The sequence below is a fragment of the Microbacterium sp. UMB0228 genome, assembly GCF_002871415.1.
In the GTDB taxonomy this organism is placed as follows: Bacteria; Actinomycetota; Actinomycetes; order Actinomycetales; family Microbacteriaceae; genus Microbacterium.
Genome location: NZ_PNFU01000001.1, coordinates 277,465 through 333,937 on the forward strand (window position 1 = coordinate 277,465; position 56,473 = coordinate 333,937).

53 protein-coding genes (1 of these 53 cut by a window edge) are annotated in these 56,473 nt (G+C 70.9%); 38 read left to right on the forward strand and 15 right to left on the reverse strand.

Annotation, left to right across the window (positions count from 1 at the left end; genetic code table 11):
• The 3 genes from CJ226_RS18375 to CJ226_RS01475 all read right to left on the reverse strand — a co-directional run.
• Positions 1–405: flagellar cap protein FliD N-terminal domain-containing protein (locus tag CJ226_RS18375; protein ID WP_308409677.1), on the reverse strand; the 405-nt coding region annotated here is incomplete at its 3' end.
• Between the two features lie 88 nt (positions 406–493).
• The gene (locus CJ226_RS01470) at positions 494–1,324 is read right to left on the reverse strand and encodes a flagellin (protein ID WP_062635831.1); all 831 of its coding nucleotides are present in this window, start codon (positions 1,322–1,324) and stop codon (positions 494–496) included.
• A gap of 81 nt (positions 1,325–1,405) precedes the next feature.
• Positions 1,406–2,209 (reverse strand): sigma-70 family RNA polymerase sigma factor, encoded by an 804-nt coding sequence (locus CJ226_RS01475; RefSeq protein WP_062635832.1) that lies wholly within the window; start codon positions 2,207–2,209, stop codon positions 1,406–1,408.
• Positions 2,210–2,427: 218 nt separating this feature from the next.
• Between CJ226_RS01475 and flgN the strand changes: the two genes are divergently transcribed.
• Genes flgN through CJ226_RS01525 form a run of 10 tightly spaced genes read left to right on the forward strand, consistent with a single transcriptional unit; the run spans position 2,428 to position 10,589 of the window.
• Positions 2,428–2,910 carry a flagellar export chaperone FlgN gene (flgN, locus tag CJ226_RS01480; RefSeq protein WP_025104341.1) on the forward strand — a complete coding sequence of 161 codons (483 nt, stop codon included), beginning with the start codon at positions 2,428–2,430 and terminating at the stop codon, positions 2,908–2,910.
• 13 nt (positions 2,911–2,923) lie between these two features.
• Positions 2,924–4,333 carry a flagellar hook-associated protein FlgK gene (gene flgK, locus CJ226_RS01485; protein WP_062635834.1) on the forward strand — a complete coding sequence of 470 codons (1,410 nt, stop codon included), beginning with the start codon at positions 2,924–2,926 and terminating at the stop codon, positions 4,331–4,333.
• Between the two features lie 13 nt (positions 4,334–4,346).
• Complete coding sequence (flgL, locus tag CJ226_RS01490) at positions 4,347–5,228, forward strand: flagellar hook-associated protein FlgL (protein ID WP_060923324.1); 882 nt, start codon at positions 4,347–4,349, stop codon at positions 5,226–5,228.
• Positions 5,225–5,596, forward strand: coding sequence for a flagellar assembly protein FliW (locus CJ226_RS01495; RefSeq protein ID WP_062635836.1), 372 nt, complete (start codon positions 5,225–5,227; stop codon positions 5,594–5,596). The genes flgL and CJ226_RS01495 overlap by 4 nt, the downstream gene beginning before the upstream one ends.
• Before the next feature lie 58 nt (positions 5,597–5,654).
• On the forward strand, positions 5,655–6,272 hold the full coding sequence (gene tsaB, locus CJ226_RS01500) for a tRNA (adenosine(37)-N6)-threonylcarbamoyltransferase complex dimerization subunit type 1 TsaB (protein ID WP_102208108.1): 618 nt from the start codon (positions 5,655–5,657) through the stop codon (positions 6,270–6,272).
• Complete coding sequence (gene rimI, locus CJ226_RS01505) at positions 6,269–6,757, forward strand: ribosomal protein S18-alanine N-acetyltransferase (RefSeq protein WP_062635840.1); 489 nt, start codon at positions 6,269–6,271, stop codon at positions 6,755–6,757. The genes tsaB and rimI overlap by 4 nt, the downstream gene beginning before the upstream one ends.
• Positions 6,754–7,842: a tRNA (adenosine(37)-N6)-threonylcarbamoyltransferase complex transferase subunit TsaD gene (tsaD, locus tag CJ226_RS01510; RefSeq protein ID WP_102208109.1), complete on the forward strand. Its 1,089-nt coding sequence runs from the start codon at positions 6,754–6,756 to the stop codon at positions 7,840–7,842. The genes rimI and tsaD overlap by 4 nt, the downstream gene beginning before the upstream one ends.
• Positions 7,839–8,327 (forward strand): hypothetical protein, encoded by a 489-nt coding sequence (locus CJ226_RS01515; RefSeq protein ID WP_102208110.1) that lies wholly within the window; start codon positions 7,839–7,841, stop codon positions 8,325–8,327. The genes tsaD and CJ226_RS01515 overlap by 4 nt, the downstream gene beginning before the upstream one ends.
• A gap of 11 nt (positions 8,328–8,338) precedes the next feature.
• Entirely contained in the window at positions 8,339–9,412 is a 1,074-nt protein-coding gene (locus CJ226_RS01520) for a hypothetical protein (protein ID WP_146008185.1), read from the forward strand.
• Complete coding sequence (locus CJ226_RS01525) at positions 9,396–10,589, forward strand: hypothetical protein (RefSeq protein WP_102208112.1); 1,194 nt, start codon at positions 9,396–9,398, stop codon at positions 10,587–10,589. Before CJ226_RS01520 ends, CJ226_RS01525 begins: the two co-directional genes overlap by 17 nt.
• A 7-nt stretch (positions 10,590–10,596) precedes the next feature.
• On the opposite strand, the gene CJ226_RS01530 is transcribed toward CJ226_RS01525, so the two are convergent.
• Positions 10,597–11,796 carry an SAM-dependent methyltransferase gene (locus tag CJ226_RS01530; protein WP_374754508.1) on the reverse strand — a complete coding sequence of 400 codons (1,200 nt, stop codon included), beginning with the start codon at positions 11,794–11,796 and terminating at the stop codon, positions 10,597–10,599.
• A gap of 156 nt (positions 11,797–11,952) precedes the next feature.
• Between CJ226_RS01530 and groES the strand changes: the two genes are divergently transcribed.
• The 3 genes from groES to CJ226_RS01545 all read left to right on the forward strand — a co-directional run bounded on the left by groES (position 11,953) and on the right by CJ226_RS01545 (position 14,713).
• Positions 11,953–12,249, forward strand: a complete 297-nt coding sequence (gene groES, locus CJ226_RS01535; RefSeq protein WP_017203655.1) for a co-chaperone GroES — start codon at positions 11,953–11,955, stop codon at positions 12,247–12,249.
• Between the two features lie 130 nt (positions 12,250–12,379).
• Positions 12,380–13,312: an EamA family transporter RarD gene (gene rarD, locus CJ226_RS01540; protein WP_062635850.1), complete on the forward strand. Its 933-nt coding sequence runs from the start codon at positions 12,380–12,382 to the stop codon at positions 13,310–13,312.
• Positions 13,313–13,456: 144 nt separating this feature from the next.
• On the forward strand, positions 13,457–14,713 hold the full coding sequence (locus CJ226_RS01545) for an ABC transporter substrate-binding protein (protein ID WP_062635851.1): 1,257 nt from the start codon (positions 13,457–13,459) through the stop codon (positions 14,711–14,713).
• A gap of 65 nt (positions 14,714–14,778) precedes the next feature.
• Here the strand turns inward: CJ226_RS01545 and CJ226_RS01550 are convergent, their stop codons facing one another.
• The 4 genes from CJ226_RS01550 to CJ226_RS01565 are packed head-to-tail and all read right to left on the reverse strand — an operon-like array spanning position 14,779 to position 18,798.
• Complete coding sequence (locus CJ226_RS01550; protein ID WP_062635852.1) at positions 14,779–15,546, reverse strand: ABC transporter ATP-binding protein; 768 nt, start codon at positions 15,544–15,546, stop codon at positions 14,779–14,781.
• Complete coding sequence (locus CJ226_RS01555; protein ID WP_060923109.1) at positions 15,543–16,541, reverse strand: ABC transporter ATP-binding protein; 999 nt, start codon at positions 16,539–16,541, stop codon at positions 15,543–15,545. The genes CJ226_RS01550 and CJ226_RS01555 overlap by 4 nt, the downstream gene beginning before the upstream one ends.
• Positions 16,531–17,508: a branched-chain amino acid ABC transporter permease gene (locus CJ226_RS01560; protein WP_102208114.1), complete on the reverse strand. Its 978-nt coding sequence runs from the start codon at positions 17,506–17,508 to the stop codon at positions 16,531–16,533. The genes CJ226_RS01555 and CJ226_RS01560 overlap by 11 nt, the downstream gene beginning before the upstream one ends.
• 3 nt (positions 17,509–17,511) lie before the next feature.
• Positions 17,512–18,798, reverse strand: a complete 1,287-nt coding sequence (locus CJ226_RS01565) for a branched-chain amino acid ABC transporter permease (protein ID WP_102208115.1) — start codon at positions 18,796–18,798, stop codon at positions 17,512–17,514.
• A gap of 316 nt (positions 18,799–19,114) precedes the next feature.
• Here CJ226_RS01565 and guaB point away from each other — a divergent pair, with 316 nt between their 5' ends.
• Positions 19,115–20,617 carry an IMP dehydrogenase gene (gene guaB, locus CJ226_RS01570; RefSeq protein WP_025103734.1) on the forward strand — a complete coding sequence of 501 codons (1,503 nt, stop codon included), beginning with the start codon at positions 19,115–19,117 and terminating at the stop codon, positions 20,615–20,617.
• A gap of 73 nt (positions 20,618–20,690) precedes the next feature.
• Here the strand turns inward: guaB and CJ226_RS18575 are convergent, their stop codons facing one another.
• Positions 20,691–21,101, reverse strand: coding sequence for a hypothetical protein (locus CJ226_RS18575; RefSeq protein ID WP_146008186.1), 411 nt, complete (start codon positions 21,099–21,101; stop codon positions 20,691–20,693).
• Positions 21,102–21,201: 100 nt separating this feature from the next.
• On the opposite strand from CJ226_RS18575, the gene CJ226_RS01580 reads away from it, so the two are divergent.
• The 15 genes from CJ226_RS01580 to CJ226_RS01645 all read left to right on the forward strand — a co-directional run bounded on the left by CJ226_RS01580 (position 21,202) and on the right by CJ226_RS01645 (position 40,363).
• The gene (locus CJ226_RS01580) at positions 21,202–21,513 is read left to right on the forward strand and encodes a DUF2277 domain-containing protein (RefSeq protein ID WP_025103736.1); all 312 of its coding nucleotides are present in this window, start codon (positions 21,202–21,204) and stop codon (positions 21,511–21,513) included.
• Positions 21,514–21,651: 138 nt separating this feature from the next.
• A complete protein-coding gene (locus CJ226_RS01585; RefSeq protein WP_102208117.1) occupies positions 21,652–22,698 on the forward strand; it encodes a response regulator in 1,047 nt (348 codons plus the stop codon).
• Positions 22,698–23,687 (forward strand): ATP-grasp domain-containing protein, encoded by a 990-nt coding sequence (locus CJ226_RS01590; RefSeq protein ID WP_062635863.1) that lies wholly within the window; start codon positions 22,698–22,700, stop codon positions 23,685–23,687. The genes CJ226_RS01585 and CJ226_RS01590 overlap by 1 nt, the downstream gene beginning before the upstream one ends.
• Positions 23,684–24,397 (forward strand): PHP domain-containing protein, encoded by a 714-nt coding sequence (locus CJ226_RS01595; RefSeq protein ID WP_102208118.1) that lies wholly within the window; start codon positions 23,684–23,686, stop codon positions 24,395–24,397. The genes CJ226_RS01590 and CJ226_RS01595 overlap by 4 nt, the downstream gene beginning before the upstream one ends.
• Positions 24,397–25,884, forward strand: coding sequence for a glycosyltransferase (locus tag CJ226_RS01600; protein ID WP_025103740.1), 1,488 nt, complete (start codon positions 24,397–24,399; stop codon positions 25,882–25,884). Before CJ226_RS01595 ends, CJ226_RS01600 begins: the two co-directional genes overlap by 1 nt.
• On the forward strand, positions 25,881–26,024 hold the full coding sequence (locus tag CJ226_RS17955) for a hypothetical protein (RefSeq protein ID WP_180964510.1): 144 nt from the start codon (positions 25,881–25,883) through the stop codon (positions 26,022–26,024). The genes CJ226_RS01600 and CJ226_RS17955 overlap by 4 nt, the downstream gene beginning before the upstream one ends.
• Entirely contained in the window at positions 26,021–26,368 is a 348-nt protein-coding gene (locus CJ226_RS01605) for a response regulator (protein WP_025103741.1), read from the forward strand. The genes CJ226_RS17955 and CJ226_RS01605 overlap by 4 nt, the downstream gene beginning before the upstream one ends.
• Complete coding sequence (locus CJ226_RS01610) at positions 26,365–28,176, forward strand: cell wall metabolism sensor histidine kinase WalK (protein WP_102208119.1); 1,812 nt, start codon at positions 26,365–26,367, stop codon at positions 28,174–28,176. Before CJ226_RS01605 ends, CJ226_RS01610 begins: the two co-directional genes overlap by 4 nt.
• Positions 28,177–28,222: 46 nt before the next feature.
• Positions 28,223–29,911 (forward strand): ABC-F family ATP-binding cassette domain-containing protein, encoded by a 1,689-nt coding sequence (locus CJ226_RS01615; protein WP_102208120.1) that lies wholly within the window; start codon positions 28,223–28,225, stop codon positions 29,909–29,911.
• Between the two features lie 45 nt (positions 29,912–29,956).
• Positions 29,957–31,072: a GuaB3 family IMP dehydrogenase-related protein gene (locus CJ226_RS01620; protein WP_062635871.1), complete on the forward strand. Its 1,116-nt coding sequence runs from the start codon at positions 29,957–29,959 to the stop codon at positions 31,070–31,072.
• A 57-nt stretch (positions 31,073–31,129) separates the two neighbouring features.
• Positions 31,130–31,888 carry an SURF1 family protein gene (locus CJ226_RS01625; protein WP_102208394.1) on the forward strand — a complete coding sequence of 253 codons (759 nt, stop codon included), beginning with the start codon at positions 31,130–31,132 and terminating at the stop codon, positions 31,886–31,888.
• 307 nt (positions 31,889–32,195) lie between these two features.
• Positions 32,196–36,770, forward strand: coding sequence for an ExeM/NucH family extracellular endonuclease (locus CJ226_RS01630; RefSeq protein ID WP_257996440.1), 4,575 nt, complete (start codon positions 32,196–32,198; stop codon positions 36,768–36,770).
• A 103-nt stretch (positions 36,771–36,873) separates the two neighbouring features.
• Positions 36,874–37,386 carry a DUF3817 domain-containing protein gene (locus tag CJ226_RS01635; protein WP_062635876.1) on the forward strand — a complete coding sequence of 171 codons (513 nt, stop codon included), beginning with the start codon at positions 36,874–36,876 and terminating at the stop codon, positions 37,384–37,386.
• Positions 37,383–38,969 carry a glutamine-hydrolyzing GMP synthase gene (gene guaA, locus CJ226_RS01640; protein WP_062635878.1) on the forward strand — a complete coding sequence of 529 codons (1,587 nt, stop codon included), beginning with the start codon at positions 37,383–37,385 and terminating at the stop codon, positions 38,967–38,969. The genes CJ226_RS01635 and guaA overlap by 4 nt, the downstream gene beginning before the upstream one ends.
• 8 nt (positions 38,970–38,977) lie before the next feature.
• Positions 38,978–40,363 carry a glycosyltransferase gene (locus tag CJ226_RS01645; protein WP_102208122.1) on the forward strand — a complete coding sequence of 462 codons (1,386 nt, stop codon included), beginning with the start codon at positions 38,978–38,980 and terminating at the stop codon, positions 40,361–40,363.
• Between the two features lie 60 nt (positions 40,364–40,423).
• Here the strand turns inward: CJ226_RS01645 and CJ226_RS01650 are convergent, their stop codons facing one another.
• Positions 40,424–42,514: a glycoside hydrolase family 10 protein gene (locus CJ226_RS01650; protein ID WP_102208123.1), complete on the reverse strand. Its 2,091-nt coding sequence runs from the start codon at positions 42,512–42,514 to the stop codon at positions 40,424–40,426.
• Between the two features lie 183 nt (positions 42,515–42,697).
• Here CJ226_RS01650 and CJ226_RS01655 point away from each other — a divergent pair, with 183 nt between their 5' ends.
• The gene (locus CJ226_RS01655; RefSeq protein WP_025103753.1) at positions 42,698–43,126 is read left to right on the forward strand and encodes a YciI family protein; all 429 of its coding nucleotides are present in this window, start codon (positions 42,698–42,700) and stop codon (positions 43,124–43,126) included.
• 13 nt (positions 43,127–43,139) lie between these two features.
• A complete protein-coding gene (locus CJ226_RS01660; protein WP_102208124.1) occupies positions 43,140–44,435 on the forward strand; it encodes an RNA polymerase sigma factor in 1,296 nt (431 codons plus the stop codon).
• 96 nt (positions 44,436–44,531) lie between these two features.
• Here the strand turns inward: CJ226_RS01660 and CJ226_RS01665 are convergent, their stop codons facing one another.
• Positions 44,532–44,804 carry a GlsB/YeaQ/YmgE family stress response membrane protein gene (locus tag CJ226_RS01665; RefSeq protein WP_025103755.1) on the reverse strand — a complete coding sequence of 91 codons (273 nt, stop codon included), beginning with the start codon at positions 44,802–44,804 and terminating at the stop codon, positions 44,532–44,534.
• Between the two features lie 158 nt (positions 44,805–44,962).
• Positions 44,963–45,889 (reverse strand): Bax inhibitor-1/YccA family protein, encoded by a 927-nt coding sequence (locus CJ226_RS01670; RefSeq protein WP_102208125.1) that lies wholly within the window; start codon positions 45,887–45,889, stop codon positions 44,963–44,965.
• A gap of 92 nt (positions 45,890–45,981) precedes the next feature.
• Here CJ226_RS01670 and CJ226_RS01675 point away from each other — a divergent pair, with 92 nt between their 5' ends.
• Positions 45,982–46,968, forward strand: coding sequence for a glycerophosphodiester phosphodiesterase family protein (locus tag CJ226_RS01675; RefSeq protein ID WP_102208395.1), 987 nt, complete (start codon positions 45,982–45,984; stop codon positions 46,966–46,968).
• Between the two features lie 9 nt (positions 46,969–46,977).
• On the opposite strand, the gene CJ226_RS01680 is transcribed toward CJ226_RS01675, so the two are convergent.
• Positions 46,978–47,376: a YccF domain-containing protein gene (locus CJ226_RS01680; RefSeq protein ID WP_060922036.1), complete on the reverse strand. Its 399-nt coding sequence runs from the start codon at positions 47,374–47,376 to the stop codon at positions 46,978–46,980.
• A gap of 89 nt (positions 47,377–47,465) precedes the next feature.
• Between CJ226_RS01680 and CJ226_RS01685 the strand changes: the two genes are divergently transcribed.
• From CJ226_RS01685 to ligD, 6 genes are all read left to right on the forward strand, one after another.
• Positions 47,466–48,455, forward strand: a complete 990-nt coding sequence (locus CJ226_RS01685; protein ID WP_102208126.1) for an ABC transporter ATP-binding protein — start codon at positions 47,466–47,468, stop codon at positions 48,453–48,455.
• Positions 48,452–49,468 (forward strand): ABC transporter permease, encoded by a 1,017-nt coding sequence (locus CJ226_RS01690; protein ID WP_102208127.1) that lies wholly within the window; start codon positions 48,452–48,454, stop codon positions 49,466–49,468. Before CJ226_RS01685 ends, CJ226_RS01690 begins: the two co-directional genes overlap by 4 nt.
• Before the next feature lie 77 nt (positions 49,469–49,545).
• On the forward strand, positions 49,546–50,157 hold the full coding sequence (locus CJ226_RS01695) for a LysE family translocator (protein ID WP_102208128.1): 612 nt from the start codon (positions 49,546–49,548) through the stop codon (positions 50,155–50,157).
• Between the two features lie 44 nt (positions 50,158–50,201).
• A complete protein-coding gene (locus CJ226_RS01700; RefSeq protein ID WP_062635897.1) occupies positions 50,202–52,655 on the forward strand; it encodes an ATP-dependent helicase in 2,454 nt (817 codons plus the stop codon).
• Between the two features lie 44 nt (positions 52,656–52,699).
• Positions 52,700–53,839 (forward strand): SseB family protein, encoded by a 1,140-nt coding sequence (locus CJ226_RS01705; RefSeq protein WP_102208129.1) that lies wholly within the window; start codon positions 52,700–52,702, stop codon positions 53,837–53,839.
• Positions 53,840–53,902: 63 nt separating this feature from the next.
• Entirely contained in the window at positions 53,903–54,973 is a 1,071-nt protein-coding gene (ligD, locus tag CJ226_RS01710; RefSeq protein WP_062635904.1) for a non-homologous end-joining DNA ligase, read from the forward strand.
• Positions 54,974–54,979: 6 nt separating this feature from the next.
• On the opposite strand, the gene CJ226_RS01715 is transcribed toward ligD, so the two are convergent.
• Positions 54,980–56,023, reverse strand: coding sequence for an ATP-dependent DNA ligase (locus tag CJ226_RS01715; protein WP_102208130.1), 1,044 nt, complete (start codon positions 56,021–56,023; stop codon positions 54,980–54,982).
• 43 nt (positions 56,024–56,066) lie between these two features.
• A protein-coding gene (locus CJ226_RS01720; protein ID WP_102208131.1) for an NAD(P)/FAD-dependent oxidoreductase crosses the window boundary here: on the reverse strand, positions 56,067–56,473 show its 3' portion. Its footprint extends 1,045 nt past the window's final position; the window shows 407 of its 1,452 coding nt (coding positions 1,046–1,452); the start codon falls outside the window, past its right edge; the stop codon is at positions 56,067–56,069.

A 56,473-nucleotide genomic window follows, 5' to 3' on the forward strand; every position in this document is an offset into this window, starting at 1 on the left:
CTGCACCTGGACGCGCTTCCCCGTGGCGTCCTCGAGCGTCAGGACGGGCGGGTCGGCGGGCCAGCGGCTCGCGGACGCGGAGACCACCGTGTGCGCCTGGGCGAGGCGATCGACGACGATGTCGGTCGACACGGGCGCCGCGCCGGTGCGCAGGGCGACCTTCACCGACTCGGACGACGCGCTGCCGGTGAAGCGGTCGAGACCGCCGGGCGCTGCGGCCTTCTCGGCGGCGGCGGCGAGGTTCTGCACGGCCGTGTTGAGGGTGCGCAGCTGCGTCATGACGACGTTCTTGTCGTCGATCTTGGCCTTGAGCAGCGTGCGGGGGATGGCGTGCACGTCCATGAGGGCCTTGATGACCTCGGTGGTCTTGAGCCCCGACACGAGGCCGTCGAGCGAGAGCGACATGCGGCTTCCCTTCTGTGTGCGGCGGGGCCCGGGCGACGGCCGAAGCCGTCACCCGGACCCCCGGAGTGATTCCGTGCGGCGGCGCGGATCAGCGCAGCAGCTGGAGCACGCCCTGGTTGGCCTGGTTGGCCTGGGCCAGCATGGCCGTTCCCGCCTGCGACAGGATGTTCGCCGACGTGAACTTGACCATCTCGGACGCCATGTCGGTGTCGCGGATGCGGCTCTCGGCGGCGGCGAGGTTCTCGGCCGACACGTTGAGGCTGTTGATGGTCGACTCGAAGCGGTTCTGCAGCGCACCGTAGCCGGCACGTGCGGTCGAGACCGCCTGGATCTGCGTGTCGATGCCGGCGAGCGCCGCACCGTACGACGCCGCGTCCGTCATGCCGGCCGCGAGGGTGTCGATCGCCGCACCGAGGCCGTCGAAGTCGGTCAGCTTGACCGAGATCTGGTCCTCGGCGGCGACCGCGCCCGCACCCACCTGGAACGTCAGCGTCGTGCCGCCCGAGAGCAGCTTGATGCCGTTGAAGTTCGTGCTGTCGGCGATCCGGGTGAGCTCGTCGGCCAGGGCGCCGATCTCGGTCTGGATGGCCTCGCGCGACTTCGCGTTGTTCGAGTCGTTCGCGCCCTGGTTGGTCAGGTCGCGCACGCGCTGCAGGATGGAGTGCACCTCGGTCAGGGCGCCTTCTGCGGTCTGGATGACCGAGATGCCGTCCTGGGCGTTGCGGGCCGCGACGTTCAGGCCGTTGACCTGCGAACGCAGGCCCTCGGAGATCGCGAGGCCGGCGGCGTCGTCCGCGGCACGGTTGATGCGCAGACCGCTCGAGAGCTTCTCGAGCGACTTCGACAGGTCGTTCTGCGTGTTGGACAGGTTGCGGTAGGCGTTGAGCGCGCCCACGTTGGTGTTGATCTGCATACCCATGAGGGTTTCCTCCGTGATGTGTTGTGCAGGAGACCATCCGTGGTCTCCTGCCCTCACCTATCGGCGGAGGATGCGGACGCGTTAGGCGGGGGCGGCGGCGCGGAAGACGTCGCCGATCCGGACGCCGGCGGCCTCGGCGATGCGGCCGAAGTAGGCGTCGCGGGCGGCGGGCGAGACGCGGGTGGTGGTCGTGGTCTCGGTGCCGCCCTCGGCGAAGTAGCGATCCAGGGCATCGCGGAGCAGGCGCACGGCCTCCGCCCGCTGCTGCGAGACGGCTGAGTGGGTGACGCCCAGCTCCTCGGCGATCTCCTTGACGGGGCGCTCCTCGACGTAGACGGCCACGACGATGCGCCGCATGCGCTCGGGCAGGGCGCCGATGGCGTGCTCGAGCACCTCTCGTCGCTCGCCGACCAGCGCAGACTCCTCCGGCAGGGGGATGTCGGCGACGAGGTCCCGGGTGGCGGGGTCGTCGAGCGGGGCGACGGTGCGCGCGGCGTCGGCGAGGGCCTCCACGACCGCCTCCTTGGGGGAGCCCATGGCGGTGGCGATCTCGGTGGCGGTCGCCGTGCGACCGAGGGCGGCGGTGAGGGTGTCGCGCACGGCGACGGTCTCCTTGATGCGCTTGCGGATGCCGCGGGACGCCCAGTCCATGGCGCGCATCTCGTCGGCGAACGCGCCGAGGATGCGGCGGCGGGCGTATGCGCCGAAAGGGACGCCGAGCGCGGGGTCATAGGCGTCGGCGGCGGTCACGAGGGCGAGCGCGCCGACGGCGGCGAGCTCTTCGCGGGGGATATGGGTAGCCCGAGCATGGGTGTCTGCAGCGAGGTAGCCGACCAGGGGGAGGTTGGCCTCGACGAGGCGGTTGCGCTCAGCGCGCGACGACATGGGGGATGATCCACCTCTCTGGATGCACTCCGGAAGCTCCATGGCGAGGGGTAGATGGTCATATCACAAGGTCCGGGATATGTCCATGGGGAGCACTAACCGCCGCCAGTCCACATAGTAACCTTAGGGGCGCGGTGGCCGATAGAGATTTATGAACCGTTAACAGGCGGGCCGGTCGCACCTGCGTGGGGCGGGGGATCGCTGGGGACAAGGGGATCATGGGAGCCAACGAACTATCGATGCAGCTGTGGCGCGAGCGCGAGCTGCTCGAGATGCTGCTTTTCAAGCTCGACGAGCAACAGCTGCTGCTCGCCGCCGGCCGGTCGCACTGGATCCAGTTCGCGGCCAGGGAGATCGATCAGGTGCTCGACCGCCTGCGCGCCGCGAGCCTGGCCAGGGCCGTCGAGGTCGCCGGCGTCGCCGAGGAGTGGGGGGCTCCTCAGGACGCCACGATCGGCCAGCTCATCGAGCACGCCCCGGACGGGGCCTGGGGCGACGTCTTCACCGACCACATGCGCGCGCTCGTGAAGCTGACGGCGGAGGTCGAGCAGATGCGCGACGCCGCCGCGGAGCAGCTCAGCGGAGTGCTCCGCGCCACCCAGGAGACCATCGCCGCTCTCGGCCAGGAGAGCGGCGAATACACCACCCGCGGCGACCGCGCCCGCGAGGACGCCGCCCGCATCATCGACACCGAGATGTGACCGAGAGGGATTCATGTCGACCTTCAGTGGACTGACCACCGCCGCCAGCGGCCTCGCCGCCGCCCGGCGGGGCATGGATGTGGTGGGGCAGAACATCGCCAACCAGAAGACCGAGGGGTACACGCGGCAGCGCGTCGAGACGTCCTCGATCGCCGCCGTCGCGCAGACGGGGCGCTTCAGCATGGGCGCGCTCCCTGGACACGGCGTCTCCATCGACGGGGTGTCCCGACTCGGCGACGCGCTGCTCGACGCCCGCGTCCGCGACACCCTCGGCGCCTCCGGTTACTGGGCCACCCGCGCGCTCGCCGCGACGACCGCCGAGTCGGCGCTCGCGGAGCCGACGGACAAGGGCCTCGCGAACCGGCTGACGAACTTCTGGGCGGGGTGGCAGGATCTCGCCAACACTCCCGACTCGGGGGCCGCGGCCGCGAGCATCCTGGAGTCGGCGAAGGAGCTCGCCGCCCACATCTCCGGCGGCTATCGCACCGTCGCCGCGCAGTGGACGGCCGCACGGGGAACGGCCGAGCGCACCGTCAGCCAGGTCAACGCCGCGGCCGACCAGATCGCGGTGCTGAACACCGAGATCCGCGATGCTCTGGCCTCGGGCCGCTCGGCCAACGAGCTCACCGACCGCCGCAACCTGCTCGCCGAGGACGTGGCCCGGCTCGCCGGCGGCACCGCGACGGTGGAGGCGGACGGCACGCTCACGGTCCGCCTCGGCGGCAACGCCCTGGTCTCCGGGGGCGACGCGCGTCGCCTCGCCCTGACCGGTGCGGCGACGATCGACGGCGCACCTCGCGTCGGCGTGGTCTGGGAGTCGGTGCCGGATCTTCCCCTCGTGCTCGACGGCGGAGAGCTCGGCGGCTCGCTCGCGGTGCTCGCCCCGGCCGCCGACGGCGGGATGCTGGCACAGCTCGCCGCCACGTACGACCGGGTGGCCACGGCGCTCGCGGAGTCGCTCAACGCGCAGCACCGCGCCGGTGTCACGACGTCCGGACAAGCCGGGGGCGACTTCTTCACGCTGCCGGCGACCGGCTCCGCCGCGCTCGGGCTGCAGGTGGCCGTCACCTCGGCGGCCGACCTGGCCCTCGCCGCCCGCGGAGCAGGCTCCAAGGACGCGACCAACGCCGACCTCATCTCCCAGATCGGGCAGCGGGCGACCTCTCCGGATGCGCTGTGGACCGACCAGGTGACGCGCTTCGGCGTCGCCACCGCGGCCGATGTGCAGCGTGCGAAGGTGTCGGATGCGGCGGCGGTCGGCGCCGCCGGCGCCCAGCAGTCGGTCGCGGCCGTGGACGGCGACGAGGAGACGATCAGCCTCCTCACCTACCAGACCGCCTATCAGGCGGCGGCCCGCGTGCTCACCGCCGTCGACGAGGCCCTCGACGTCCTCATCAACCGCACGGGCGTCGTCGGACGCTGACCGGAGGAGCCCCATGATCTCTCGCGTGACCCAGACCACGATGACGCAGACGGCGATGCGCCAGCTGCAGTCCAACCTGTCGGAGCTCGCCCGTCTGCAGGAGCAGGCCACGTCGCAGAAGGCGTTCGCCGCGCCCTCGGACGATCCGGCCGCCGCCGCAGCCGCCCTCGCCCTGCACGCCGAGCAGCGGCGCACCGAGCAGTATGCGCGCAACATCGACGACGGCCTGGCGTGGGTGACCGCGGCCGACACGGCGATCACCTCGAGCACCTCGCTGCTCTCACGGGTACGGGACCTCACCGCGCAGGGAGCGAACGACGGGGCGCTGGACGCCGCGGCGAAGGAGGCCCTCGCGGTGGAGCTGGAGGGCATCCGCGATGAGCTGCTCTCGCAGGCGAACACCCGGCTGCTCGGGCGGTCCGTGTTCGCGGGCACCTCGGACACGGCGGCCTTCGCCGCCGACTACTCGTACAGCGGTGTCGCCGGCTCCGAGGTCACGCGACGTGTGTCCGATGCGGCAGCCGTCCGCGTCGACACCGACGGGGCGGCGGTGTTCGGCACGGGCGACGACTCGGTGTTCGCCCTCGTCGACCGCATCGTCGCCGACCTCCGCTCCGGCACCAACGTCGGACCACGGCTCGCGGAGATCGACGACCGCCGCACGGCGATGCTGGGCGTGCAGGGCGCGGTCGGCACCAGGCAGGCTCAGATCGAACGCGCCAAGGAGGCGGCAGTGCAGAATTCCGTGTCCCTCGAGTCCCGCCGCGCCGCGGTCGAGGACGTCGACTCGGTCGAAGTGCTCATCCGCCTGCAGGCGCAGGAGCTCGTGTACCGCTCGGCGCTCGCGGTGAACGCGCGCGTGCTGCAGCCGTCGCTGATGGACTTCCTGCGATGACCGCCGCGCTCACCTTCACGGCCCCGCCGCCCGGACTGTCCCCCCATGTGGACTTCGCCCTCGCACCGGTCGAGGGCGCGGACGGGCTCTTCGCGATGCGGGCGGTCGAGGACGACGCCCTGCGGCTCTACCTGGTCGACCCGAACACCGTCCTCACGGAGTACGCGCCGACCCTCACGGACGCGCAGGTCGCCGATCTCGCTCTCTCCTCGGCGGACGACGCCTTCGTGCTCGTGGTCGCCCACCCCGCCGCCGAGGGCGTCAGCGTCAACCTGCTGGCGCCGGTCGTCGTGAACCGGGCGACGGGAGCGGCGACGCAGGTCATCCTCGAAGGCCAGGACTACCCCGTGCGGGCGCCGCTGGGCTGACCCGCGCAGGGGCCGCGGCACCGGCCGAGACGGGCGGGGTGACGACTACCCTGGAGAGGTGATCCTCGCCGTCGACACCTCCCTTGGCACCGCCGTCGCCCTCATCGACCCGGACGGGACGCGTCGTGCCGAGGCCGGTACCGCCGACCCGCTGGGCCACGCCGAGGTGATCGGCGACCTGGTGCGCGACGTGCTCCGCGAGGGCGGGTCCGACGGCATCACGCACGTCGTGGCCGGAATGGGCCCCGGCCCGTTCACCGGGCTGCGCATCGGCATCGCGACCGCGCGGGCGTTCGCCCTCGGCCGCGGTGTCCCCGTCGTCCCGGTCCCGAGCCACACGGCGGCCGCTCTCACGATCCAGGCCACCGTGACCGGGCCGTTCGCCGTCGTCACCGACGCCCGCCGCCGCGAGGTCGCCGTCACCGTGTTCGACGGGCAGGACGAGGACGGGATCCCGCGCACGATCGCCGACACGGTGCTCGTGCGCGCCGCCGACGCCGACGAGCATCTCGCGGGCCTCCGCCGGGTGGAAGTGGCGACCTTGTCCGCGGTCGACCTCGCCCGGGTGGGGGCGCGGGCGCTCGCCGCCGGCCGGGTCCTGGCCGGCGAGGAGCCGCTCTACCTGCGGCATCCGGACGTCACCCTGCCCGGTGCCCTGAAGAAGGTGGGCGCATGACCCTCCGGGACGCCAGGCCGGACGACCTCGACGCGATCATGGCCATCGAGCAGCGCTCGTTCCCGACCGACGCGTGGAGCCGGGAGACCATGGCGAGCGAGCTGGCGAGCCCGCACGGGCGGTACCTCGTCGACGAGCTGGACGGGGCGATCGTCGGCTACGGCGGAGTCCGAGCCCTGCAGGGCGGCGCGGACGCCGACATCCAGACCATCGCCCTCCTCGCCGAGGTCCGGGGGCAGGGACGCGGGCGCGCGCTGCTGCGTGCCCTGCTGCGGACGGCTGCCGCTCGGGGCGCGCACGAGGTGTTCCTCGAGGTGCGCGCCGACAACCCGGCGGCCGAGGGGCTGTACCGCGCGGAGGGCTTCGAGGAGATCGGCAGGCGCCCCCGTTACTATCAGCCGGACGACGTCGACGCGATCGTGATGCGTCTGGACCTGCGCCGCCACCCGGCGCCCGCCGATACGCCGGAGGAGGCGACCGCATGAGTGAGCCCCTGGTGCTCGGCATCGAGACGAGCTGCGACGAGACCGGCATCGGCATCGTGCGGGGGCGCACGCTGCTGTCCAACACGATCGCCTCCAGCATGGACGAGCACGCCCGGTACGGCGGCGTCGTGCCGGAGGTCGCCGCCCGCGCGCACCTCGAGGCCCTGCAGCCGGCCATCGACGCCGCCCTCGCCGAGGCCGACGTCCGTCTCGCCGACCTCGATGCGGTGGCGGTGACGAGCGGCCCCGGCCTCGCCGGAGCGCTCATGGTCGGCGTGGGAGCGGCGAAGGGACTCGCGGTCGCCCTGGACAAGCCGTTGTATGCGGTCAACCACCTCGTCGGCCACATCGCGGCCGACATCCTCACCCCGGATGCGGCGCCGCTGGAGTACCCGACGATCGCGCTGCTGGTCTCGGGCGGCCACACGTCCCTGCTCCACGTGCGCGACCTCACGACCGATGTCGAGCTGCTCGGGGAGACCGTGGACGACGCCGCGGGCGAGGCGTTCGACAAGGTCGCCCGGCTGCTGTCCCTGCCGTATCCCGGCGGCCCCGAGATCGACCGGGCCGCGGTCGGCGGAGACCCGGACGCGATCCGCTTCCCGCGCGGGCTCTCGCGTGCCTCCGACCTCGCGAAGCATCGCTACGACTTCTCGTTCTCCGGGCTGAAGACCGCCGTCGCCCGCTGGGTCGAGCGCTTCGAGGCGGAGAACGCCGCCGCGGGCGCCGACGCGCGCGAGCTGCCGATCGCCGACGTCGCCGCGAGCTTCCGGGAGGCCGTCGTCGACGTCCTCGTCACCAAGGCGCTCAACGCCTGCGCCGACCTCGGGGTGCCGCGCCTGCTGCTCGGCGGCGGCGTGATCGCGAACCGCCGGCTCCGCGAGGTCGCGCTGTCCAGGGCCGCCGAGGCCGGGGTCACCGTGCGCATCCCGCCGCTGTCCCTCTGCACGGACAACGGCGCCATGATCGCCGCGCTCGCCGCCGAGCTCATCGCCTCGGGGCGTCCCGCCTCGACGCTCCGCTTCGGCGCGGACTCGACGCTGCCGGTCACGGAGATCCAGGTCGCGGAGGCGGTGCCGGCGTGACCGGGCTCGCGCAGGAACCGGAACCGGACGGGGCCACGCCCCGTGCGCGGGTCGAGCGCGCGAGCGGGCAGGTCGAGCGCCCGGCCGGGACCGCGCGCCTTCCCGGAGCTCCTCGGGAGGGCTATACGAAGCTCCCCACGGGTCCGGTGGGCATCGAGCCGGTGGTCGTCAGCGGGCCCGACCTCGACCACGGGGAGGAGGACGCGTGGGAGCCGGCGTCCGAGCCCGAGCCCGTGCCCGTGGACGACACGCGGCTGGCGCCGTGGGCGCTGCTTGCGGCGATCGTCGCGCTCGGCGCATCGTTCTTCGTGGGCTGGGGGATCCCGGTCGCGGTCGTCGCGGTGATCGCGGCCATCATGTCGCTGCGTCGCCCCGTCGAGAACCGCGCGATCGCCCGCTGGGCGCTCGTGCTGGGGCTGTGCGCGACCGTGTACAGCCTCGGATGGCTGGTCTGGGCGGGGATGCAGTTCGAGAGACTCGGCTAGGCGGGATGGTCATGACGGACGACGACGATGTCGAGGAGCGCAGGACCCTGCAGCGCAAGGCCTTCGGCCCCGGCGGAGGCCTCACGGACACGGAGGCCGCGCGCCTGCGACAGCTCGACGATGCTCGGCGGCGTCCGTCTCCGGGACCGAGCACGCCCTCCCGGGAGTCCGTCGCCACCGTCCAGGACGACGGCGAGACTCCGACAGGAGACGACGCGCCCGTGGTGCCGGACGAAGAGCCCACGGACGGCGCCGCCCGGACCGACGGCCCGGCCCTGAGGGAGGCGCGGGCTCGTTCGCGCGGGATGCTCGTGCTCGCCGCGGTCGTCATGGTCCTCCTCGGGGTCGGCATCGGGTGGCTCGCCTTCGGCCGGACCGGCGGTGCCGCCGTCGCGCTCAGCGCCGAGCAGCAGGGATGGCAGTCCGAGCTCGTCGCATCCGGGACGTACGACCCCGGATCGGTGCGCGCCGTCGCGGCGGAGGAGGGCGCGGTCATCTGGATGGCGACGAAGAACGGCGGAGCGAGCGTCTGCCTGGTCCTCGGATCGGCGGAGAGCACGACGCCGAGCTGCAATCGGCGCGAAGACGTCCAGAAGGAAGGGCTGTGGGGCGAGGTGACGACGCACCGTGACGAGGACATCACGAGGCAGGTCTCGGCGCAGCTCCTTCTCACTCGCGACGGGGAGCCCGCGGTGAGCGTCGGCGTCTCGGAGTTCGGGTCGGACCGCGGCAGCGGCATCACCTACGCGACCGAGGAAGAGACCCGCACCGCCCGACGCCTGGCGGAGGAGGGGTTCGACCCGAACTCGATATGGATCGTCGGATACGACGGCGACGTCCCCGTGTGGACGGCGTCTGCGCAGGGGGCGGGGCGGCATTGCCTCGTCTACGACGGGTCGACGTCCGACGCGCCGATGGCCTGCGAGGAGAGTGAGACTCTGCAGGAGCACGAGGGGCGGCTGCGACTGCAGGTGACCGATGCGGAGACCGGGGGAGTGACGACCTACGAGCTGCCGACCGGAGCCGGACTGCCGTCGTTCACGATCATCCGAGAAGGGAGCGACGTCGGTGCGGGAGGAGACTGACCGACCGCAGTCCGGAGCCGACGACGCGGAGCGCAGGGCACTGGAGCGTGCGGCATACGGCCGTGACGGCGGGCTCGACGCTGCCGCGGCCCTCCGGCTGCAGGAGCTCCAGGCGGAGCGTCGCCGCGCAGCCCTGTCCGCGTCCGAGGAACCGGCGACGTCCGCATCCCCGGACCCCGGCGGTGGGAAGGAGGTCGCGGACGCTCTCCCGGCGCCGGAGGGCGAGCCGGTCGCGGAAGACGCCGCGCCGGAGAACCCGGAGGACGTCTCGGCGTCCGAGGCACCGGCCGCGAACCGCCGCGGTCTCGCGAAGGTACTCGTGGCGTCGGCGGCTCTCCTCGCGATCGGCGTGGGGGCCGGGTGGGCGCTGTTCGCCCCGCGGTCGGACGCGTTCCCTCTGACGGAGGCGCAGGAGGACCGGCGGACCGAACTCGCCGACTCGGGCTACGACCCCGGATCCGTCCGCCCTGTGGGGGAGGCGGAGGGGGCTCTCGCCTGGTTCGCCACGCAGGACGCCGGGGAGACGCGGTGTCTGATCCTCGATGCCGGCGCCGACTCCGCGTTTACGTGTCTGCCGAAGGGAGAAGTGGCCCCGGGCCTCTACGCCTCGATCGCCGTGCCCGGGCCGGCGGCAGCCGACGAGGGAGATGCCTACGCCGTGGACAGCATCACCGCGACCATGCTGTTCTCCACCACGGACGAGCCGATGGTGAGCATCCAGCGCTGGGGGCAGTCCTCGGCACTGGTCGACCAGTTCGGTGCCGAGCACCGCCCCAGGGCGAAGGAGCTGATCGACGACGGTTACACGCTCGGTCTCACGCTCCTCGGGTCCTTCCGGGGGCAGCCGGTCTGGCTCGGTGACCGCGCGTCGGAGGAAGGCCCCACTCAGCGATGCCTCATCGTCGACGTCGACGGTTCACGGCAGTGCGCGGCGATGTCGGAGGCGATCGAGACAGGCCTCGGCGTGCAGGTCGTGGACACCGAGCAGACATCGGGAGAGGTCCTCTCCGTCTCCGTTCTGGAGGTGGCGTTCACTCGCAGGCAGGTGCCCTACCTCACCGTGACGACCGCATCGACCGCGGCGAGGACGCTTTCCGGCGACTCCTACCTCGTGACCACCGGGCCGCCCGGGGATCCGATCCGCGTCGACATCCCGGGCCGCGACCCGGAGGGCTGACGGGCACTCAGTCCGCGGCGGGCACCCGGTCGGCGAGGATCGCGCGGCGCTGATCGCCGAACCGGGCGAGGATCAGGGTCGCCTCGGCGTCGCCGCGCAGGGTCAGCTTGCGCCGGAAGGCCGCCGGATCGACGTCCACCCCGCGCTTCTTGATCTCGATGCGGCCGATGCCGTGGGCCTTCAGGGCCGCGTTGATCGTCTTCGGCGTGATCGGCAGCGCCTCCCGGACGCGGAAGGACTGCACGAACGGGCTCGTCAGGGCGGCGTCGGAGGTCAGGTATGCGATGCGCGGATCGAGCATCCCCGCGTCGAGGCTGCGGGCGACGTCGCCGATGAGCCGGGCCCGGATGACGGCCCCGTCCGGCTCGTGGAGGAAGGCCCCGAGCGCACGGACCGGAGCATCCTCGGCATCCGCGGATCCGGTGAGCTCGTGCGAGCGCTCGCCGCGGATGACGAGGGCGGAGCGCCGCACCCCTTCCCTCGCGAGCTCGCGCGACCACACCACGAGCTCGACCACGCTCCCGTCGGCGCTGACCCACTGCGTCTCCGCGTCCGCGGGCAGGGCGTCGCGGTCGTGGGCGGGGCCGAGCTTGATCCCGGTGGGGCGCTGCGCGGCGACGGCGAACGCCCAGTCGAGCGACGGCGAGTAGTCGTCGGCGGAGACGCGCCGGGTCTCGCTGTGCCCGGAGGTGCGGCGGGCGGGGTCCATCCAGATCGCCTGGCCGGGGACCGGTTCTCCGAGCGCTTCCTCCGCGGTCGCGTGGCGCACCGTGGCGTCGTCGCCGAACGGGGCGAGGTTGTAGGCGGCGAGGGCCGCGGTCACCTCGTCGGCATCCACGGCGTGCACCGCCAGTCCGGCGCCGGCGAATGCGAGGGCGTCGCCGCCGATCCCGCAGCCGAGGTCGGCGACACTCGTGAGGCCGGCCCGGCGGATCCGCTGGGCGTGGCGGGCGGCCACCCCGAGGCGGGTGGCCTGCTCGAGGCCCGCGCGGGTGAACAGCATGCGGGCGGCGAAGGGGCCGAACTTCGCCGTGGCCTTGGCTCGCAGGTGCGCCTGGCCGACGACGGCGGAGACGAGGTCGGGGGAGTGTCCGGCGGCCCGCAGTCGGGAGACCGCGGTCGCCGCCTCGGCGGTGGAGGTGACCGGCCCGAGCGCATCGAGCAGCTCGAGGCCGGCAGGGGTCAGCAGGGCGCGCAGCTCGGACATCTCCACCCTCCCACCCTAGGACGCGGTCGCCGCCGGATCGGGGTTGGCACTCGCATTGCATGAGTGCCAGCCGACCGCCTACACTGGCATTAGCACTCTCGGGTTGAGAGTGCGAACGAGTCTTTCGTGTCAGCGTCAAGAAAGAAGAGGTAGACCGTGTCGGTTTCCATCAAGCCGCTCGAGGACCGCATCGTCATCAAGCAGGTCGAGGCCGAGCAGACCACCGCGAGTGGCCTGGTCATCCCCGACACCGCCAAGGAGAAGCCCCAGGAGGGCGAGGTCGTGGCGGTCGGCCCCGGCCGTATCGACGACAACGGCAACCGCGTTCCGCTCGACGTCGCCGTCGGCGACCGCGTGCTCTACAGCAAGTACGGCGGCACCGAGGTGAAGTTCGGCGCGGACGAGTTCCTCGTCCTGTCGGCTCGCGACGTCCTGGCGGTCGTCGTCCGCTGATCGCACACCCGGTTCCCTCCGCTCGCCGGACGGAACCCGGTCCGAAGAGGGCCCGGATGCTTCGGCATCCGGGCCCTCTTCTGCGTCCCGAACGGCGCGTCGCCCGGCGGCGCAGGCATAGGGTTGTGCGGTGACTGTTGAGACGACCCGCGCCACCCGGACGGCGGGCGTCGCCTACGCCGGCAGCGCGTATCTGCTGTGGGGCGTCCTGCCGCTCTACTTCCTCCTCCTGCAGCCCACCGGTCCCTGGGAGGTCGTGGCCTGGCGGGTGCTGCTCTCCTTCGTCTTTTGCCTCCTGCTGCTCACGGTCATGAGGGGATGGGCCGCCTTCCTCGCCATCGTCCGGAGTCCGCGGCTGCTGGGGTGGACGGCCCTGGCCGGCCTTCTCATCTACGTCAACTGGCAGGTCTTCGTCCTCGGCACGCTGAGCGGGAACGTGGTGGAGACGGCGCTCGGCTACTTCATCAACCCGATCACGACGGTTCTGCTCGGCGTCTTCGTGCTCAAGGAGCGCCTCCGCCGGCTGCAGTGGGCGGCCGTCGGGATCGCGGCCATCGCGGTCGTGGTCATCGTCGTGGCGTACGGCCACGTCCCCTGGATCGCCTTGACGCTCACGGCCTCCTTCGGCCTGTACGGGCTCCTCAAGAAGAAGATCGGCCCCGCCGTCGACGCGGTCAGCGGGCTGACGCTCGAGTCGTTCTGGCTGATCCCCATCGCGGTGGTGCAGCTTGTGATCGTGGCGACGACGCCGGCCGGTTTGACCATGGGGACTGCGGGCTGGCCGCATGCCGTGCTGCTCGCGTTCGCGGGAGTGGCGACGGCCGTCCCCCTGCTGCTGTTCGCGGCCGGCACGCGTCGCGTCGATCTCACCGTCATCGGCATGCTGCAGTTCCTCACCCCGATCCTGCAGTTCGTGATCGGGGTCGTCGTGCTGCACGAGCCGATGCCGCCGGAGCGCTGGATCGGGTTCGTCCTGGTGTGGATCGCGATCGGGGTCTTCGTCGTCGATCTGCTGCTCGCCGCGCGGCGCGGCCGGCGGGACACCCCCGCGGCGGTGCCCTGATCCCGCCCGCCCACAGGCGGAAACAGCGGTCCTGGATCGTTAACGCACCGAGATACTTGCCCCTCCTGCGCGCGGGGTGCACGCCCTAGTGTTAGAGCACCCGACTGTGGTCACCGTCCACGTTCGTTTACGCAAGGGAGCATCATGAACGCACTGAAGGGCTCGCGCAGCGCGAGGATCTTCGCCGGGATCGCGCTGGTCAGCGCCTCCGCCCTCATCATCGCGGGCTGCAGCAGCACGCCGGACGCGGAGCCGTCGGACGGGGGTGGCGACAAGCCCGCCGCCGACCTGACGCTCAAGCTCGGCTCACTGCTGCCCGCCACCGGTACGCTCGCGTTCCTGGGCGCGCCGATGGAGGCCGGCGTCCAGCTCGCCGTGGACCAGATCAACGAGGCCGACGCGGGCATCACGATCGACCTCAGCACGGCCGACGAGGGCGACCTCGACAACAAGGCCTACGAGACCTCCATCACCAACCTGCGCAACGACGGCATCACCGCCATGATCGGCGCGGCGTCCTCCAGCGTCACCAAGCTCATCCTCGACGGCAACGCGGGCGCGGACATCCTGACGGTGTCCCCGTCCAACACCTCGCCGGACTTCACGGGCATCAACCCGATGTACTTCCGCACCGCCCCGAGCGACAACCTCCAGGGCGAGGTCCTCGGCAACGAGATCGCCGAGGACGGCCACAAGACGCTGGGCATCATCTACCAGAACGACCCCTACGGCACGGGTCTGTTCGAGGCGATCAAGGCCACGTTCGAGAGCACCGGCGGCGAGGTCGTCGCCGACGCCTCGTACAACCAGGGCGACGGTCAGTTCAACGCGCAGGTCTCGGAGATCGCCGCGGCCAATCCGGATGCGGTCGCCGTGGTCTCCTACGACCAGTTCGCGACCATCGCTCCGCTGCTCGGCAACGCCGGGGTCGACACGGGCTCGCTGTACCTCGTCGACGGCAACCTCAAGGACTGGGGTACCGACATCCCGATCAGCCTCGAGGGCTCGAAGGGCACCCGCGCCGGCGCCGAGCTTCCGCAGGACTTCCTCGACCAGCTGAACGCGGTCTGGACGGCCGAGGGCAACGACCCGATCGACGCCGTGACGTACTCGTCCGAGGCCTACGACGCGGTGGTGCTGATCGCTCTGGCCGCGCTGAAGGCCGGCTCGGTCGAAGGCCCGGACATCGCCGCGGAGATGATCACCGTCTCCGGTGGTGACGGCGACGGCGAGAAGTGCGACAACTTCGCCGACTGCGCCGCGATCATCAACGACGGCGGCACGCCGGACTACGACGGCCTCTCCGGTGAGATCACGTTCGACGAGAACAACGACCCGAAGGGCGCTGCCATCGGCGTCTACGAGTTCGACTCCGAGAACGTCACCTCGCGCATCAAGTAACGCAGCGACGACGAGGGCCCCGGATGCGTCGGCATCCGGGGCCCTCGTCGTTCCTGGGCCGTGTCTCAGGCCGCGTCGGTCCCGAGGGTGCCGAGGTAGAGGCCGATGACCTTCGGGTCGTTCAGCAGCTCCCGGCCGGTGCCCTCGTAGGCGTCCTTGCCCTGGTCGAGCACGTAGCCGCGGTCGCAGATCTGCAGGCACCGCCGGGCGTTCTGCTCGACCATGATCGTCGTGACGCCCGCCTTGTTGATGTCGGAGACGCGGATGAAGGCGTCGTCCTGCCGCACGGGGGAGAGGCCGGCGGACGGCTCGTCGAGCAGCAGCACCGAGGGGTCCATCATGAGCGCGCGGGACATGGCCACCATCTGCCGCTCACCGCCGGAGAGCGAGCCGGCACGCTGCTTCAGGCGTTTGCCGATCTCGGCGAAGATGCTGCTGACGAACTCGAGCCGCTCCGCGAAGATCTTCGGGTTCTGGTAGAGGCCCATCTCCAGGTTCTCCTGGATGGTGAGCGACGGGAACACGTTGTTCGTCTGCGGCACGAAGGCCACACCGCGGCGCACGAGCTTGTCGGCCTTGAGGCCGACGATGCTCTCGCCCTTGACCGTGATGTCGCCCTCGCGGACGTTCACCATGCCGAAGATCGCCTTGAGGAGGGTCGACTTCCCGGCGCCGTTCGGGCCGATGATGCCGATGAGCTCACCCTGGCGGGCGACGAGGTTCGCGCCGTTGAGGATGTTGACTCCCGGAAGGTAGCCGGCGTGCACGTCCTTGAGCTCAACGACGACATCATCGGGCCGGGCGGCGCTTTCGGCGGGGGTTGCGGTGCTCATGCCTTGTCCTCCTCGGCGGCGTCCTCGGCCTCGACCTCGGCCTCGACCTCCGTCTCGATCTGCTCGCGGATGCGCTCCGCATCGGCGTCGGAGATCACCGGGAGACGGCCGGTGACGGCACCGAGGTCCACGTCCTGATGGGCACCGAGGTAGGCGTCCACCACCGCGGGATCCTCCATGACGGTCTCCGGCGGCCCCTCGGCCACCACGCGCCCCTCGGCCATCACGACCACCCAGTCGGCGATGTGACGGACCATGTGCATGTCGTGCTCCACGAAGAGCACGGTCATCCCGAGGTCCTTGAGGTCGAGGATGTGATCGAGGAGCGACTGGGTGAGGGCGGGGTTCACCCCGGCCATCGGCTCGTCGAGCATGACGAGGCTCGGGTCGCTCATGAGGGCCCTGGCCATCTCCAGCAGCTTGCGCTGACCGCCGGAGAGCGACGCTGCGAAGTCCTGCTCCTTGGCGTCGAGCTTGAAGCGCACGAGGAGTTCGTGCGCGCGCTGCTCGATCTCCTGCTCCTGCTTCCGCCAGAGGAAGGGGAACAGGCCTGCCCAGAAGCCCTCGCCGCGCTGGTCCTTCGCGCCGAGCTTCATGTTCTCCAGCACGGTCAGCAGCGACAACGACTTGGTGAGCTGGAAGGTGCGCACCTGTCCCATCCGGGCGACCTTGAACGACGGGATGCCGGACAGGTTCTTGCCGTCGTAGGACCACGTCCCGCTGTTGGGCTTGTCGAAGCCGCACAGGAGGTTGAACAGCGTGGTCTTGCCGGCACCGTTGGGGCCGATGAGCGCCGTGATGGCGCCGCGGGGGATCTCGAGGTGATCGACGTCGACCGCGGTCAGGCCGCCGAAGCGCCGCTGCACGGCGTCCACGACGAGGATCGGGTCGACCTTCTTGACTCCGGGGGCGGCAGGACCCGCGGCGAGGCCGGTGGTCTTCGCGCGGGGAGCGCTCTTCGCGGGCGTGACGGCCGCGTCGTTCTCACTTGACAAAGGTCATCTCCCTCTTGTTCCCCAGGATGCCCTGCGGGCGGAACACGACGATCAGCATCAGCACGATGCCGATGAGGATGTAGCGCACCACGTCGGCCTGAGCGCTCGTCATGGGCAGGTAGCCGGCCGTGGCCATCGCGGGGAGGAGCGCGCCGAGGAAGGCGAACACCACCCAGAAGAGCACGGCGCCGAGCGTCGGGCCGAACACCGTGGCCGCGCCGCCGAGGAGCAGGATCGTCCACAGGAAGAACGTCAGCGACGTGGAGTAGCTGCCGGGGATGACCGCCGACGGCAGGACGAAGACGATGCCGCCCAGCGCACCGATCACGCCACCCACCACGAGGGCCTGCATCTTGTAGGCGAAGACGTTCTTGCCGAGCGAGCGCACGGCGTCCTCATCCTCGCGGATGCCCTTGAGCACCCGGCCCCACGGGCTGCGCATGAGCGCCCAGACCACGAGGACCGTCAGAGCGAGGGTGAGCAGTCCGAACACCCGTACCCAGAGGTCGTTGGCGTTGTACGTCCACGGGCCGAAGCCGTACGTCCCCGGCGGGAACGGGTTGGCGTCGCGGAAGCTCTGGTGGTACCCGGACAGACCGCCCGCGGAGTTCGTCCAGTCCTTGAAGAGCTCCGTGACGAACATCAGGCGCACGACCTCTGCGGCCGCGATGGTCGCGATGGCGAGGTAGTCGGCGCGCAGCCGCAGGGTCGGGATGCCCAGCAGCAGGGCGAAGAGCGCACCGCCGGTCAGGCCGACGAGCACGCCCAGCCACCACGGGAATCCGAAGGTGAGGATGGAGATCGCGTAGCCGTAGCCGCCGATCGCCATGAACGCCGCCATGCCGAAGTTGAGCAGACCCGTGTACCCGAAGTGCACCGCGAGGCCGGTGGCCGCGAGCGCGTAGGCGATCGTCGTCGGGCTGAACAGGTAGGAGGCGGTGTTGCCGAAGATGCTTCCGAAGTCCATGCGTCAGCCCAACCTTTCCTTGCGTCCGAGGATGCCCTGCGGTCGCACGAGCAGGATGATGATCAGCGCGACGAGGGCGCTGGCGTACTTGAGGTCGGTAGGCACCCCGAGGAGTGTGGAGACCTCGACGGCGAGACCGACGATGATCGAGCCGATCAGCGCGCCGATCGCGGAGCCGAGACCGCCGAGCGTGATGGCGCAGAACATCAGCAGCAGCATCTGCATGCCCATGTCCCACTTCACGCCGGGGCGGAAGTAGGCCCAGAGGATGCCGGAGATCGCGGCCAGCGTGCCGGCGAGGATCCAGACGACGCGGATGACCTTGTCCACGTCGATGCCGGAGGCGGCGGCGAGCTGCGGGTTGTCCGAGATCGCCCTCGTCGCCTTCCCGATGCGGGTGCGGGTGAGGAAGAACGCGACGCCGAGGATCACGATGATGCTCGTGGCCATGCCGATCATGTCGATGTACGACAGGGAGATCGGACCGAGGCGGATCGGCTCCGGACTCGCGCCGGGCAGCTGGTAGGTGTTGCCGCCGATGATGTACTGCAGGCCGTAGCGCAGGGCCAGCGAGAGGCCGATGCTGACGATCATGAGCTGGACGACGCCCAGACCGCGCCGCCGCAGCGGCTTCCAGATGCCGGCGTCCAGCGCCCAGCCGAGCGCCGCGCCGCCGATGACCGCGACGATGATGCCGGCCCACAGCGGGAGCTGCCAGAAGGAGGTGACGACGAGGGTGATCACCGCACCCCACGTCACCATCTCGCCGTGCGCGAAGTTGGACAGCCGGGTGGTGCCGTAGATGAGCGCGGCGCCCATCGAGGCGAGCCCCAGCAGGAGGCCGAAGTTCAGACCGCCCACCAGGCGCGACAGGAGCTGATCGAGGAAGGAGACGGTCACCCGCTCGCCTTCGCCGAGGAAGAGGTTGACGATCTTCGTCCCGGTGAGACCGAACTCCAGCTCGAACGAGGCGGTCGTACCGGCGACGGGCTGGATGCCCTCGGGAAGCTGCGTCGCGTCGACGATCACGCCGTCCGGAAGCGTGGACTCGTCCACCGTGAGGGTGTACGTCTCCTTCTCCGGCACGTAGAGGCGCCACTTGCCCTCGGCGTCCGTCTCGGTCTCGGCGTCGAAGCCGTTGCCCTCGATCGTCATGACGACGCCCTCGACGGGCTCGTCGCCGTCGGTGACGACACCGGCGAAGTAGAAGTCGGTGACCTCCTGCCCGTCGTCCGTGGTCTCGGCGGAGGCCGCTGAGGGAGGGAGCAGGAGCGATGCCGCGAGCGCCATCAGGATTCCGAAGAAGGCGAAGGCCCAAGGGCGCTTTCGCGGTCCGGCGAGTGCTGTGGGTCCCACGCAACCTCCACTGTGAGTGCTGTCTCCGCGGGCTCGGGTCGAACCGCGGGGATGGACGACGCACTTGAGCGTAATGGGCGATCGGCGAATCACCTATCGTCCCGGCCAACGGTCCGGTAACGACGGGGCCCTGGGAATGTTCTCGGGCGTGTCTCGCTTAGAATCTCCATACGGGTCACGCCCGCGCACCGGCCGACGTCGACCCCCCATTCGCACCCGGATCCGCGCCACTCGCGCAGGAGGAGATTCCATGGACCAGCACGATCCCTTCGGCTTCGTCGGACTGACCTACGATGACGTGCTGCTGCTCCCCGGGCACACCGACGTCATCCCCAGTGAGGCCGACACGTCGTCCCGGATCACCCGACGGATCTCCGTCGCGACGCCGCTGCTCTCCAGCGCGATGGACACGGTGACCGAATCCCGCATGGCGATCGCCATGGCTCGGGAGGGCGGCATCGGCATCCTGCACCGCAACCTCTCGATCGCCGACCAGGCCGCGCACGTCGACCGCGTGAAGCGCAGCGAGTCCGGCATGATCACCGACCCGATCACCACGACGCAGGACGCGACGGTGGAGGAGGTCGACGCGCTGTGCGCCAAGTACCGGATCTCCGGTCTCCCGGTCGTGGACGACGAGGGTCGCCTGGTGGGCATCATCACGAACCGCGACATGCGCTTCGTCTCCGGCTTCGAGCGTCAGAGCACGTTCGTCAAGGACGTCATGACGAGGGAGAACCTCGTCACCGCCCCCGTCGGCGTCGCCGCGGGCGAGGTCATCGCGCTGTTCGCGAAGCACCGCGTCGAGAAGCTGCCCCTCATCGATGAGGACGGCAAGCTCGCCGGACTCATCACCATCAAGGACTTCGACAAGAGCGAGAAGTACCCGCTCGCCACCAAGGACGACCAGGGCCGGCTGCGGGTGGGCGCGGCGATCGGCTTCTTCGGCGACGCGTGGGAGCGCGCCGAGGCCCTCCGCGACGCCGGAGTGGACGTGCTCGTCGTGGACACCGCCAACGGGCAGTCGCAGGGCGTGATCGACCTCGTCAAGCGTCTCAAGGCCGACGAGTCGTTCGCCCACATCGACGTGATCGGCGGCAACGTCGCCACCCGCGAGGGCGCGCAGGCGCTGGTGGACGCCGGTGTCGACGCGGTCAAGGTGGGCGTGGGCCCCGGCTCGATCTGCACCACCCGCGTGGTCGCCGGTGTCGGCGTGCCGCAGGTCACCGCCGTCTACGAGGCCTCGCTCGCGGCGCGCCCCGCCGGCGTCCCGGTGATCGCCGACGGCGGCCTGCAGTACTCGGGCGACATCGCGAAGGCGCTCGTCGCCGGTGCCGACGCCGTGATGCTCGGCTCGCTCCTCGCCGGCACCGACGAGTCGCCGGGCGAGATCGTCTTCCAGTCGGGCAAGCAGTTCAAGCAGTACCGCGGGATGGGCTCGCTCGGTGCCATGCAGACGCGCGGCAAGCAGACGTCCTACTCGAAGGACCGCTACTTCCAGGCCGACGTGCCCAGCGACGACAAGCTGATCCCGGAGGGCATCGAGGGCCAGGTCCCCTACCGCGGCCCGCTCTCGGCCGTCGCCTACCAGCTCGTCGGCGGCCTGCGGCAGTCGATGTTCTACGTCGGCGCCCGCACCATCGAGGAGCTCAAGCAGCGCGGCAAGTTCGTGCGCATCACCTCGGCCGGGCTCAAGGAGTCGCACCCGCACGACGTGCAGATCGTCGTCGAGGCGCCGAACTACAAGAAGTGACCGCGCCCCCGCAGGGGGACGCACAAAAGGGGCCGGATGCGCTGCATCCGGCCCCTCATCATTAGCGGTGCGGTCAGCCGCAGCGGTAGGTGACGCCGCCGACGTCCCAGACCCCGGGGCCGAGCTCGGCGCACGTTCCGATCACGCCGGCCAGCACGGTCGCCAGCAGGATGATGCCGATGATCGCGAAGATCGTCAGGACGGCGCCGACGATGATGCCGGCGATCGCGATGCCCTTGGGAGCCTTCGCCTTGCCGAGTTGCACGGCGGCGATGATGCTGAGGATGAGGCCGACCGGCGGCAGCAGGAACGCCAGCACGAGGCCGATGATCGACAGCACCCGCCCCGGGGGCGACGTCGGCACGTCCTGCGCGGAGGGGGTGCCGGACGGGGGAGCGGAGGCGGCGGGATACGGCGAGGGCGTGCTGCGGGGCGGCGGCGGGTTGTAGGGCGGCGGGGCGTCGGGCGGCGGTGCGTCGGTCATGATCTCTCCTCGGTTCCGGTCGTAGCCCAGAGCGTAGCGACGGCGGGACGGGCGTGCCATCCCCCTTTCGTGGTGCCCGTGCCGCGCGTACGGTGCCGGTATGTGCCGGAACATCGTGCCTCTGAACAACCTCGAGCCCGCGGCCACCGATGAGGAGTGCCGCGAGGCTGCGCTCCAGTTCGTCCGCAAGATCTCCGGGACGACGGCGCCGTCGCGGGCGAACCGCGAGGTCTTCGATCGCGCGGTGGCCGAGATCGCCGTGGCCACGCGGCGGCTGCTCGACGATCTCGTGACCTCGGCGCCGCCCAAGAACCGCGAGGAGCAGGCGGCGAAGAGGCGGGCGCGATCGGCGGAGCGGTACGAGGCGATCCGGCTCTACCAGGAGGAGAAGCGGGCGGCGCGCGCGGGCTGAAGCGCTGCGGGCCGGGGGTGGAGCCCTGTGCCAGAATCGACGTACCCCGCTCGACTTTCCCTGCGGCCCGGTGATGAAGGCACCGCGGTCGCACCGCCGAATCCCCTCGGCAGGGAATCTCCCCAAGGAGAGCTGTACATGGCTGAGGTCCCCCCTCGCATTCTCGTCGTCGACGACGACCACGACGTCGCCCTGCTCGTGAAGACCGTCCTGGAACGGCGTGCGGGCTGCGTCGTCGATCTCGCGGACGACGGCCGGTCGGCGCTCGAGAAAGCCGCGGCGGTGAAACCCGACGTCGTCGTCACCGACATCGAGATGCCGGGACTCAGCGGCCTGGAGCTCCTCGCGGAGCTGCGCCGCCTCATGCCCACCGTGCCGGTCATCGTCATGACGGCGCACGTCTCGGTCGAGTACGCCGTCTCCGCGCTCCGGGCGCAGGCCGACGAGTTCCTCACCAAGCCGCTCGACAACGCCCGGCTCGTGGAGTCGGTCACCCGGCTCGTCGAGGAGTCCCGGCGTCGGACGGCGGAGGCGAAGACCGGTGAGGTCGTCCTCGCGATCGGAGCGCACCCGGACGACGTCGAGATCGGTGTCGGCGGCATCCTCGCGGCCCATGCGGCCGCCGGCGATCGCATCACCATCCTCACGCTCTCCCGCGGAGCGCGCGGCGGTGATGCGGACAGCCGCCAGCACGAGTCCCTCGCCGCCGCCGAGCAGGTGGGCGCCCGGCTGTTCGTGAAAGACCTCGTCGACACCGAGATCTCCGGTGGCGGGTCGACTGTCCGCCTCATCGAGGAGGTCGTGCAGGAGATCCAGCCGACCATCGTCTACACGCACTCGCACCACGACCGTCATCAGGATCACCGCGCCGTGAACGAGGCGACGATCGTCGCGACGCGCCGCGTCGGCACGGTCGCGTGCTACCAGAGCCCCTCCGCGACCATCGACTACCGGCCCACGCGCTTCGTCCGCATCGACCGCTTCCTCGACGACAAGCTGCGGCTGCTGGAGTGCTTCCAGTCCCAGGCCGCGGCGAACCGGGAGTACCTCGAGCCGGAGTTCGTCACGGCCACCGCCCGCTACTGGTCGCGGTTCGGCGGCGGCGTGGCCGTCGAGCCGCTGGAGGTCGTGCGCGAGACCGCCGAGTTCATCGGCGCCCATGAACTGACCCGACGGGAGAGCTGATGACGAAGCGCGTACTGGTCACCGGAGCCGGGGGCCCCGCCGGGGTCGCGGTGATCCGCTCCCTGCTGCGCCGGTCCGATCTGACGGTCTTCGCGGCCGACATGGACGGCTGGGCGAGCGGCATCTACCTCGTCCCGCCGGCGCAGCGTCGTCTGGTCCCCCCGGGACGCGACGCGGACTTCGTGCCGGCGATCGCGCGCATGGTCGCCGAGGACGGTCTCGACCTCGTGATCTCCACCGTCGACGTGGAGCTGATCGCGCTCGCGGACCGCCGGGACGAGCTGGCCCCCGCGGTCCTCGCCGCGCCGCCCGCCGACACGCTGCACACCGCCCTCGACAAGCTCGCCCTCGCGGAGCGCTGCGCGCCGACCGGTCGTGTGCCGCGCACCGTGCTCGCCGGCCCGGATGCCGCGGAGGTCGCGTGGGAGTTCCCCGTGTTCGCCAAGCCCCGGCAGGGCGCGGGCAGCCGCGGTGTGCGCCTCGTCCCCGACGCGGAGGCGCTCGCCGCCCTCCCTACGGATGAGGGCCTGATCGTGCAGGACTTCCTCCCGGGCGAGGAGTACTCGGTCGATGTGATCGCCGACGCCTCCGGTGGCGTGGTCGCCGCGGTGCCGCGCACCCGTGCCCGTGTGGACTCCGGGGTCGCGATCGCCGGCCGCACCCTCCGCGACCCCGAGCTCGAGGAGACCGCCGCCGCCATCGCGCGGGCGATCGGCCTCGTCGGCGTCGCCAACGTACAGCTCCGCCGCAATCGGGACGGGCGGGCCGTGCTGCTCGAGGTCAACCCGCGCTTCCCCGGGGCGCTCCCGCTGACGATCGCCGCCGGGGTCGACATCCCGTCGCTCGTCGCCGACCTCTTCCTCGGCCGGGAGATCCCGGTGCAGGTGCCCTTCCGTGAGGTCGCCTCCGTGCGCTTCCTGGAGGATGTGATCGTCGAGGTCGACGACCTGCTCGTGTCGGCGCACGCCGGTCACCAGGAGGAGCTGTGAGTCATCCCGCCCTGCGCGGAGACCACCACGTCCACTCCACGTTCTCCGACGACGCGGTCTCCACCCTGGAGGAGAACGTCGCCGCGGCTGCGGCCGTCGGTCTCGACACCGTCCGTCTCGTCGACCACGTGCGGCAGACCACGACCTGGGTACCCGAGTACCTCGCCGCCGTCCGCCGCCTGCCCGTCCCGGACGGACTGACGGTGCTCACCGGCGTGGAGGCGAAGATCCTCGACGCCTCGGGCGCGCTCGACATCCCGGCGCTTCCGGCGGGCGTCGACCGGATCCTCATCGCCGATCATCAGTTCCCCGGCGTGGACGGGCCGCTCGGACCCACCGCGGTCCGCGAGCGCATCGCCGCGGGCTGGGCGCAGGCCGACGTCCTCGACCAGTTCGTGGACGCCGTCATCGCCACCATGCGCCGCCATCCGGGCAACCAGCTCGCGCACTGCTTCTCGATCCTGCCGAAGATCGGTCTCGCGGAGGAGGAGCTCGGGGTCGAGCGCCTCGACGCGTGGGCGCGAGCCGCCGCCGAGACGGACACGCTCGTCGAGGTCAACGAGAAGTGGGTGTGCCCCGGCGCGGAGGCGCTGAACGCCCTGGAGCGCGCGGGCGCCGGCATCGTGGCCTCCACCGACAGCCACGTGGCCGCGGACGTCGGCCGGTACTCCCGCATCGTCCCGCTGCTCACCGGGACGGAAGGACACTGATGCCCGAACTGACCTGGATCGAGACGGTCGTCGTCGTCATCCTCCTCCTCTGCGTGCTGATCGGCACGCTGCCGGTCGTCAACACCGGTCTGCAGTTCCTCATGCTGCCGCTGCACGCCTTCCGCAATCACTACGGCAAGGCCGCCCCGTACCACCCGAACGTGGCCGTGGTCATCCCGGCATGGAACGAGGGCCTCGTCATCGGCCCCGCGATCGAGCGGCTGCTCCAGCTCGAGTACCCCGCCGAGCGCCTCCGCGTCTTCGTCGTCGACGACGCGTCCACGGACGACACCCCGGCCATCGTCCAGCAGAAGGCGGCGACCTATCCGGGGCGGGTCGTCCACCTGCGACGCGAGAAGGGCGGCGAAGGCAAGGCGCACACGCTGAACCACGGCCTCGACGTCGTGCTCGCCGACCCGTGGACCGAGGCGGTGCTCATCATGGACGCCGACGTGATCTTCGCGCGCAACTCCCTGCGCAAGCTCACCCGGCACCTCGCCGACGAGGAGGTCGGGGCCGTCACGGCCTACATCGCGGAGGGCAGCAGGGACCGCAACTACCTCACCCGGTTCATCGCGATCGAGTACGTCATCGGCCAGCTCTCGGCACGGCGCACGCAGAACGTCGGGGGAGCGATCGCCTGCCTCGCCGGGGGCGCCCAGCTGCATTCCCGCGCGAACCTCGAGGCGATCGGCGGACGCATCCCGACGGGCACGCTCGCCGAGGACACCATGACGACCTTCGAGAGTCAGCTCCACGGCCGCCGGATGGTGTTCGAGCCGCACGCCGTGGTGCTCGCCGAGGAGCCGCGGACGATCGACAGTCTCTGGAAGCAGCGGCTGCGCTGGGCGCGCGGCAACGTGCAGCTCACCTCGATCTACAAGAAGCTCTGGTTCCGTCCGAGTCGCGACCACAACCTGGGCAGCATCCCCTTCGGGCTGGCCTGGTTCACGATCCTGCTGATGCCGGCGCTCCTGCTCCTCGCCGCCACCGCGATGATCGTCCTCCTGCTCCTGCACAGCGACGTCGCGGAGTTCGTGTTCCGGTTCATGTGGATCGCCGCGGCGGCCATCTACATCTTCTCGATGCTCTACTCCGTCCAGCTCGATCCGCGCATCGGGCGGCAGTCCTGGCGCGAGGCGATCATGTTCCCGGGGCTCGGGGCGCTGATCCTCATGGCCCTGGCGCTGTTCCCCTGGGCCCTGGACGGCCTGATCGGCGCGGCGGGGCAGGAGTCGACGGAGCAGACGCGGGTGCTGTGGCTGATGGCGTTCGCCCTCTGGGGGCCGGTGTCGATGCTCGGCATCTGGCTCGCGCGGGCGGTCGAGCCGCTTCCGGCCGGACGCTTCTTCGCGGGCCTGCTGCTCTACGTCTGCGGGTACGGATCGCTGCTGTGCGCGATCACCGCCGACTCGTACCTCAAGGAGTGGCGTCGCGCGGACGCCTCCTGGATCAAGACCGAGAAGATCGGACGGGTCGACTCATGACCGACGCACCATCGCACGACGCCGAGGTGGAGGAGATCGCGGCCGACGGCCGGAAGGAGCGCCGCCTCATCCCGCAGGCGCTCATCTCCCTCGCCGTCGTGGTCGTGATCGTCGTCGTCCGAGAGATGCTCCTGCGATGACCGGACGGCCGCTCGCCCTGGTCGTCGAGGACGCTCCGGATCAGGCGACCCTCCTGGGGCGGTACCTCGACCGGGAGGGCTTCGACGTGTTCGTCGCGCCCGATGCGGAGTCGGCCATCGCCGCCTTCCCGGACATCGACCCCCAGGTCGCCGTCCTGGACCTGCTGCTCCCGGGCATATCCGGGCAGGCCTGCTGCCGCCTGATCCACGAACGCTATCCGGAGTGCTTCCTCATCGTCAGCTCGGTGCTGGACGTCGCGGAGTACCCGCCGGCGGACGCGGCCCTGCCGAAGCCGATCACCGGGGCCGACCTGCATCGCGCCGTGGAACGGGTCCCGCGATGAGGGCGACACCACTGGAGCGCGCCGAGAACCGCTGGTATCGGGTCGTCGACAACCCGAACCCGATCGTCAAGCAGATCCCGACGCTCGTCGCCGCCGCGATCGCAGGCGTGATGACCTGGGCCATCCCCAGCCTGCCGTTCACCGATCTCACCCTCGCCCTGGCCGGCCTCGCGATCGTCCTCGTCGCGACGCTCCATGCCGGAGTGCTCAGCGCGCTGCACATCCGGGAGGGCTGGATCGTGCTCCTGGTCCCGATGGTCGACATCCTGGGATTGGGTCTCTTCCGCGCCGGGACGGGAGGGGCGGCGTCGCTCTTCGGCTCGCTCGTGCTGCTCCCCGTGATCTGGATCGCGGCGGCGCCCGGCATCCGCTGGGTCTTCGTCGTCGGCGCGTTCACGTCGCTCGCGCTGCTGATCCCCTACGTCATCGAACCGCCGACGAACGCGGTCGTGTGGCTCCGCGGCGTCGTCGGACCTCTCGTCTTCGCGGCCGTCGCGGCCGTGGTCAACGAGCTCTCCCGGCAACAGCGCCTGCGGGTGCAGCAGGCGGAGGAGCTGGTCACGGAGCGGACCAAGGCGCTGTCCGAGAACGTCTCGATGATCGTGCAGCTGCGGCAGAAGGAGCACGAGTACCGCGTGCTGCTCGACTCGTTCGAGGGGCTGTGGGCATCGATCACCGCGCAGGCCGTGATCGGCACCGATCGCGAGGGGCGCGTCACGGCGTGGAACCCCGGGGCCGTCCGCCTGCTCGGGCTCTCTCACGACGAGGCTCTCGACGACGTGCGTGTCGATCGCTTCTTCTCGTCGTCGGCGTTGACCATGCTGGCCGAGGACACCGCCGCACGCGAAGGGGACGCGGGGGCGGCGAGCGATCCGACCGCGCGCACCGGCGTCTCGGACGGACTCCGGGAGCTCTTCGCCCAGGCGGACGCCGGGCATACCGTCGACGGCGACATCGAGGTCAAGACCGCGGGCGGCACGACGGTACCCGCCCGGGTGACCGTGACGCCGCACAAGGACCCGTCGGGCGCGCAGCAGGGCTACCTGTTCGTCCTCACCGATGAGACGAGAGCCGTCGAGGTCGCACGCATGAAGGACGAGTTCGTGGGGATGATCTCCCATGAGCTGCGGACGCCGCTGAGCGCGATCATCGGCTTCCTCGACCTGCTGCAGAACGATCCGGGTCAGCCGCTGACGGAGGACCAGCAGGAGTTCGTCGGCATCATCGAGCGCAACGCGAAACGCCTGCTGAACCTCGTCGGCGACCTGCTCTTCACGGCGCAGGTGGAGTCGGGACGCTTCCCCCTGGAACGGGACGAGGCGGACGTCGCGGCGCTCGTGCGTTCGGCCGTGGCCTCGGCGGGACCGCACGCGCAGCGCGAGGGGATCGAGCTGGACCTGCAGGTCGGCGACGAGCCGATCCCGCTGCTCGTCGATCCCGGACGCCTCGGGCAGGCGGTGGACAACCTTCTCTCGAACGCCATCAAGTTCACCCCGCGCGGGGGTCGGGTGACGGCCGCCGTGCGTCGCCTGGACGGCGGGGTGCAGGTCGCCATCGCCGACACCGGGGTCGGGATCCCGCAGGACGAGCAGCGCATGCTCTTCACCCGGTTCTTCCGGGCCTCGACGGCCACCCGCAACGCCGTGCCGGGGGTGGGGCTGGGGCTCACGATCACGCGGGCGATCGTGCTGGCCCACGGCGGGTCCATGGACGTGACCAGCGAGGAGGGGGTGGGCACCGAGTTCCGTTTCTTCCTGCCGGCGGCGCCCAAGACCGAGGTGCTGCAGACCCTCAGCCGCGCGGACTGATAGCCTGGTCGGCTCGCTGTCCGCGGGCGGAAGGACGGCCACGCCTGTGGGGTACATCGACGCATCCGGGATCTCGCTGACGCTTCCCGATGGCAGACCGCTTCTCGACGAGGTGTCGTTCCGTGTCGGGGCGGGCTCGACGAGCGCTCTCATCGGGCCGAACGGTGCGGGGAAGACGACGCTGCTGCGGATCATCCGCGGCGAGCAGCCGGCCGACGACGGGGTGGTGACGATCGACGGCGGACTCGGCGTCATGGACCAGTTCGTCGGACACGGCGAGCCGGGCCAGACCGTGCACGAGCTGCTCGTGCGCGTGGCTCCCATGCGCCTCCGTGCCGCCGCGGAGGCGCTCGAGGCGGCGGAGAACGCCCTCATCGACCGCGACGAGCACGACACCCAGATGGCCTACGCCTCCGCGATCGCCGAGTACGCGGACGCCGGCGGCTACGAGCACGAGACGGTGTGGGACCAGTGCACCGTGGCGGCGCTCGGCGTGCCGTTCGAGCGGGCGCGCTACCGCGAGCTCACCTCCCTCTCCGGCGGCGAGCAGAAGCGGCTCGCCCTGGAAGCGCTGCTGCGCGGCCCGGACGAGGTGCTGCTGCTCGACGAGCCGGACAACTACCTCGACGTGCCGACCAAGCGCTGGCTCGAGGAGCGGCTGCGCGCCACCGACAAGACCGTGCTGCTGGTCTCGCACGACCGTGAGCTCCTCGCCAGGGCCGCCGATCGGCTGATCACGCTGGAGCCCGGCGCGGCGGGGTCGACCGCCTGGGTGCACGGCGGGAGCTTCGCCACCTATCACCAGGCGCGCACCGACCGGATGGACCGGCTCGACGAGCTGCGCCGGCGGTGGGACGAGCAGCACGAGAAGCTCCGCGTGCTCGTCGCGAACCTCAAGGTCAAGGCGGCCGCGAACGACGGCTTCGCGTCCCGCTACCAGGCGGCGCAGACGCGGCTGCGGAAGTTCGAGGAGGCGGGCCCGCCCGAGGAGCGGCCCCCGGCGCAGGAGTTCGACATGCGCCTCCGCGGCGCCAGGACCGGCAAGCGGGCCGTCGTCGCGGACCGGCTGGAGCTGACCGGCCTCATGCGTCCGTTCGACACCGAGATCTGGTACGGCGACCGCGTCGGCGTGCTCGGCTCCAACGGGTCTGGCAAGTCGCACTTCCTGCGGCTGCTGGCCCGCGGCGGCACCGACCCGGACCCGTCCCTCGGGCACGTGACCGCGGTCGCGGAGGAGCTCCGTCCCGTCGCGCACACGGGGCGTGCGGTGCTGGGCGCCCGCGTGGTGCCGGGGCTCTTCGCGCAGACCCACGCGCATCCGGAGTTCGTCGGCCGCACCCTGCTCGAGATCCTGCACCGGGGAGACGACCTCCGTGACGGCATGCCCCGCGACGCGGCGAGCTCGGCCCTGGACAGATACGGCCTCGTCCGCCAGGCCCAGCAGCCGTTCGAATCGCTCTCCGGCGGACAGCAGGCGCGGTTCCAGGTGCTCCTGCTCGAGCTCTCCGGCGCGACCCTGCTCCTCCTCGACGAGCCCACCGACAACCTCGACCTCGAGTCGGCCGAGGCGCTGGAGGAGGCGCTCGGACGCTTTGAGGGCACCGTGGTGGCGGTCACGCACGACCGGTGGTTCGCGCGTTCCTTCGACCGATTCCTCGTGTTCGGCACGGACGGCGAGGTCTACGAGTCCGACGAGCCGGTGTGGGACGAGCGGCGGGTGGCGCGTGCGCGCTGACCGCCGCAGAGGCCGCCGGGCGCCGGGTAGGCTGGACGGGTGACCATGGAGATCGAGCTCGGCCGAGGAAAGCGCGCGCGTCGCGCGTACACGTTCGACGACATCGCGGTGGTGCCCTCGCGGCGCACGCGCAACCCGGAGGACGTGTCCACCGCGTGGACGATCGACGCCTTCGGCTTCGAGATCCCGGTGCTCGGTGCGCCGATGGACTCGGTCGTCAGCCCGCGCACCGCGATCATGCTCGGGCAGCTCGGCGGTCTGGGTGTGCTCGACCTGGAGGGGCTCTGGACCCGCTACGAGGACCCGGAGCCGCTGCTCTCCGAGATCGCGGGCCTCGCGGAGGACCGGGCGACCGTGCGCATGCAGGAGCTCTACTCCGAGCCCATCAAGCCCGAGCTCATCACCCGCCGCCTCGCCGAGATCCGGGAGGCGGGCGTCACCGTCGCCGGCTCCCTCACCCCGCAGCGTACGCAGGAGTTCTACGACACCGTCGCCGCAGCCGGGGTCGACCTGTTCGTCATCCGCGGCACGACCGTCTCCGCGGAGCACGTGTCGAGCGTGGCGGAGCCGCTGAACCTCAAGAAGTTCATCTACGACCTCGACGTGCCGGTGATCGTGGGCGGAGCGGCGACCTACACCGCAGCGCTCCACCTCATGCGTACCGGCGCGGCCGGCGTGCTCGTGGGCTTCGGCGGCGGTGCGGCGTCCACCACCCGTGCCACCCTCGGCATCCACGCCCCCATGGCGACCGCGGTGTCGGACGTGGCGGCCGCGCGTCGGGACTACCTCGACGAGTCCGGCGGACGCTACGTGCACGTGATCGCCGACGGCGGCGTCGGCACCTCGGGCGACATCGTGAAGGCGCTCGCCATGGGCGCCGACGCGGTCATGCTCGGTGTCGCCCTGGCCCGTGCCACGGACGCCCCCGGCCAGGGGTTCCACTGGGGTCCCGAGGCGCACCACCCCAAGCTCCCGCGCGGACGACGCGTCGAGGTGGGCGGCATCGGCACGCTGGAGGAGATCCTCTACGGCCCCGCTCCGGTCGCCGACGGCACCGCGAACCTCATCGGCGCGCTGCGCAAGTCGATGGCCACCACCGGATACTCCGACCTCAAGGAGTTCCAGCGGGTGGAGGTCGTGCTGGCTCCGTACGAGGCCTGAGGTCTCCGCATCACCGTGACCGCACCTGCTCCCTTCCCGCCGACCCTCCGTGAGGTCATGCTGCGGGGACGCTGGATCGCGATGCTGCTGCTGTGCCTGGTCGTCGCCGGCGTGTTCGCCTGGCTCGGTCAGTGGCAGCTGGAGCGGGCGATCGAGACCGATCCTCCGGCGCCGGGGGCGACCGAGCAGGTCCGACCGCTCGACGAAGTCGTGGAGCCGGGGGAGTACCTGCCCGAGCCCCTCGTCGGACAGCGCGTGGAGACCGAGGGCGTCTGGATCCCCGGAGACTTCCTCGTCGTGGGCAGCCGCTTCAACGACGGCGCCGAGGGGTACTGGGTCACCGGTCAGCTCCGCGTCGACGAGCGCGTCTCGCTGGCGGTGGCGATCGGCTGGGCGCCGGATCGCGAGGCCGCCGATGCCGCGGTGGAGCGCCTCGAAGCCGAGGCGGACGGCGGCGTGGTCCCCGTCGCCGGTCGCATCATCTCGGATGAGGGGCCGGCGGTGCCTCCGCGCTCGGATCCGGAGCAGATGGACCGGATGTCGCCGGCCGCTCTCCTGAGCCGCTGGCACGACACCGAGCAGCTCGACGTCTACCGCCCCTACCTGGCCTCCACGACCGCGACCGCGGGACTCGTCGACATCGCCTCCCCGGCGCCCGACGAGCAGTCGCCGGTCAACTGGCTCAACGTGTTCTACGCCGCCGAGTGGGTCATCTTCGCCGGCTTCGCGTTCTACCTCTGGTACCGCCTGGCGAAGGACGCCTGGGAGCGCGAGGTGGAGGAGTTCGACGAGGCGCAGGGCTCCGCGGCTCCCTGACACCCGCTGCGCATCCGCGCGTCGGATGCTGCGCTTCTGCGCGTCGGGTCGGCCCCGTGTGAACCTTCGTCAGGGGGTGTCGAGGCCATTCGGTGAGCGCTCGGTGACCAATGGGAAAACTCCGTTGAGGATGTCCGAACCGCTCCGTATGCTCGCTCCATGTGCGCACGCTGGGAGTTCCCGATGTGTGCGATGACAGCGTCCTGAGCAGCGCCGGAACACGATCGAGGAGACAGCACCGATGATGTCCGCTCCTGAGCACGGGGAGACCCTGACCCCCGTCTCGCACCGCAGAATCCGAGGGCGCGTGGGCGCTCTCGCCGCGACGTGCGTCGCCGCCCTGAGCCTCGGCTCTCTGGTGGCCGCGCCCGCGTCGGCGAACACCGACGGCACCGGGGTGGTGATCAACGAGGCGTATCTGTCCGGCGGCAGCGCCGGGGCGGCGTTCACGAACAAGTTCGTGGAGCTGTACAACCCGACGACGGCGCCCGTCACCCTGGACGGCCTGTCCCTGCAGTACCGCTCCGCGACAGGGACCGGCGCCTTCAACGGCGTCGCACCGCTGAAGGGGACGATCCCCGCGGGCGGCTACTTCCTCGTGCAGGGGAACAGCAACGGCACGAACGGCGCCGCCCTCCCGACCCCCGACGCCACGACGACGCTGAGCCCGAGCGGCACCAACGGCACGCTGGCACTCGTCGAGGGCACCGCGGCGGTCACCCTGACCCCCGGGTCGACGGTCGGCGTCGACGGCGTGATCGACCTCCTCGGCTACGGCACCTCGAACACCTTCGAGACGGCAGCCGCCACCGCTCCCACGAGCAACACCGACGTCCGGTCGCTGAACCGCACGGACGGCGCGGACGCGGACGACAACAAGACGGACTTCGCGCTGTCGGCGACCATCACCCCGCAGAACTCCGGCGGCACCGATCCCGGCACCGACCCGGGCGAGGAGCCGGGGACGGAGCCCACGACCGCCTCGATCGCCGAGGTCCAGGGCACCGGCGACGTCTCGCCGCTGGCCGGACAGCGCGTCCGCGTCGAGGGCGTCGTCACCGCCGATCACCGGACGGGCGGCTACAAGGGCATCGTGATCCAGACGCAGGGTTCGGGCGGCGAGACCGACGCGACTCCCGGCGCCTCGGATGGCGTGTTCGTCTTCCTGAACGCGCTCGCCCCCACGCTCGAGATCGGCGACCTCGTCTCGGTGACCGGCACCGTGAGCGAGTACTACGGCCAGACCCAGATCGCTCCCGCTGCGGTGGCCGACGTCTCCGTCGTCACCGCCGGTGTGGGCGTGCCTGCGCTCACGCCGCTCCCGGACACCGTGCGCGGTGCCGACCGCGAGCAGTACGAGAACATGTACGTCGCCCCGACCGGCACCTATCGGCTCGCGTCGAGCCACCAGCTGTACAACTACGGGGCGCTGTGGCTGAACGCCGGCGACGACCTCACCGTCAAGAGCACCGAGACCACGCGTCCCGGGGCCGACGCGGCCGCCATCGCGGCCGAGAACCGCGCCAACCGCATCCTGCTCGACGACGCCTGGTCCATCCAGGTGACCAACAACGGCCACCCGGGCCAGCAGCCGTACTTCACGGAGGACACGGTGGTCCGCAACGGCGACACCGTCGACTTCGGGTCCAACGGCTACGTGCTCCAGTGGGGCTTCGACGACTGGCGCCTGCAGCCGGTCGTCCCGATCGACGACGCCTCCCCGGCGGAGCGCAAGGTCACCTTCGAGCCGACGAACCCGCGCCCCGAGAAGGCCCCCGAGGTGGGCGGCGACGCGCAGGTGGCGTCGTTCAACGTCTACAACTACTTCACGACGCTGAAGAGCGAGAACGCGGACGCCCGCGGTGCGGCGAACGCCGCCCAGTTCGCGATCCAGAAGTCCAAGATCGTCTCGGCCATCAACGGCCTCGACGCGGAGATCGTGGCGCTGATGGAGATCGAGAACTCGGTCAAGCTCGGCAAGCCCGTCGACACCGCCCTGAAGGACCTCGTCGCCGGCCTCAACGCCGACGCGGGCGCGGACGTGTGGGACTACGTGCGCACGCCGAAGGCGCTGCAGGACCCGGCGACGACGGACTACATCACCAACGCGATCATCTTCAAGAAGGACGCCGTGAGCACGGTGGGCGACAGCGCCACCGTCACCGACGAGTCGGTGTGGGGCAACGCCCGCGAGCCGATCGCGCAGGCGTTCGACATCGACGGCCGCGTCGTCACCGTCGTCGCCAACCACCTGAAGTCGAAGTCCCCGCCGCAGGGTGCCGGCGCGGAGCCGGCCGACGGCCAGGGGTTCTTCAACGCCGACCGCGTGAAGCAGGCGCAGGCCGTCCTCGCCTTCACGGATGAGCTGGCCGAGAGCAGCGGCAGCAGCGACATGCTGCTGATCGGCGACTTCAACGCCTACGGGCAGGAAGACCCGATCGACGTGTTCACCTCGCAGGGGTGGAGCGACGTGGCCGCCGACAAGGCCGCAGGGCAGTACACGTACACGTTCGACGGGGAGCTCGGCTCGCTCGACCACGTGATCGCCTCGCCGTCGCTCGTCTCCTCGATCACGGGCGCCGGCGTGTGGGGCATCAACTCGCCGGAGTGGAGCGACCGCGGCTACGCGTTCGGCGCCGCCGAGGAGGGCACACCGTACCGGTCCAGCGACCACGACCCGATCCTCGTCGGCGTCTCCTCGGAGATCCCGCCGGTGAATATCGACGTCGTGACGGTGAACGACTTCCACGGCCGTATCGAGGCCGACGGGGCCGCGGCCGGCGCCGCCGTGCTCGCGGGGGCGGTGCAGCAATTCCGTGCGGCGAACCCGAACACGATCTTCGCCGGAGCCGGCGACCTCATCGGTGCGTCGACGTTCACCTCCTTCATCAACGACGACAACCCGACGATCGACGCGCTCAACGCCGCCGGCCTGGACGTGAGCGCCGCGGGCAACCACGAGTTCGATCAGGGCTGGGAAGACCTGCGCGACCGGGTGCAGGAGCGCGCCGACTGGGAGTACATCTCCTCGAACGTGTTCCTCACGGAGACCGGTGAGCCCGCGCTCGCCCCGGCGTGGGTCAAGGAGCTCGACGGCGTGCGCGTCGGCTTCGTGGGCGCCGTCACGGAGGACCTCGACTCGCTCGTCTCGCCCGAGGGCATCGCGGATCTCGAGGTGCGCAGCATCGCCGACTCGGTGAACGCCGTGGCCGACGACCTGCGTGACGGGGATCCGGCCAACGGCGAGGCGGACGTCGTGATCCTGCTCGTGCACGAGGGTGCGGAGAGCACCGCGCTGTCCGCGATCACCGAGGACTCGCCGCTGGGCGAGATCGTCTACGGAGTCGACGACGACGTGGACGCGATCGTTTCGGCGCACACGCACCTCGCCTACAACCACGTCATCGACGGCCGACCGGTCGTCTCGGCGGGGCAGTACGGCGAGAACCTCGGCCTCATGAACATCCAGGTCGACCCGAAGACGAAGGAGCTGCTCTCGATCACCAACGAGATCAAGCCCCTCACGTCCGCGGGCAAGCCGCTGTACCCGGCGGTCCCGGAGGTGCAGGCCATCGTCGACAAGGCGAAGGCGGAGGCCGACGTGCTGGGAGCGGTGAAGGTGGGCGACATCACCGCCGACTTCAACCGCGCGCGGCAGACCAACGGCTCCGAGAACCGCGGCGGCGAGTCCACGATCGGCAACTTCGTCGCCGACGTGCAGAAGTGGTCCACGGGTGCGGACATCGCTCTCATGAACCCGGGTGGCATCCGTGCCAACCTGACCTACGCGTCGAGCAACCCCGAGGACCCCGACGGCAACGTCACCTATCGGGAGGCGGCGACCGTCCAGCCGTTCGCCAACACGCTCGTCACGCTGACCCTCACCGGCACGCAGCTGAAGGGTGTGCTGGAGGAGCAGTGGCAGCCCGCCGGATCGGCCCGACCGTTCCTCAAGCTCGGCGTCTCCGAGGGTCTGGTCTACACGTACGACCCGACGGCTGCCGCGGGTTCGCGGATCACCTCGATCACGCTGAACGGCACCGCGATCGACCCGAACGGGGAGTACACGGTGGCGGCGAACTCCTTCCTCGCGGCGGGTGGCGACAACTTCGCCACCTTCAAGGAGGGGGCGGGCAAGCGGGACACCGGCAAGATCGACCTCCAGTCGATGGTCGACTGGTTCGACGCGAACAAGACGGCCTCGCCGGACCTCGCCCAGCGTGCGGTCGGTGTGACCGTCAGTCCGGCGGACGCCGACGGCTACCGCGCCGGCGACCAGGTGACGGTCTCGCTCTCCTCGCTGGCGTTCAGCGGTGGCGAGGCGGCGCCGGGAGCGGTCACGCTGTCGCTCGGCGACACGCAGCTCGCGGCCGGCACGGTCGACCCCACCATCGTGGACACCACCGACGAGGGCGGCCGCGCCACCCTCACCTTCACGGTGCCGTCCGGGGTGTTCGGTGACCAGCAGCTCACGGTCGACGTCCCGGCGACGGGCACGACGGTGCAGGTGCCGTTCACGATCGCCGGCGAGGAGGAGTTCGCGGGGACCATCGCGCTCGGCTCCTCGAAGGTGGCCGCGGGCAAGAAGCTCGACGTCACCGGCGAGGGCTACCAGCCCGGCGAGACCGTCACGGTGGAGCTCCGGTCGAAGAAGGGCCAGGGCGTCCAGGTGGGAACGGTGCAGGTCCGGGAGGACGGCACCTTCAGCACCTCGGTGACGGTGCCGAAGAACGCCCAGCCCGGCAAGTACACCGTCGCGGTGGCGCAGGCCGACGGGGACGAGGCCACGGCCTCCGTCACCGTCAACCGCGCCGGCGGCATCGGCGGGATCATCAAGGACATCGTCGACTGGCTGTGGGACCTCCTGACCGGATGGTTCTGATGCCGATCGGCGGATGACGAGGCGGAGGCCGTCGGGGCGACCCGGCGGCCTCCGTCGTTTCCGCGGGGTCGGGGCCTCGCCCGCCGCCGACTAGACTGGGGGCATGCCCGAACCGAAAGTCGCCAGCTTTCCGGCGATCCGCGGTGCGCTGAAGTTCTACCAGATCGCGTCGATCATCACGGGAGTCATGCTGCTCCTGCTGCTCGCCGAGATGGTGCTGAAGTACACGCCGATCCACCTCGAGCTCTTCGCCGGAGGATCGGGCGGCCCGCTCTGGTTCGCCGGCGTCATCGCGGGGCCGGACTGCCAGTGGTGGTCGCTGTTCGCGCCGTGGACGAACTCGTGCGAGATGACCTCCCTCGGGGACGGCTTCAACATCTCGCTGTTCATCCTCGTCGCCCACGGCTGGTTCTACGTGGTCTACCTCTTCGCGTGCTTCCGCATGTGGAGCCTGATGCGCTGGCCGTTCCGCCGGTTCATCCTCCTCGCGCTCGGCGGCGTCATCCCGCTGCTGTCGTTCTTCATGGAGGCGATCGTCGCCCGTGAAGTCAAGACCTATCTCGCCACCCGGGAGGCCGCCGAGGCCTCCGCGATCGCCCCGGAAGGTGTCCGTTGACCGAACAGTCCGAGACCCAGCAGCGCCCCGCGCTCGTCGTCGACTTCGGCGCCCAGTACGCGCAGCTCATCGCCCGCCGCGTCCGCGAGGCCGGCGTCTACAGCGAGATCGTGCCGCACACCGCCACGGCCGAGGAGATCGCCGCCAAGAACCCCGTCGCGATCATCCTCTCCGGCGGACCTTCGTCGGTGTACGAGGAGGGCGCGCCGAAGCTCGACCCGTCGGTCTTCGATCTGGGCGTCCCCACCCTCGGCATCTGCTACGGCTTCCAGTACATGGCCCAGACCCTCGGCGGCGAGGTCGCGCACACCGGCCTCCGCGAGTACGGCGCCACGGATGCCGTCATCTCCGGTGACGGCGGCACGCTGCTCAGCGGGCAGCCGACCGAACAGAACGTGTGGATGAGCCATGGCGACCAGGTCGCGAAGGCACCGGAGGGCTTCGAGGTGCTCGCGACGACGGAGGCCACGAAGGTCGCCGCCTTCGCGAACGAGGAGCGCGGCTTCTACGGCGTGCAGTGGCACCCGGAGGTCAAGCACTCCGACCACGGTCAGCGCGTGCTCGAGAACTTCCTCCACAAGGGCGCGGGCCTCGCGTCCGACTGGAACCCCGACAACGTGATCGCCGAGCAGATCGAGCGCATCCGCGAGCAGGTCGGCGACGCCCGGGTCATCTCCGCGTTGTCCGGCGGCGTGGACTCCGCCGTCTCGACCGCTCTCGTGCACAAGGCCATCGGCGACCAGCTCACGGCCGTCTTCGTCGACCACGGTCTCCTCCGCAAGGGCGAGCGCGAGCAGGTCGAGAAGGACTACGTCGAATCCACCGGTGTGCGCCTCATCACGGTCGACGCCGCGGAGACCTTCCTCGGTCACCTCCAGGGCGTGACGGACCCCGAGGAGAAGCGCAAGATCATCGGCCGCGAGTTCATCCGCGCGTTCGAGAAGGTGCAGCTCGACCTCGTGGAGGAGGCGAAGGCCGACGGCGGCGCCCCGGTGAAGTTCCTCGTGCAGGGCACGCTCTACCCGGACGTGGTGGAGTCGGGCGGCGGTGCGGGCACCGCCAACATCAAGTCGCACCACAACGTGGGCGGTCTTCCGGACGACCTCGACTTCGAGCTCATCGAGCCGCTGCGGGCCCTGTTCAAGGACGAGGTCCGCGCGATCGGCCGCGAGCTCGGCATCCCCGAGGCGATCGTCGGGCGTCAGCCGTTTCCGGGGCCCGGTCTCGGCATCCGGATCATCGGTGAGGTCACCGCTGACCGTCTCGAGATTCTGCGTGAGGCCGACGCCATCGCCCGCGAGGAGCTGACCAAGGCCGGCCTCGACCAGGAGATCTGGCAGTGCCCGGTCGTGCTCCTCGCCGACGTGCGCTCGGTGGGCGTGCAGGGCGACGGCCGCACCTACGGCCACCCGATCGTGCTGCGTCCGGTCTCCAGCGAGGACGCGATGACCGCCGACTGGACCCGTCTGCCGTACGACGTGCTCTCGAAGATCTCGAACCGGATCACCAACGGCGTCCGCGACGTCAACAGGGTCGTGCTGGACGTCACGTCGAAGCCGCCGGGGACGATCGAGTGGGAGTAGGGGGCGCGATGCCCCCGGTCTCGGCACCGGTCCTCCCGGACGCCGAGTACCTGGTGCTGTCCAGCCGTCTGATCCCCGGGCTGGACGGCGGGTACACCATCGCGACGCTCGCGCGAGCCCGGCTGCTCGCTGGAGCGGGCGCCGGCGAGGGCCGGGGTCCGCAGCTGCTCACGTTCGACCCGGGAACGCGCGCGGATCACGCCGAGCATCGCCGCGTGTTCGCCGACCGCGGCGCGCTCGCGGACCCGGATCGTCTGCGGAACCTCTTCGACGAGGCCGTCGCCCCGGAGGGCGGAGCCGCCGCCTGGCTGCGGGACGCGGCCGATGACGCGGTGACGGCCGACCCCGACGTGGAGTACCGGGTGCTCGCGGACCCGGAGGGTCGTCCCTTCGTGGCCCTCCCGGTGATCCCCGGCGACCCGGACTGGCACCTCACGGACGAGCCCGTCCTCGTCCACGACGAGAGCGGTGCGGTCGTCGGGGCGCTGCACGGCTTCCGCGGGCTCTACGGCGCCTGGCTCGACCACGTCACGGCGGCGCTGGACGACCGGCCGATCGTCGTGATCTGCGAATCCCGTCAGCTCGGCGAACTGGTCGCCGACTGGGACGACCCGCGCGTGCGCATCCTGCACCCCATCCACACCATGCACGTCGAGGCTCCCTACACGCCGGACGCACCCATGAACACGCTCTGGACGCGGTGGTTCCGCCTGGCCGACCGCTTCGACGCGGTGATCTGGCCGACGGCCACGCAGCGCGACGACGTGGTGGCGCGCTTCGGCTCCTCCGCGAACCACGTCGTGGTGCCGAACCCCATCGAGCCCGTGGAACGTCGGGAGAGTCTGCGCGAGGACGGCCTCGTCGTCGTGCTGGGCCGACTCGCGGCGGGCAAGCGCGTCGACCACGCGATCCGCGCCTTCCTGGCGGCGGGCGTGCCGGGCACCCGGATGGAGGTCTGGGGCACGGGTGCGGAGGAGCAGCGACTGGCGGCGCTGATCGCCGAGCTCGACGGCGCCGACCGCGTGCGGCTCTGCGGGTACACCGACGATCCGGCGACCGTGCTCGATCGTGCGTCCGTCCTGGTGACCTCGACCGCGTTCGAGGGACAGCCGCTCGGCGTGGTCGAGGCGCTGCTGCACGGCACCCCTGTGGTGTCGTACGACGTGCGGTACGGCATCCGCGATGTGCTCGGCGCCGGCGGAGGTGTGCTCGTGCCCGCCGGTGACGTCACGGCGCTGGGGGAGGCCCTGCGGGACCTCCTGACCGATCCGGACCGGCTCGCGGCGCTCCGCACGGAGGCGCCGCTCGTCGCGGCGGCCTGGAGCCCGGCGCGCTCCGTGGAGGCGCTGACCGCGACGATCGCCGCGGCCGTCCGCGCTCCCTCGCGGCGCTGACCGTCCGCGGCGTCGCCGACCGCCGGGGAGTCGCGGACGACGCCCCAGCGGTCGACGGTCCTATCGCGTGCGCCGCCGGAAGGCGGTCACTCCGACCGTGACGGCGCCGGCGGTCAGCAGCAGTCCGCCCAGGAGCAGCGCCATCATCGGGACATCGCTGCCGGTCGTGGCCAGGTCGCCGCGGTCGCCGCGCGACGCGCCGCCGACGGGAGAGGCGGCGGCGTCTTCGCCGGCTCCGGAGTCCGGGCCCTCCGGCGTGGCGGGGTCGGTGGGATCCGTCGGAGTTCCCGGATCGGTGGGATCCACCGGCTCGTGCACCGCGACAGCGACCGGCGCGCTCTCGACGGCGGCCGCGTCCAGCGCGGTCACCACCCAGGTCTCCGTCGCGGCGCGCGCGGCGGCCGGGGCCTCGTCGGCGGGGAGGGGGAAGCGGAACGATGCCGCACCGCCTGCCCAGACCGTGTCGACCAGCGCGCCCGGGGTGGTGACGATCTGCGCCGGATCGCCGGTACCGCGATAGATCGCATACTGGCGGGCCTCCCGTGCGTCGCCGGCCTGCCAGCGGAGCTCGCCGTCGACGACCTCGGGGGCCACCGGGGCGGCCACCTGTCCGTCCGAGAGCCAGGGCTTGGCCGGAACGAGCGTGGGGTGGGCGAAGGCCTCGCCCTCGAGGAGCTCGATCGCGGTGTTCTTCGCCTGGTGCTTGGGCTGCTGATCCGCGGGCAGAGCGGCCAGGTCGCTCGGCTTCATGTCGTTGTAGCTGAACAGGACGCTGCCCTCGATGCCGTCGAGCTTCTGGTTGTACCGGAGCTGATTCGGCACCTCTTCCGGATTCATCCAGGCCTGCTCCCAGCCGCCGTTGTTGACGTGCTTGTAGAGCGCATGCCCCACGTAGACCTGCGTGCGGCTGCCGGCGGCCACGTCGCTCCACCACTGCGCCAGCTCCCCGTACGGGGCGGCCGCCTGATCGAAGCTCCAGTAGATCTGCGGCACGATGTAGTCGATCAGCTCGTCCTGCACCCACCCGCGGGTGTCGGCGAAGACCGCCTGGCTGTACGTCTGCGACGAGGTCGTCGGCGTGTGGGATCCGGCCGGGTCGAGCGCCTCGTGCTCCCAGATCCCGAACGGGCTGATGCCGAGCTGCACGGCGGTGCCGCGCGCCGCGTTGCCGGCGTTGATCGCGTCGCCGACGAGGGTGATCAGACCCGTGATGTTGTCGCGCCGCCACGCCTCGATGCCGGCGACGGTGTCGGGATAGCCCGCTGTGAGGCCGAACTCCTCGAACGTCGCACGGTCCTCGCCCTGCGCGCCGAAGAACACGTTCTGGCCGTCGACGGTGATCCGGTACGGGTAGAAGTAGTCGTCGAAGTGGATGGCGTCGACGTCGTAGTTCTCCGTGATCTCGGCGACGGTGGCCGCGACGTACGCGGGGACCTCGGGCTGGCCGGGGTCGAGGAACAGCTTCTCCTCGAACGAGAGGACCCAGTCGGGGTGCTGCACGGCGAAGTTGTCGTCGGCGAGGATGCCGGCGTCGTTCAGTGCCGCGATGTACTGCGGGATGGAGAGTGCCTTCACCTGGTCCGCGGTGAGGCCGAGGGCGGTGAGGATCCCCGGCGAGGTCATCTTCGCGTTGGTCACACGATAGGGGTTCAGCCACGCGTGGAACTCCATGCCGCGGGCGTGGGTGGCCTCGACCATGCGCTGCAGCGGGTCATAGCCGGGATCGGCGCCCTGGGTGCCGGTGAGGAACTCGGACCACGGGTTGAGTGCCGACGGGTAGTAGGCGTCCAGCAGCGGACGCACCTGGAAGATCACGGCGTTCATGTTCCAGGAGGCGAAGTCGTCGAGCACCGTCGCGTAGCGGGCGTCGAAGTCCGCCGCGTCGGCGGGTTTGCCGAAGTTCAGGTTGCCGATCGTCCCGACCCAGGCGCTGGAGAAGCGGCGGTTCTCCGGCGTCAGCGTCGTGGGGATGGCGACCTGCTCGCCGGATCCCGGATAGGTGTACACGGGCTCCGTGCCGTAGCCGGAGGTGCCGGAGGCGTCCTTCACGTACCGGGTCAGCGGCTCCTCGTCGGGGGCCGCACCGGCGGTCGTGGGGAGCGCCAGCAGGAGCAGGGCGGCCGCGGCGGTGGCGGCGATGCGTCTCTTCATCGAGTCCTCGTTCGATCTGGAAAAGAATTTCCACTGAAAGGGGTTGAACTGAAACTCTATGCCGATGGGGCTCTCGGCAGAAGCCCGGGAGGAATTTCCGCCCCGATGTCGATCTCCGCCGTTCCCGTTCGACGTCTGTGATGAGAGGGTCGAGACACGGCCCTTCGGAACAAGGAGAACATCATGAAGTTCATGCTCATCATGCGCGCGACCGACGACGCGGTGGCGGCCTATCAGGAGATGCCCTTCGAGCAGGTCATCGAGGCCATGGGCCGGTACAACGAGTCAATGATGAAGGCGGGCGTCCTCGTCGCGGGCGAGGGGCTGACCGACGCGGCCGAGGGCTTCGTCGTCGACTTCAGCGCCGAGAAGCCGCTCATCACCGACGGCCCCTATGGGGAGACGAAGGAGCTCTTCAACGGCTTCTGGATCATCGAGGTCTCCTCGCGGGAGGAGGCCGCGGAATGGGCGAGCCGGGCGCCGCTCGGACCGGGATCATTCCTCGAGGTGCGCCGGGTGACCGGGCCGGAGGACTTCCCCGCCGACAACGAGTGGATCGAGAAGGAGGCGGGCTGGCGGGAGGAGCAGGCCCGCCGCGCCGAGCAGGCGTGACGCCGCTCCGCTGATGGACCGCTCACCCGACCCCGTGACGAGCTCGGCCGCCTCCGCGCAGGAGGCGGCCGAGCGGGCGGTCGCGGCCGTGTGGCGCATCGAGTCCGCGCGCATCGTCGGCGCACTGACGCGGATGGTCGGCGACTTCGGCCTGGCCGAGGATCTCGCGCAGGAGGCCCTGGTCGCCGCGCTGCGGCAATGGCCCGCCGAGGGCGTGCCGCAGAACCCCGCCGCGTGGCTGACGGCCGTGGCGAAGCGGAAGGCGGTGGACGGATGGCGCCGCCGCGAGCGGCTGGACGACCGTCTGGCGCTGATCGCGCACGACCTGGAACAGGAGCAGGCGCAGGGGCACGAGCTGCCGTGGGACCCGGATGCCGTGGACGACGACGTGCTGCGCCTTCTCTTCATCGCGTGCCACCCGGTGCTCTCCCGGGAGGCGCAGGTCGCGCTGACGCTGCGGGTCGTGGGCGGTCTGACGAGTGAGGAGATCGCCCGCGCCTTCCTCGTCCCCACGGCGACCGTGCAACAGCGGATCGTGCGCGCGAAGAAGACGCTGGCGGCCGCGCGCGCGCCGTTCGAGCTGCCGCCTCGGGAGGAGCATGCGGCGCGGCTCGGCGCGGTCCTTGGGGTGCTCTATCTCATCTTCAACGAAGCGCACGCGGCCAGCAGCGGTCCGGAGTGGATGCGGCCGGAGCTGAGCGACGAGGCCATCCGGCTGGCGAGGGTGCTCGCCGCGCTGCAGCCTCGGGTACCGGAGGTGCACGGTCTGCTCGCGCTCCTGGAGCTCACCGCCGCACGCTTCCCGGCGCGGACCGACCGGAACGGCGACCCGGTGCTGCTCGCCGATCAGGACCGTCGGCGGTGGGACCGCAGCCGCATCGCGCGGGGGAGAGCAGCCCTGGCGCGGGCGGACGGGCTCGGCCGCGGACGCGGCCCCTACAGTCTGCAGGCCGCCATCGCCGAACGCCATGCCGTCGCGCCGTCCGTGGAGGAGACCGACTGGGACCGCATCGTCGTCCTCTACGAGGCGCTGGGCCGGCTCACTCCGTCCCCGGTGGTGGAGCTGAATCGCGCGGCCGCCGTGGCCATGGCCACCGGGCCCGCCTCCGCCCTGCGGCTGCTCGACGACCTGGCCGGGTCCGGCGCGCTGCGCGGCTACCACCTGCTCCCGGCCACGCGGGGCGAGCTGCTGCGCCGACTCGGCAGGGAGAGCGAGGCGCGCAGCGAGTTCGCGACCGCCGCGGCGCTGGCGGGCAACGACCGCGAGCGCGAGCTCCTGGAGCGCAAGGCGCGCGGTGCCGAGCGCTGACCGTCCGCGGCACGAAAAGACCCGCCCCTCACGGATGCTCTCGCAGCCGTGAGGGACGGGCGTGGGTGACGCGGAGCGCGTCGAGTGGGGTCTGCGTCAGTCGTTGACCCGCTGGCCGCGGCCGGCGATGAGGCCGTAGATCAGCAGCACGATGATCGAACCGCCGATGGCGAGGAGCCAGGTGCCGAGGTCCCAGAACTCGGTGAGCGGACGGTTGAGGATCAGGCTGCCGAGCCAGCCGCCGAGCAGGGCGCCGACGACGCCGAGCAGCAGGGTGATGAACCATCCGCCGCCCTGCTTGCCGGGCAGGATCAGCTTCGCGATGGCTCCGGCGATGAGGCCGAGAAGAAGAAAGCCGAGAAAACTCATGGTCAGCTCCTTGGGTCAGGAGCCCCGGGGTGCCGGGGCTTCGTGACACCTACTGTGCCCGGCCGCGGAATCGCGTGCCAACCCCTTGCGCGCTCCCTCCCGGATATGGCAAGAGGCCCGCCTCCGCAGGGAGACGGGCCTCTGGTGCGCGGCGAGAGTCAGTCGCTGCCGCGGACGATCGCGATGATCCGGAGGATCTCCACGTAGAGCCAGACGACCGTGACCATGATGCCGAAGGCCCCGAGCCAGCCGTAGGTGCGGGGAGCGCCGTTGCGCACGCCCTGCTGGATCTGGTCGAAGTCGAGCACCAGCGAGTAGGCCGCCATGATGACGACGAGGACGCCGATGATGAGGCCGAGCGGGATGCCCGCGATCTCGGCGCTGTACATGCCGAACGCCTGGTCCCGGGGCAGAACGCCGGTCCACATGAGGACGAGGTTCAGGAGCGAGAAGACCAGGTAGCCGATCATCGCGATCATGAAGATCTTCGTGGCCTTCTTGGACGCGCGGATCTTGCCGCTCGCGAAGAGGGCCAGGGTCACGCCGACGACCGAGACGGTCGCGAGCGTCGCCTGGAACACGATGCCCGGCCACAGCACCTCGAAGTACGAGGAGATGCCACCGATGAACAGGCCTTCGAAGGCGGCGTAGGCGAAGATCAGCGCGGGGCGGACCTTCTTGCGCGACGTGAAGGTGATGACCATCGCGAGCACGAAACCGCCGAGCGCGCCGACGATCCACGGCAGCAGGTTGGGGGCGTAGTCGCTGTACGGGTCGCGCTCGGGGACGGTGATACCGCCCAGGGTCAGCACCCAGCCGATGGCGGCGGTGACGAGGAGGATGCCGAACAGGCCGGCGGTCTTCCACACGGTGTCCTCGACGGACATCCGGTCGGTCTCGAGAGAGCCGGCAGCGGGGGCGGCGTACATGCCCTCGAGCTGCGCGTTGGCGGCGGCATCGATCGCACCGTGCTGGAGCGACGCGGCCTGGGCGCCCTGAGCACCCTGGGGGGCGCCCGGGTAGGTCGCGACGTTGCGCGGGTCCTGCTGCTGGAAAGCAGGATTGTTGAAAGCGAAGTTGCTCATCAGGTGGGCCTCACTCCAAAAGGGGGGTCGTAGGTCGCTTTCCTCCACGATACCCGTGAGGCGACACTCCCGGGGTGCCTTACGCTGTGAGCGTGCCCAGCAAATCCCCGCTCGTCATCGGGCATCGCGGTGCCCCGGGCCACCGACCGGAGCACACCCGTTCGTCTTACGAGCTCGCTCTCGCGATGGGGGTCGACGCGGTCGAGCCGGACGTGGTCGCCACCCAAGACGGCGTCCTGGTCGTGCGGCACGAGAACGAGATCTCCGGCACCACGGACGTCGCCGATCACCCGGAGTTCGCGGATCGCCGCACGACGAGGCGCGTGGACGGTGCCGCACTGACCGGCTGGTTCACGGAGGACTTCACCTGGGCGGAGCTGTCCACGCTGCGGTGCCGGGAGCGGCTGCCGAAGGTCCGGGCGTCCAGCGCCTCCTTCGACGGCACGGAACCCATCCTGCGCCTGCGCGACGTCCTCGACCTCGTGCGGGCGGCCGCGCAGGAGCAGAACCGGTCGATCGGCGTCGTGCTCGAGGTGAAGCACGCCACGCATTTCGCGAGCATCGGACTCGACCTCGCGCCCCTCATCGCGTGGGAGCTGCGCGACGCCGGATGGGCGGCGGGGGAGCTGCCGCTGATCGTGGAGAGCTTCGAGTCGACCGTGCTCGGGCAGCTCCGCGCCGCGGGCGTCGATGCGAGCTTCGTGTACCTCATCGAGGCGGCCGGACAGCCGTACGACCTGCTCGTCGCCGAGGGATCGAAGGCCCTGAGCTACCCGGAGACCGTGACCCCAGGGAATCTGGATCGCCTGGTCGGCCAGATCGACGGGATCAGCGTCGACAAGAAGATGCTCCTCGTGCCGGGCACGACGCTGGTCGCCGATGTGCATGCCCGCGGCCTGACCCTCTTCACCTGGACCTGCCGTCCGGAGAACGCCTTCCTCGCGGCGCCCTACCGCGGTCCGGGAGGCAAGAGCGCGTTCGGGGACTACGAGGCCGAGTGGGGCGTGATCGCCCGGCAGGGCGTGGACGGCGTCTTCGTCGACCACCCCGATCTCGGCGTGGCGTTCTTCCGCAGCTGACCCGTCGGGTCAGAGCGTGCGGTCGAACGCGCCCTGACGGGTGGAGACGATCTCCTTGCCGAGGGGCATGAGTGACACCGGGACCATCTTGAAGTCGGCGATGCCCATCGGGATGCCGATGATGGTGATGCACAGCGCCAGTCCCGACACGATGTGGCCGAGCGCGAGCCACCACCCCGCGAGGATGACCCAGAGCACGTTCCCGAGGAACGAGCCGACGCCGGCCGTCGGCTTGCTGACGACCTCGCGGCCGAACGGCCAGATGGCGTAGGCGGCGATGCGGAACGACGCGATGGCCCACGGGATCGTGATGATCGGGATGCACAGCAGCAGGCCGGCCAGCACGTAGCCGAGGAAGAGCGCCCAGCCCGCGAGGATGACCCAGATGATGTTGAGGATCGTGCGCATACAGCGATTGTGTCACCCGCGGGGCGGCGCGGCTGGGCATCAGCCCGGAGGTCGCCGGCGCTCGCGCCCGGCGATGCCAGACTGACCGCATGACCGGAATAGTGGTGGACGACGTCAGCAGGGCGTTCGGGGACGTGCAGGCCGTGCGAGGGGCCACGCTGCGCGCAGAGGCGGGAAGGGTGACGGGCCTGGTGGGCCCGAACGGCGCGGGCAAGACGACGCTGCTCCTGATGCTCGCCTCGTTGCTCGCCCCCGACAGTGGCTCGATCCGCATCGGCGGCATCGACCCCGAAGCCGATCCGCTCGCGGCCCGTCGCGTGCTGGGGTGGATGCCGGACGCCCTCGGCGCCTGGCCCTCGCTCACGGCCCGCGAGACCATCGTGACCACGGCCCGCCTCTACGGGATCGACCGCGCGGACGCGGAGCGCCGGGCGCAGCACCTCCTCGGTCTCGTCGGCCTGGGAGAACTCGCGGACTCCGCCGCGAAGGTGCTCTCCCGCGGGCAGAAGCAGAAGCTCGGCCTCGCCCGCGCTCTCGTCCACGACCCGCAGGTGCTGCTTCTTGACGAGCCGGCGTCGGGCCTCGATCCCGAGGCCCGCGTGCAGCTGCGGGTGCTGCTGCGCCGCTTCGCGGCCGAAGGACGCACGGTCCTCATCTCCAGCCACGTGCTGTCCGAGCTGGAAGAGGTCGTCGACGACGCCGTCTTCCTCGTCGGCGGGGCCGTGGTGGATGCCGCTCCGGCGCAGAGCACGGTCCGCGCCTGGCGGGTGCGGCTCGCCGGTGCCACCGCGGAGCGCCTGAACGCGGACACGTGGCAGGTCGCGTCGACTCTCGGGCTGGCTCCCGAGTCCCTCGTCGTGGACCGCGGCGCCGTCCTCGTCGGCTTCCCCGGGGAGGATGCCGCCGCCCAGTCGCTGCGTCTCCTCGTGGAGGCGGGACTGCCGGTCGCGGAGTTCGCACCCGCGCAGAGCGATCTTGAGCACACGTTCCTCGCGCTCCGGCACCCGCAGCCGCCCGCGGCGACGACCCCGCCGCCCCCGCCGCCTGCGGCACCCCACGGAACGGAGGCGGGAGCATGAGCCTCGCGAACATCGGCGTCATCGCGCGCCTGGAACTGACCCAGCGGCTGCGGAGTGTCGGCTGGTACGTGCTCCTCGGCGTCTTCGCGCTGGTGCTCCTCGGCGTCACCGGCCTGTCGTTCGCCGTGTACTCCTGGGGAGAGGACGTCGGGGCGGGCGTGTCGTCCATCGTCGTCAACGTGGTCCTGCTGCTCGTCGTGCTCGTCTCGCCGACGCTCAGCGGCAACGCCATCAACGGCGACCGGGAGGCGGCTACGCTCGCGCCGATCCAGGTCACCGCGGCGTCGACCGGCGACATCATGCTGGGCAAGCTGCTCGCGGCGATCGCGACGGGCGGCGCGTTCCTCCTGGTGGCGGTTCCCTTCCTCGCAGCGTCGCTGCTGGCGGGCGGGACCGATCCGATCGTGCTGTTCGTGGCGCTGCTCGTCCTCGCCGCCGAGATCGTCATCGTCGCCGCGATCGGCGTGGGGCTGAGCGGCCTCATCGCCCGCCCGCTGTTCTCCGTCGCGTCCACCTACCTCGTGGTCTCGGCACTCGTCATCGGCACGATCATCGTCTTCGCGCTCGGCGGCCTGGCCGTGCGCAGCGAGGCGACGAACTACAGCCGCCCCTACGACAACAACGGCAACGTGGACTGCGAGAGCTGGGAGAGCTACACGTACGAGGCGCCGCGGTTCGACCTCGTGTGGTGGGCGCTCGCCGCCAACCCGTTCGTCGTGCTCGCCGACGCGACCCCCACCGAGTTCAGCAAGGACGGCTACCCGGTCGATCTGTACGGGCAGATCAAGTGGGGCGTCCGCAGCGCGCAGCTCCCGCCGCTGGAGCAGCGGTGGGACGACTGTGACCCGGAGAGCGGTTCCCAGACAGCCGAGGAAGTCATCGACGAGACCGTGCCCAGCTGGTTCGTGGGGCTCGGGGTGCAGGTCGTGCTCGCCGGGGCGCTGTTCGCGGGAGCGTGGGCTCGCACACGGACGCCGGCGCGACGGCTGCCGCCCGGCACGCGGATCGCCTGAGCGGAAGAGGGGATGCGCGTGATGCGTCGAGCCGGTAGACAGGACACGCGGACCGACCGCCGCGACGGAAGGGCCGCATGAGCATCGCATTCCTCCTCACGACCCTGGTGGTCGTCGCCACCCCGGGAACAGGGGCGGTGTACTCGGTGGCGATCGGGATCTCCCAGGGCGCGAGGGCCGGCGTCGTCGCCGCCCTCGGCTGCACGCTGGGGGTCGTCCCGCATATGGTGGCCGCGATCACCGGTCTGGCTGCGATCCTGCACGCCTCCGCCGTCGCGTTCGAGGTCATCAAGTGGTTCGGTGTCGCCTACCTGCTGTACCTCGCGTGGCGGACGCTGCGGGACTCCTCGCTGATGTCGGCGGAGGAGGACGCCGTGCCCGCGTCGTCGTGGCGGATCGTCCGCACCGCCGTCCTCCTCAACCTCCTGAACCCGAAGCTGACCATCTTCTTCTTCGCCTTCCTGCCGCAGTTCGTTCCCGCCGGAGGTGCGGGGGCCACTGCGGAGATGATCATGTTGAGCCTGGTCTTCATGGCGGTCACCTTCGTCGTGTTCGCGGCGTACGGGATCTTCGCGGCGACCATGCGCACGCGCGTCCTCACCCGGCCGACGGTGATGGCGTGGCTGCGGCGCTCGTTCGCGGCGACCTATGTGCTGCTGGCGGGGCGTCTGGCGCTCGAGACCCGGTAGGCCGGGACCTCGATGTCGGTGCCGCCGCCTAGACTCGAGAGGTCATGACCGAAGCCCCTCTCATCGTCCCCGGATCCGTCGGCCCGCAGTCCTCCGGCGCCCCCGCGCAGGACGACCTCCTCACCGGCCTCAACCCCCAGCAGCTCGAGGCCGTCACGTATCGCGGCCCCGCGCTGCTCATCGTCGCCGGCGCCGGCTCGGGCAAGACGAGCGTGCTCACGCGCCGCATCGCCTCGCTCCTGCGCAGCCGCGAGGCGTGGCCGAGCCAGATCCTCGCCATCACCTTCACCAACAAGGCCGCCGGCGAGATGCGCGAGCGCGTCGAGGGGCTCATCGGCGACGCCGCGCGCGGCATGTGGATCTCCACGTTCCACTCCGCGTGCGTGCGCATCCTCCGCCGCGAGGCGCAGCAGTTTGGGTTCACCAAGAACTTCACCATCTACGACTCCGGAGACTCCCGCGCCCTCCTCAAGCGGCTGGTCAAGGAGCACGAGGCCGACGCCTACGGGCTCACCCCGGCGGCGGTCCAGGGGCGCATCTCCAAGCTCAAGAACGAGCTCTCCGATGCCGAGTCCTACGCGCGACAGGCCAACATGAGCGACCCGGCCGAGCGCGTCTTCGTCGAGGTCTTCGCCGACTACCAGCGCCAGCTTCAGAAGGCCAACGCCTTCGACTTCGACGACCTCATCGGGCAGACGGTCTACCTGTTCCGGGCGTTCCCCCAGGTCGCCGACACCTACCGCCGCCGCTTCCGGCACATCCTCGTCGACGAGTACCAGGACACCAACCACGCGCAGTACGCGCTCATCCACGAGCTCACCCGTCCGGTGTCCGGCGTCGGCGCGACACCGGAGCCGTATGCCGCCAACGGCATGATGATCTTCGAGCCCGACCCCGAGCCGGCGCCGGGAGCCGGTGAGGCCGGGGCGTCGCTGACGGTGGTCGGCGACTCGGATCAGTCGATCTACGCCTTCCGCGGCGCGGACATCCGCAACATCAGCGAGTTCGAGCGCGACTTCCCGGGGGCGAAGGTCGTGCTCCTCGAGCAGAACTACCGCTCGACGCAGAACATCCTCTCCGCGGCGAACGCCGTCATCGGCAACAACTTCGACCGCAAGGACAAGAAGCTCTGGAGCGACCGCGGCGAGGGCGACAAGATCATCGGCTTCACCGGCTACTCGCAGCACGACGAGGCCCAGTTCGTCGCCGACGAGATCGAGGCCCTGCACCGCGCCGGCATGCCGTACGCGGAGATGGCCGTCTTCTACCGCACGAACTCGCAGTCCCGCGCGCTGGAGGAGATCTTCATCCGCTCGGCCGTGCCGTACAAGATCATGGGCGGCACGAAGTTCTACGAGCGCGCCGAGATCAAGGACGCGCTGGCGTATCTCGTGGCGGTCGCGAACCCCGCCGACGAGATGGCGGTGCGCCGTATCCTCAACAAGCCGCGGCGCGGCATCGGCGACGTCACCGAGACCGCCATCGCCCGCTTCGCCGAGGAGCACGGCATCTCCTTCCGCGACGCCCTGTCGCTGCCGGGCCAGCTCGGCGTCGGCCCGAAGATCCAGGCCGCCATCGCCCAGCTCGACGCCGTGCTCGCCGAGGCGACCGCGATCATGCTGCCGCCGACGGGCGAGGTGCCGCCGCCCACCTCCGTGGCGGACGGGCTCAGCCTGCTGCTCTCCAAGAGCGGCTACCTCGACGCGCTGCGCGCCAGCCGCGATCCGCAGGACGAGGCCCGCGTGGAGAACCTCGACGAGTTCGTGGCGGTGACCCGCGACTTCGCGCGCAACAACCCCGAGGGCACCATCACCGACTTCCTCACCGAGGTCGCGCTGGTCTCCGACGCGGACGACCTCGACGACGAGTCCGGGTCGGTCTCGCTCATGACGATGCACACCGCCAAGGGCCTGGAGTACGACGCGGTCTTCGTCACCGGCGTCGAGGAAGACCTCATCCCGCACCGCATCTCGGCGGGAGAGCCCGGCGGCCCGCAGGAGGAGCGACGCCTGTTCTACGTGGGCATCACCCGCGCCCGCAAGCGCCTGCACCTGTCCCTGGCGATGACCCGCGCGCAGTTCGGCGAGGTGACGGTCGCCATGCCCAGCCGGTTCCTGCAGGAGATCCCGGCCTCCCTCATCGACTGGCGGCAGTCCCCGGGCGACGTGAACTCCCGCGGGGGCATGCAGTCGCGTGCGCTGAACGCCCGTCGCTCTGGAGGGTCCGGCGACCGCTTCGGCGTGAAGGCCCTGCCCCGTGAGTCCCTCAAGCCGCTCTCCACGGCGATGGACAAGATCCCCAACCGCGTCACCGCCAAGATGCGTGACAACGGCGACCTCGAGCTCGCCGCCGGTGACCGCATCCGGCACGACGACTTCGGTGAGGGGAGGGTCGACGCCGTCACGGGCGAAGGCGCCAAGCGCATCGCCCATGTCCGGTTCGACACGGCAGGGCAGAAGAAGCTGCTCATCAAGGTCGCCCCGATCCAGAAGCTCTGACGTCGCGGCGGAGAGGGCGGGGAGACACGGTTAGGCTGGCTCCCATGGCCCTCTTCTCCCGCCGCAAGAAGTCCGGCGACGACGCCGTCGCTCCCGCCCCCTCCGCCGCTCCGGCCACCGAGAGCGAGGAGGACGCGAGCACGGCGACCGAGGAGTCGGAGGCTCCGACGGCCGAGGCCTCGCCCACTGTCGGCATCTCGGTGCAGGCGTTCCGTGGTGTCGGCGCCGAGGCCGGGCCCGAGGTCGCGCTTCCGGATCCGGAGGCCGCGGCGGCAGCCGCAGCGCCCGCTGCCGCGCCGACGCCGCCGAGCCCCACCGCGGAACCCGCGGCATCGGCGGCCGAGCGGAAGCTCCCGCTCGCTCCCGCGCTCCCGCCGGAGCAGACCGAGACCGTGGCCGGCATGAAGGACAACGTCCTCCTGCGCGAGTCCCTGGCGCAGATCGAGGCGGGGGCCTCGAACGAGCAGCTCCTCGGGGTGCTCCGCCAGGCTCTCCAGGGGCACCTCTACATCCGCGTGAACGGCGATGCCCGCGCGCAGATCAGCGAGGGCAAGCCGCTCGCCGTCGCCGTGGTCCGCGACGGGGAGCGCCAGTTCATGCTGGCGTTCAGCTCGGCGGCCGCCGTCCGGGATTCCGTGCGACTCGAAGCCGATCCGTCCGCGACCTCCGCTGTCGCCCAGCCGACGACCTCGGTCATGCAGCAGGTCGTCTCCGGCGACTTCGCGGGTCTCATCATCGACAACGCGTCCGCGCCGCATCGTGTGGTGTTCCCCACCGAGCTCCTGCAGAAGACGCTCGAGCAGGCCGACGTCGACATGACCGTGAAGTCCCTGCTCGCGGCGCCGCGGGAGCAGGACTCGCCCGCCAAGGTGGGCGAGGCTCTCGCCACGACCCGCATGTGGGTGGCGGTGAACGACGGATCCGGCACCGGGCAGGTCGGCATCGCCGAGGCGCAGACCGCCGACGGCCGCCGCTTCCTCCAGCTCTTCTCGCACCCGCTGGAGGTCATCGCACTCGGCCGCGGCGATCGCCCGCTGCCGTTCGAGCCGGACCAGCTCGCGAAGGTGCTGTCGAGCCACTCCGAGATGGCCGGCGTCATCATCGACTCCGCAGGGCCCTCCATGGTGGTGGAGCGCGACGCCCTCGCGCCGGTGCTCGTGCGCGCGGTGCGGATCGAGGACTGACGGCGCGCGCACCCGGAGTCGTCGGGGGTTCCGCGGGTCGTGACCGCCCCCTAGGGTCGGAGCATGGCCTCTGAACGCGTGACCCTGACCGTCGCCGACACCGATGGAGAGCGTGAGGTCGCGCTCTCCAGCCCGAACCGGGTCGTCTGGCCCGACCTCGGCATCACCAAGGCCGAGCTCGCCGAGTACGTGCAGCTCGTGTCGGTGCCGTTCCTCGCGGCGAACGGCAACCGGCCGGTGTCTCTGGAGCGCTTCCGGGACGGCGTGGGATCCGCCGGAGGACCGCGACCGGAGGGCTTCTTCTCGAAGAACCCGCCCAAGGGCACTCCGGACTTCGTCGACGCCGTCACGGTCACGTACAACAGCGGCCGGCGCCATCCTCAGATCGTCCTGAACCGCACCAGCGCGATCGTGTGGGCGGTGCAGATGAACACCATCGTCTTCCATCCCTGGGCGTCGCTGGCGACCGATTCCGACAACCCCGTCGAGCTGCGGATCGACCTCGACCCGCAGCCGGGCACCGGCTTCGCCGAGGCCGTCCCCGCGGCCCACGCCCTGCGGGAGGTGTTGCGAGAGGCCGGCCTGGAAGCCTTCGCGAAGACGAGCGGCAACCGGGGACTGCACGTCTTCGCCCCGATCGAGCCCACCCACGAGTTCCTCGACGTGCGTCATGCCGTGATCGCCGCCGGCCGGGAGCTCGAGCGCCGGATGCCGGACCGGGTCACGACGAACTGGTGGAAGGAGGAGCGCGGCGAGCGCCTCTTCGTCGACTTCAATCAGGCCAACCGCGACCGCACGATGGCCGGCGCGTACAGTCCGCGTGCCCTCCCCGGTGCGACCGTCGCGACGCCCGTGCACTGGGAGGAGCTCGACGATCTCGACCCGCGCGCCTTCACCGTGCGCAGCATCCCCCAGCGGCTCGAAGAGGTCGGCGACCCGTGGGCCGACATGCAGGCGAAGCCCGGGCGCATCGACACGCTCCTGGAGTGGTGGGAGCGCGACACGGCGAACGGCCTCGGGGAGCTGCCCTTCCCCCCGGAGTTCCCGAAGATGCCGGGCGAGCCGCCGCGCGTACAGCCGAGCAAGAAGAACGCCGCGAATTGGGACGCCGACGGCAACCCCGTCGACGACTGAGCGGGCTCAGCTCAGGACGTCGGCGAGGTCGTAGCCCTCGACGGTGTCGAGCTGGTCGTACGTGCAGGAACGGGCGTCGCGGTCCGGCCGCCACCGCTCGAACTGCACGGTGTGACGGAAGCGGGCGCCCTCGAGCTGGTCGTACCGCACCTCCAGCACCCGCTCGGGACGCAGCCGCACGAACGACACGTCCTTCGATCCGCTGAACCGCGAGCGCTCGCCCTCGCCGGTCACCGCTGCGCCGTCCTCGTCGCGCTCGACCAACGGGGCGAGCTCCTCCACGAGCTGCTTCCGCTTCGCATCGCTCCATGCCGCGACGCCGCCGATCTGACGCAGGGTCCCCTCGGCGTCGTAGAGCCCGACGAGCAGCGACCCGACCCCGGTGCCGGACTTGTGGATGCGGTAGCCGAGGGCGACGACGTCGGCGGTCCGCGCGTGCTTGATCTTGAAGAGGGTGCGCTTCCCCGGGGCGTACGGCTGCGCCAGCGGCTTGGCCACGACGCCGTCGAGCCCCGCGCCCTCGAACTCCTGGAGCCAGCGGACGGCGGCGTCCTGGTCGCGGGTGGTCCTGGTCAGGTGCAGCGGGTGCTCCACGGACTCCATGAGCGTCTCCAGTCGGGCCCGCCGCGTCTCGAACGACTGGTCGCGCAGGTCGTCCTCGCCGGAGGCGAGCAGGTCGAACGCGATGAACAGGGCCGGGGTCTCGACGGCGAGCTTCGCGACCCGGGAGGCGGCCGGGTGGATGCGCTGGCTGAGGGCCTCCCAGTCCAGACGCTGCGCGCCGTGCGGACCCGTGGCCACGACGATCTCGCCGTCGAGCAGACAGGGCACGGGCAGCAGCTCAGGGATCGCGTCGACGAGCTCCGGGAAGTAGCGCGTGAGGGGCTTCGCCCCGCGGGACCCGATCTCGACCGTCTCGCCGTCCCAGGCGATGAGCCCCCGGAACCCGTCCCACTTCGGCTCGTAGAGCAGCCCGCCCGGGGTCTTGTCGGGGTCGGGGACGGCCGCGACGGCCTTGGCGAGCATGGGGGCCGGGATCTCGTATCGCATGCACCCATCCTGGACCGGGCGGCGAGCGGGGGAAAGAGCCGGATCAGCCGAACAGGTCGTCGAGTTCCGCGGGCGTGCCGGCGTCGTGGAGCACGGTGTGTGCCGCGTGCCACCCGGCCATGCCGTTGACCGCGGGCCCGGGCGGAGTGGAGGCCGACGCGAGGTACACGCCCGGCATCGGCGTGCGCCACGGCGCGGGGGAGAGGACGGGGCGGCGCAGGGCCTGACGCATGTCGAAGATGCCGCCGGAGATGTCGCCGCCGATCTCGGCCGGGTTGATCGCCTCGCGGGAGGACGCCGGCACCGCGTGGTGGGCGAGGATCCGGTCGCGGAAGCCCGGCGCGAAGCGCTCGACCTGCGCGGTGATGAGCTCGGTCGGGTCGAGGTCGGAGCCGTTCGGCACGTGGATGTACGCCCAGAGCACGGCCTTGCCGTCGGGTGCCCTGGTCG

What these genes read in the sequence shown, in the direction of transcription:
- CJ226_RS01695 (WP_102208128.1), top strand. Translation starts at nt 49,546, where the DNA reads ATGAGCATCGCATTCCTCCTCACGACCCTGGTGGTCGTCGCCACCCCG.
- CJ226_RS01635 (WP_062635876.1), top strand. Translation starts at nt 36,874, where the DNA reads ATGCCCGAACCGAAAGTCGCCAGCTTTCCGGCGATCCGCGGTGCGCTG.
- CJ226_RS01495 (WP_062635836.1), top strand. Translation starts at nt 5,225, where the DNA reads ATGACCGCCGCGCTCACCTTCACGGCCCCGCCGCCCGGACTGTCCCCC.
- guaB (WP_025103734.1), top strand. Translation starts at nt 19,115, where the DNA reads ATGGACCAGCACGATCCCTTCGGCTTCGTCGGACTGACCTACGATGAC.
- CJ226_RS01685 (WP_102208126.1), top strand. Translation starts at nt 47,466, where the DNA reads ATGACCGGAATAGTGGTGGACGACGTCAGCAGGGCGTTCGGGGACGTG.
- tsaD (WP_102208109.1), top strand. Translation starts at nt 6,754, where the DNA reads ATGAGTGAGCCCCTGGTGCTCGGCATCGAGACGAGCTGCGACGAGACC.
- CJ226_RS01670 (WP_102208125.1), bottom strand. Translation starts at nt 45,889, where the DNA reads ATGAGCAACTTCGCTTTCAACAATCCTGCTTTCCAGCAGCAGGACCCG.
- CJ226_RS01625 (WP_102208394.1), top strand. Translation starts at nt 31,130, where the DNA reads ATGCTGCGGGGACGCTGGATCGCGATGCTGCTGCTGTGCCTGGTCGTC.
- CJ226_RS01475 (WP_062635832.1), bottom strand. Translation starts at nt 2,209, where the DNA reads ATGTCGTCGCGCGCTGAGCGCAACCGCCTCGTCGAGGCCAACCTCCCC.
- CJ226_RS01660 (WP_102208124.1), top strand. Translation starts at nt 43,140, where the DNA reads ATGGACCGCTCACCCGACCCCGTGACGAGCTCGGCCGCCTCCGCGCAG.
- CJ226_RS01520 (WP_146008185.1), top strand. Translation starts at nt 8,339, where the DNA reads ATGACGGACGACGACGATGTCGAGGAGCGCAGGACCCTGCAGCGCAAG.
- CJ226_RS01610 (WP_102208119.1), top strand. Translation starts at nt 26,365, where the DNA reads ATGAGGGCGACACCACTGGAGCGCGCCGAGAACCGCTGGTATCGGGTC.
- CJ226_RS01655 (WP_025103753.1), top strand. Translation starts at nt 42,698, where the DNA reads ATGAAGTTCATGCTCATCATGCGCGCGACCGACGACGCGGTGGCGGCC.
- flgL (WP_060923324.1), top strand. Translation starts at nt 4,347, where the DNA reads ATGATCTCTCGCGTGACCCAGACCACGATGACGCAGACGGCGATGCGC.
- CJ226_RS01580 (WP_025103736.1), top strand. Translation starts at nt 21,202, where the DNA reads ATGTGCCGGAACATCGTGCCTCTGAACAACCTCGAGCCCGCGGCCACC.
- CJ226_RS01545 (WP_062635851.1), top strand. Translation starts at nt 13,457, where the DNA reads ATGAACGCACTGAAGGGCTCGCGCAGCGCGAGGATCTTCGCCGGGATC.
- CJ226_RS01700 (WP_062635897.1), top strand. Translation starts at nt 50,202, where the DNA reads ATGACCGAAGCCCCTCTCATCGTCCCCGGATCCGTCGGCCCGCAGTCC.
- CJ226_RS01680 (WP_060922036.1), bottom strand. Translation starts at nt 47,376, where the DNA reads ATGCGCACGATCCTCAACATCATCTGGGTCATCCTCGCGGGCTGGGCG.
- CJ226_RS17955 (WP_180964510.1), top strand. Translation starts at nt 25,881, where the DNA reads ATGACCGACGCACCATCGCACGACGCCGAGGTGGAGGAGATCGCGGCC.
- CJ226_RS01565 (WP_102208115.1), bottom strand. Translation starts at nt 18,798, where the DNA reads ATGGCGCTCGCGGCATCGCTCCTGCTCCCTCCCTCAGCGGCCTCCGCC.
- CJ226_RS01585 (WP_102208117.1), top strand. Translation starts at nt 21,652, where the DNA reads ATGGCTGAGGTCCCCCCTCGCATTCTCGTCGTCGACGACGACCACGAC.
- CJ226_RS01665 (WP_025103755.1), bottom strand. Translation starts at nt 44,804, where the DNA reads ATGAGTTTTCTCGGCTTTCTTCTTCTCGGCCTCATCGCCGGAGCCATC.
- flgN (WP_025104341.1), top strand. Translation starts at nt 2,428, where the DNA reads ATGGGAGCCAACGAACTATCGATGCAGCTGTGGCGCGAGCGCGAGCTG.
- flgK (WP_062635834.1), top strand. Translation starts at nt 2,924, where the DNA reads ATGTCGACCTTCAGTGGACTGACCACCGCCGCCAGCGGCCTCGCCGCC.
- CJ226_RS01645 (WP_102208122.1), top strand. Translation starts at nt 38,978, where the DNA reads ATGCCCCCGGTCTCGGCACCGGTCCTCCCGGACGCCGAGTACCTGGTG.
- CJ226_RS18575 (WP_146008186.1), bottom strand. Translation starts at nt 21,101, where the DNA reads ATGACCGACGCACCGCCGCCCGACGCCCCGCCGCCCTACAACCCGCCG.
- CJ226_RS01600 (WP_025103740.1), top strand. Translation starts at nt 24,397, where the DNA reads ATGCCCGAACTGACCTGGATCGAGACGGTCGTCGTCGTCATCCTCCTC.
- CJ226_RS01650 (WP_102208123.1), bottom strand. Translation starts at nt 42,514, where the DNA reads ATGAAGAGACGCATCGCCGCCACCGCCGCGGCCGCCCTGCTCCTGCTG.
- CJ226_RS01705 (WP_102208129.1), top strand. Translation starts at nt 52,700, where the DNA reads ATGGCCCTCTTCTCCCGCCGCAAGAAGTCCGGCGACGACGCCGTCGCT.
- CJ226_RS01530 (WP_374754508.1), bottom strand. Translation starts at nt 11,796, where the DNA reads ATGTCCGAGCTGCGCGCCCTGCTGACCCCTGCCGGCCTCGAGCTGCTC.
- CJ226_RS01590 (WP_062635863.1), top strand. Translation starts at nt 22,698, where the DNA reads ATGACGAAGCGCGTACTGGTCACCGGAGCCGGGGGCCCCGCCGGGGTC.
- CJ226_RS01605 (WP_025103741.1), top strand. Translation starts at nt 26,021, where the DNA reads ATGACCGGACGGCCGCTCGCCCTGGTCGTCGAGGACGCTCCGGATCAG.
- ligD (WP_062635904.1), top strand. Translation starts at nt 53,903, where the DNA reads ATGGCCTCTGAACGCGTGACCCTGACCGTCGCCGACACCGATGGAGAG.
- CJ226_RS01550 (WP_062635852.1), bottom strand. Translation starts at nt 15,546, where the DNA reads ATGAGCACCGCAACCCCCGCCGAAAGCGCCGCCCGGCCCGATGATGTC.
- CJ226_RS01715 (WP_102208130.1), bottom strand. Translation starts at nt 56,023, where the DNA reads ATGCGATACGAGATCCCGGCCCCCATGCTCGCCAAGGCCGTCGCGGCC.
- CJ226_RS01470 (WP_062635831.1), bottom strand. Translation starts at nt 1,324, where the DNA reads ATGGGTATGCAGATCAACACCAACGTGGGCGCGCTCAACGCCTACCGC.
- CJ226_RS01560 (WP_102208114.1), bottom strand. Translation starts at nt 17,508, where the DNA reads ATGGACTTCGGAAGCATCTTCGGCAACACCGCCTCCTACCTGTTCAGC.
- CJ226_RS01690 (WP_102208127.1), top strand. Translation starts at nt 48,452, where the DNA reads ATGAGCCTCGCGAACATCGGCGTCATCGCGCGCCTGGAACTGACCCAG.
- rimI (WP_062635840.1), top strand. Translation starts at nt 6,269, where the DNA reads ATGACCCTCCGGGACGCCAGGCCGGACGACCTCGACGCGATCATGGCC.
- CJ226_RS01620 (WP_062635871.1), top strand. Translation starts at nt 29,957, where the DNA reads ATGGAGATCGAGCTCGGCCGAGGAAAGCGCGCGCGTCGCGCGTACACG.